Origin of the sequence: Adhaeribacter aquaticus DSM 16391 (assembly GCF_000473365.1) — a bacterium.
Taxonomy (GTDB): domain Bacteria; phylum Bacteroidota; class Bacteroidia; order Cytophagales; family Hymenobacteraceae; genus Adhaeribacter; species Adhaeribacter aquaticus.
Genome location: NZ_KI421517.1, coordinates 4,170,358 through 4,228,028, shown reverse-complemented (window position 1 = coordinate 4,228,028; position 57,671 = coordinate 4,170,358). Strand labels below are relative to the sequence as shown.

Annotated in this window: 48 protein-coding genes (1 of these 48 running past the window's edge); 21 read left to right on the top strand and 27 right to left on the bottom strand. The window is 39.2% G+C overall.

Annotated features, from left to right (window positions below):
* Positions 1-32: 32 nt before the first annotated feature.
* Both ADHAQ_RS0120975 and ADHAQ_RS0120970 read left to right on the top strand, forming a co-directional pair.
* Positions 33-1,784, top strand: a complete 1,752-nt coding sequence (locus tag ADHAQ_RS0120975; protein WP_026464604.1) for a GMC family oxidoreductase — start codon at positions 33-35, stop codon at positions 1,782-1,784.
* A gap of 12 nt (positions 1,785-1,796) precedes the next feature.
* A complete protein-coding gene (locus tag ADHAQ_RS0120970) occupies positions 1,797-2,444 on the top strand; it encodes a gluconate 2-dehydrogenase subunit 3 family protein (protein ID WP_034256978.1) in 648 nt (215 codons plus the stop codon).
* Between the two features lie 2 nt (positions 2,445-2,446).
* Here the strand turns inward: ADHAQ_RS0120970 and ADHAQ_RS0120965 are convergent, their stop codons facing one another.
* From ADHAQ_RS0120965 to ADHAQ_RS26580, 4 genes are all read right to left on the bottom strand, one after another.
* Positions 2,447-3,031, bottom strand: coding sequence for a DUF922 domain-containing protein (locus ADHAQ_RS0120965; protein ID WP_026464602.1), 585 nt, complete (start codon positions 3,029-3,031; stop codon positions 2,447-2,449).
* Between the two features lie 136 nt (positions 3,032-3,167).
* Positions 3,168-3,683 carry an FKBP-type peptidyl-prolyl cis-trans isomerase gene (locus ADHAQ_RS0120960; RefSeq protein WP_026464601.1) on the bottom strand — a complete coding sequence of 172 codons (516 nt, stop codon included), beginning with the start codon at positions 3,681-3,683 and terminating at the stop codon, positions 3,168-3,170.
* Between the two features lie 135 nt (positions 3,684-3,818).
* Entirely contained in the window at positions 3,819-5,777 is a 1,959-nt protein-coding gene (locus ADHAQ_RS0120955; RefSeq protein WP_026464600.1) for an AAA domain-containing protein, read from the bottom strand.
* Positions 5,778-6,589: 812 nt separating this feature from the next.
* A complete protein-coding gene (locus ADHAQ_RS26580) occupies positions 6,590-7,156 on the bottom strand; it encodes a hypothetical protein (RefSeq protein ID WP_157433480.1) in 567 nt (188 codons plus the stop codon).
* Between the two features lie 149 nt (positions 7,157-7,305).
* Here ADHAQ_RS26580 and ADHAQ_RS0120940 point away from each other — a divergent pair, with 149 nt between their 5' ends.
* From ADHAQ_RS0120940 to ADHAQ_RS27420, 3 genes are all read left to right on the top strand, one after another.
* A complete protein-coding gene (locus ADHAQ_RS0120940; protein WP_026464598.1) occupies positions 7,306-8,100 on the top strand; it encodes a thymidylate synthase in 795 nt (264 codons plus the stop codon).
* A 115-nt stretch (positions 8,101-8,215) separates the two neighbouring features.
* Positions 8,216-9,424: a glycosyltransferase family 87 protein gene (locus ADHAQ_RS0120935; RefSeq protein WP_034256976.1), complete on the top strand. Its 1,209-nt coding sequence runs from the start codon at positions 8,216-8,218 to the stop codon at positions 9,422-9,424.
* Between the two features lie 144 nt (positions 9,425-9,568).
* Positions 9,569-11,551, top strand: coding sequence for a tetratricopeptide repeat-containing sensor histidine kinase (locus ADHAQ_RS27420; protein ID WP_026464596.1), 1,983 nt, complete (start codon positions 9,569-9,571; stop codon positions 11,549-11,551).
* Here the strand turns inward: ADHAQ_RS27420 and ADHAQ_RS0120925 are convergent.
* The 6 genes from ADHAQ_RS0120925 to ADHAQ_RS0120900 form a co-directional block, all read right to left on the bottom strand.
* On the bottom strand, positions 11,544-14,480 hold the full coding sequence (locus tag ADHAQ_RS0120925) for an FAD-binding and (Fe-S)-binding domain-containing protein (protein WP_026464595.1): 2,937 nt from the start codon (positions 14,478-14,480) through the stop codon (positions 11,544-11,546). The two genes, ADHAQ_RS27420 and ADHAQ_RS0120925, sit on opposite strands and share 8 nt — an antisense overlap.
* Positions 14,481-14,502: 22 nt before the next feature.
* Positions 14,503-14,883 (bottom strand): hypothetical protein, encoded by a 381-nt coding sequence (locus tag ADHAQ_RS27415; protein WP_051360068.1) that lies wholly within the window; start codon positions 14,881-14,883, stop codon positions 14,503-14,505.
* Positions 14,880-15,497 (bottom strand): SatD family protein, encoded by a 618-nt coding sequence (locus tag ADHAQ_RS0120915; RefSeq protein ID WP_026464594.1) that lies wholly within the window; start codon positions 15,495-15,497, stop codon positions 14,880-14,882. The genes ADHAQ_RS27415 and ADHAQ_RS0120915 overlap by 4 nt, the downstream gene beginning before the upstream one ends.
* 112 nt (positions 15,498-15,609) lie before the next feature.
* On the bottom strand, positions 15,610-16,434 hold the full coding sequence (locus tag ADHAQ_RS0120910) for an aminotransferase class IV (RefSeq protein WP_026464593.1): 825 nt from the start codon (positions 16,432-16,434) through the stop codon (positions 15,610-15,612).
* A gap of 60 nt (positions 16,435-16,494) precedes the next feature.
* Positions 16,495-17,601: a DNA-processing protein DprA gene (gene dprA, locus ADHAQ_RS0120905; protein WP_026464592.1), complete on the bottom strand. Its 1,107-nt coding sequence runs from the start codon at positions 17,599-17,601 to the stop codon at positions 16,495-16,497.
* 53 nt (positions 17,602-17,654) lie between these two features.
* Positions 17,655-17,993, bottom strand: coding sequence for a MerR family transcriptional regulator (locus tag ADHAQ_RS0120900; protein WP_026464591.1), 339 nt, complete (start codon positions 17,991-17,993; stop codon positions 17,655-17,657).
* Between the two features lie 203 nt (positions 17,994-18,196).
* Here ADHAQ_RS0120900 and alaS point away from each other — a divergent pair, with 203 nt between their 5' ends.
* The 3 genes from alaS to ADHAQ_RS0120885 all read left to right on the top strand — a co-directional run bounded on the left by alaS (position 18,197) and on the right by ADHAQ_RS0120885 (position 23,498).
* Positions 18,197-20,839, top strand: a complete 2,643-nt coding sequence (gene alaS, locus ADHAQ_RS0120895) for an alanine--tRNA ligase (RefSeq protein WP_026464590.1) — start codon at positions 18,197-18,199, stop codon at positions 20,837-20,839.
* A 62-nt stretch (positions 20,840-20,901) separates the two neighbouring features.
* Positions 20,902-22,362 carry an Asp-tRNA(Asn)/Glu-tRNA(Gln) amidotransferase subunit GatB gene (gene gatB / locus ADHAQ_RS0120890; RefSeq protein ID WP_026464589.1) on the top strand — a complete coding sequence of 487 codons (1,461 nt, stop codon included), beginning with the start codon at positions 20,902-20,904 and terminating at the stop codon, positions 22,360-22,362.
* A gap of 11 nt (positions 22,363-22,373) precedes the next feature.
* Positions 22,374-23,498, top strand: a complete 1,125-nt coding sequence (locus tag ADHAQ_RS0120885) for a TlpA disulfide reductase family protein (protein ID WP_026464588.1) — start codon at positions 22,374-22,376, stop codon at positions 23,496-23,498.
* A 105-nt stretch (positions 23,499-23,603) separates the two neighbouring features.
* Here ADHAQ_RS0120885 and ADHAQ_RS26565 read toward each other — a convergent pair whose 3' ends face one another.
* The 4 genes from ADHAQ_RS26565 to ADHAQ_RS0120865 form a co-directional block, all read right to left on the bottom strand.
* The gene (locus ADHAQ_RS26565) at positions 23,604-24,266 is read right to left on the bottom strand and encodes a transmembrane-type terpene cyclase (protein ID WP_051360067.1); all 663 of its coding nucleotides are present in this window, start codon (positions 24,264-24,266) and stop codon (positions 23,604-23,606) included.
* Between the two features lie 59 nt (positions 24,267-24,325).
* Positions 24,326-25,357 carry a spore photoproduct lyase family protein gene (locus ADHAQ_RS0120875; protein ID WP_026464587.1) on the bottom strand — a complete coding sequence of 344 codons (1,032 nt, stop codon included), beginning with the start codon at positions 25,355-25,357 and terminating at the stop codon, positions 24,326-24,328.
* Positions 25,358-25,440: 83 nt separating this feature from the next.
* A complete protein-coding gene (locus tag ADHAQ_RS0120870; RefSeq protein WP_051360066.1) occupies positions 25,441-26,523 on the bottom strand; it encodes an SPL family radical SAM protein in 1,083 nt (360 codons plus the stop codon).
* A 222-nt stretch (positions 26,524-26,745) separates the two neighbouring features.
* Positions 26,746-28,290: a hypothetical protein gene (locus ADHAQ_RS0120865; protein ID WP_026464585.1), complete on the bottom strand. Its 1,545-nt coding sequence runs from the start codon at positions 28,288-28,290 to the stop codon at positions 26,746-26,748.
* A 165-nt stretch (positions 28,291-28,455) separates the two neighbouring features.
* On the opposite strand from ADHAQ_RS0120865, the gene ADHAQ_RS26560 reads away from it, so the two are divergent.
* The 3 genes from ADHAQ_RS26560 to ADHAQ_RS0120850 all read left to right on the top strand — a co-directional run bounded on the left by ADHAQ_RS26560 (position 28,456) and on the right by ADHAQ_RS0120850 (position 32,027).
* Positions 28,456-29,622: a 2-isopropylmalate synthase gene (locus ADHAQ_RS26560; protein ID WP_034257513.1), complete on the top strand. Its 1,167-nt coding sequence runs from the start codon at positions 28,456-28,458 to the stop codon at positions 29,620-29,622.
* Between the two features lie 428 nt (positions 29,623-30,050).
* Positions 30,051-30,962, top strand: a complete 912-nt coding sequence (rbsK, locus tag ADHAQ_RS0120855) for a ribokinase (RefSeq protein WP_026464584.1) — start codon at positions 30,051-30,053, stop codon at positions 30,960-30,962.
* Between the two features lie 69 nt (positions 30,963-31,031).
* Positions 31,032-32,027 (top strand): GRP family sugar transporter, encoded by a 996-nt coding sequence (locus ADHAQ_RS0120850; RefSeq protein WP_026464583.1) that lies wholly within the window; start codon positions 31,032-31,034, stop codon positions 32,025-32,027.
* A gap of 47 nt (positions 32,028-32,074) precedes the next feature.
* Here ADHAQ_RS0120850 and ADHAQ_RS0120845 read toward each other — a convergent pair whose 3' ends face one another.
* Positions 32,075-33,310 (bottom strand): multidrug effflux MFS transporter, encoded by a 1,236-nt coding sequence (locus ADHAQ_RS0120845; RefSeq protein WP_026464582.1) that lies wholly within the window; start codon positions 33,308-33,310, stop codon positions 32,075-32,077.
* A gap of 266 nt (positions 33,311-33,576) precedes the next feature.
* Here ADHAQ_RS0120845 and ADHAQ_RS28560 point away from each other — a divergent pair, with 266 nt between their 5' ends.
* Both ADHAQ_RS28560 and ADHAQ_RS28555 read left to right on the top strand, forming a co-directional pair.
* Positions 33,577-33,945: an alcohol dehydrogenase catalytic domain-containing protein gene (locus tag ADHAQ_RS28560; protein WP_211240603.1), complete on the top strand. Its 369-nt coding sequence runs from the start codon at positions 33,577-33,579 to the stop codon at positions 33,943-33,945.
* Between the two features lie 117 nt (positions 33,946-34,062).
* Positions 34,063-34,524: a zinc-binding dehydrogenase gene (locus ADHAQ_RS28555; protein WP_211240602.1), complete on the top strand. Its 462-nt coding sequence runs from the start codon at positions 34,063-34,065 to the stop codon at positions 34,522-34,524.
* Positions 34,525-34,636: 112 nt separating this feature from the next.
* Here the strand turns inward: ADHAQ_RS28555 and ADHAQ_RS0120835 are convergent, their stop codons facing one another.
* The 8 genes from ADHAQ_RS0120835 to ADHAQ_RS28230 all read right to left on the bottom strand — a co-directional run bounded on the left by ADHAQ_RS0120835 (position 34,637) and on the right by ADHAQ_RS28230 (position 43,255).
* On the bottom strand, positions 34,637-34,882 hold the full coding sequence (locus tag ADHAQ_RS0120835) for a winged helix-turn-helix domain-containing protein (RefSeq protein ID WP_026464581.1): 246 nt from the start codon (positions 34,880-34,882) through the stop codon (positions 34,637-34,639).
* A 10-nt stretch (positions 34,883-34,892) separates the two neighbouring features.
* On the bottom strand, positions 34,893-35,102 hold the full coding sequence (locus ADHAQ_RS0120830) for a DUF2158 domain-containing protein (RefSeq protein WP_026464580.1): 210 nt from the start codon (positions 35,100-35,102) through the stop codon (positions 34,893-34,895).
* Between the two features lie 473 nt (positions 35,103-35,575).
* Positions 35,576-36,688: a fatty acid desaturase family protein gene (locus ADHAQ_RS0120820; RefSeq protein WP_026464579.1), complete on the bottom strand. Its 1,113-nt coding sequence runs from the start codon at positions 36,686-36,688 to the stop codon at positions 35,576-35,578.
* Positions 36,689-37,077: 389 nt separating this feature from the next.
* A complete protein-coding gene (locus tag ADHAQ_RS0120815) occupies positions 37,078-37,329 on the bottom strand; it encodes a hypothetical protein (RefSeq protein WP_026464578.1) in 252 nt (83 codons plus the stop codon).
* Between the two features lie 683 nt (positions 37,330-38,012).
* On the bottom strand, positions 38,013-38,249 hold the full coding sequence (locus ADHAQ_RS28235) for a hypothetical protein (RefSeq protein WP_157433479.1): 237 nt from the start codon (positions 38,247-38,249) through the stop codon (positions 38,013-38,015).
* Between the two features lie 215 nt (positions 38,250-38,464).
* Positions 38,465-40,861, bottom strand: coding sequence for a DUF7133 domain-containing protein (locus ADHAQ_RS26550; RefSeq protein WP_071781139.1), 2,397 nt, complete (start codon positions 40,859-40,861; stop codon positions 38,465-38,467).
* A gap of 564 nt (positions 40,862-41,425) precedes the next feature.
* Positions 41,426-42,577 (bottom strand): PQQ-dependent sugar dehydrogenase, encoded by a 1,152-nt coding sequence (locus ADHAQ_RS0120795; RefSeq protein WP_026464577.1) that lies wholly within the window; start codon positions 42,575-42,577, stop codon positions 41,426-41,428.
* A gap of 261 nt (positions 42,578-42,838) precedes the next feature.
* On the bottom strand, positions 42,839-43,255 hold the full coding sequence (locus ADHAQ_RS28230; protein ID WP_157433478.1) for a hypothetical protein: 417 nt from the start codon (positions 43,253-43,255) through the stop codon (positions 42,839-42,841).
* 314 nt (positions 43,256-43,569) lie between these two features.
* Here ADHAQ_RS28230 and ADHAQ_RS0120780 point away from each other — a divergent pair, with 314 nt between their 5' ends.
* Both ADHAQ_RS0120780 and ADHAQ_RS0120775 read left to right on the top strand, forming a co-directional pair.
* Positions 43,570-44,904, top strand: a complete 1,335-nt coding sequence (locus tag ADHAQ_RS0120780) for a cytochrome ubiquinol oxidase subunit I (protein WP_026464574.1) — start codon at positions 43,570-43,572, stop codon at positions 44,902-44,904.
* A 4-nt stretch (positions 44,905-44,908) separates the two neighbouring features.
* Positions 44,909-45,922 (top strand): cytochrome d ubiquinol oxidase subunit II, encoded by a 1,014-nt coding sequence (locus ADHAQ_RS0120775; RefSeq protein ID WP_026464573.1) that lies wholly within the window; start codon positions 44,909-44,911, stop codon positions 45,920-45,922.
* Positions 45,923-46,559: 637 nt separating this feature from the next.
* Here ADHAQ_RS0120775 and ADHAQ_RS0120770 read toward each other — a convergent pair.
* The 3 genes from ADHAQ_RS0120770 to ADHAQ_RS26545 all read right to left on the bottom strand — a co-directional run bounded on the left by ADHAQ_RS0120770 (position 46,560) and on the right by ADHAQ_RS26545 (position 51,837).
* Positions 46,560-47,066, bottom strand: coding sequence for a GAF domain-containing protein (locus tag ADHAQ_RS0120770; RefSeq protein ID WP_034256973.1), 507 nt, complete (start codon positions 47,064-47,066; stop codon positions 46,560-46,562).
* A gap of 12 nt (positions 47,067-47,078) precedes the next feature.
* Positions 47,079-49,628 (bottom strand): PAS domain S-box protein, encoded by a 2,550-nt coding sequence (locus ADHAQ_RS0120765; protein ID WP_026464571.1) that lies wholly within the window; start codon positions 49,626-49,628, stop codon positions 47,079-47,081.
* 499 nt (positions 49,629-50,127) lie between these two features.
* Positions 50,128-51,837: a M28 family metallopeptidase gene (locus ADHAQ_RS26545; RefSeq protein WP_084523927.1), complete on the bottom strand. Its 1,710-nt coding sequence runs from the start codon at positions 51,835-51,837 to the stop codon at positions 50,128-50,130.
* Positions 51,838-52,156: 319 nt separating this feature from the next.
* Here ADHAQ_RS26545 and ADHAQ_RS0120755 point away from each other — a divergent pair, with 319 nt between their 5' ends.
* The 6 genes from ADHAQ_RS0120755 to ADHAQ_RS0120730 all read left to right on the top strand — a co-directional run bounded on the left by ADHAQ_RS0120755 (position 52,157) and on the right by ADHAQ_RS0120730 (position 57,639).
* Positions 52,157-53,503, top strand: a complete 1,347-nt coding sequence (locus ADHAQ_RS0120755; protein ID WP_026464570.1) for a peptidoglycan DD-metalloendopeptidase family protein — start codon at positions 52,157-52,159, stop codon at positions 53,501-53,503.
* Positions 53,504-53,545: 42 nt separating this feature from the next.
* Positions 53,546-54,811, top strand: a complete 1,266-nt coding sequence (locus ADHAQ_RS0120750) for an S-adenosylmethionine:tRNA ribosyltransferase-isomerase (protein WP_245590645.1) — start codon at positions 53,546-53,548, stop codon at positions 54,809-54,811.
* A gap of 108 nt (positions 54,812-54,919) precedes the next feature.
* Positions 54,920-55,672, top strand: coding sequence for a molybdate ABC transporter substrate-binding protein (modA, locus tag ADHAQ_RS0120745; protein ID WP_034256972.1), 753 nt, complete (start codon positions 54,920-54,922; stop codon positions 55,670-55,672).
* Positions 55,673-55,686: 14 nt separating this feature from the next.
* A complete protein-coding gene (locus tag ADHAQ_RS0120740; RefSeq protein WP_026464567.1) occupies positions 55,687-56,094 on the top strand; it encodes a TOBE domain-containing protein in 408 nt (135 codons plus the stop codon).
* Positions 56,094-56,765: a molybdate ABC transporter permease subunit gene (gene modB / locus ADHAQ_RS0120735; RefSeq protein WP_026464566.1), complete on the top strand. Its 672-nt coding sequence runs from the start codon at positions 56,094-56,096 to the stop codon at positions 56,763-56,765. The genes ADHAQ_RS0120740 and modB overlap by 1 nt, the downstream gene beginning before the upstream one ends.
* 1 nt (position 56,766) lies before the next feature.
* Positions 56,767-57,639, top strand: coding sequence for an ATP-binding cassette domain-containing protein (locus tag ADHAQ_RS0120730; protein ID WP_026464565.1), 873 nt, complete (start codon positions 56,767-56,769; stop codon positions 57,637-57,639).
* Positions 57,640-57,641: 2 nt separating this feature from the next.
* Here ADHAQ_RS0120730 and ADHAQ_RS26540 read toward each other — a convergent pair whose 3' ends face one another.
* Positions 57,642-57,671, bottom strand: the 3' end of a protein-coding gene (locus tag ADHAQ_RS26540; RefSeq protein ID WP_157433477.1) for a hypothetical protein. The gene runs 498 nt beyond the window's last position; 30 of the gene's 528 nt are visible here — the last part of the coding sequence; its start codon lies beyond the right edge, outside the window — the gene reads right to left on this strand; the stop codon is at positions 57,642-57,644.

Here is a 57,671-nt window from a genome sequence, read left to right as displayed (position 1 = left end):
TAATTTTCCTTTTACTAAAACATTTTATACATATGCCCTATATCAAAAATGAAAAGGTTTATGATGTTTGTATAGTGGGCTCAGGAGCCGGAGGGGGAATGGCCGCCAAAGTGCTAACCGAAGGAGGGGCCAATGTAGTGATGCTGGAAGCCGGCCCCATGTTTGATTCGGCCACGAGCGGCAATATGTTTAAATGGCCATACGACTCGCCCAGAAGAGGAGCAGGTACGCACCGGCCTTTCGGGGAATTTGATGCTGCATTTGGAGGCTGGAATATAGAAGGAGAACCCTACACCACCACTACCGGTACTAAGTTTGACTGGTTTCGGTCCAGAATGCTGGGAGGCCGCACGAACCATTGGGGACGAATCTCTTTGCGTTTTGGGCCGCTGGATTTCCGGCGGAAAAGCATCGATGGATTAGGCGACGATTGGCCAATTTCCTATGATGAGTTAAAACCTTATTACGATAAGTTGGATCGGCTGGTAGGAATATTTGGTTCTAAAGAAGGGCTTTATAACGAACCCGATGGTATTTTTATGCCTCCGCCCAAGCCCCGTTGTTATGAGCTTATGGTAAAGAAAGGATGTGATAAATTAGGGATTCCGGTAATTCCTTCCCGGCTTTCTATTTTAACACAACCTTTAAACGGTCGGCCAGCTTGCCATTACTGTTCCCAATGTAACCGGGGCTGCTCCACCCATTCCAATTTTTCTTCGCCGTCAGTACTTATTCCGCCTGCTTTAAAAACCGGCCGATTAAAAATAGTACCAGGAGCTATGGCACGGGAAGTAATGGTAAATAAAGAAGGATTAGCTACCGGTGTTTCTTATGTAGACGTAAATAGTGGCAAAGAATTTTTAGTGAACGCCAAGATTGTTGTATTGGCGGCCAGTGCCTGTGAATCGGCCAGGTTGTTGTTAAATTCCAGATCAAGTCGGTTCCCGAATGGTCTGGCTAATTCAAGTGATGTGGTAGGCCGTTATTTAACAGATTCTACCGGTACTGATGTAACTGGCTTTTTCCCGCAAATGATGAACAACCACCCGCATAACGAAGATGGGGTAGGTGGCATGCACATGTACATGCCCTGGTGGCTTGAAAATAAAAAATTGGATTTCCCCAGAGGTTACCACATAGAATTTGGTGGCGGACGCCGCATGCCCAGCTATGGTTTTATGGGAGGCTTGCACAATTATAACTCAGCTCAACCCATTGAAGGTAAATACGGGGCTACGCAAAAATTAGACCCAACGCAACTTACCGGAGGTGGCTATGGCCAAAAGCTCAAAGAAGATTACCGACGATTTTACGGCGCCACCATCGGTTTCTCCGGCCGCGGCGAAATGATTGCCCGCCGTGATAATTACTGTGAAATAGACCCCAGCGTAGTAGATAAATATGGTATTCCGGTGTTGCGGTTCAATTTTACCTGGAGCAACTATGAGTACAACCAGGTAAAACACATGCAGCAAACATTCCGGGAAATTATTGATACCCTTGGAGGAGTAGCCTTGTCTAAAATGCCTACCAAAGAAGAAGGCTACGGCATTGCAGCTCCTGGTCGTATTATTCATGAATTAGGTACTACCCGCATGGGCAACGACCCAAAACATTCTGTGCTGAATAGAAACTGCCAGGCCCATGATGTTAAAAACCTGTTTGTTGCCGACGGTGGCCCCTTTGTTTCGCAAGCCGATAAAAATGCCACCTGGACCATTATGGCTTTATCCATGCGTACGTCAGAATTTATAGTAGATCAGAAACGAAAAGGAAATATTTAGAAAGCTTTTAATATGGGAAAGATTAATCGCCGTTCATCACTTAAATATTTAGGATTAGGTTCGCTTGCTGCCGGAACGGGTTTAGTTATTCCGGGATGTGAGGACAAAAGAGAAAAGATTGAAACAGGCCATGATAGGCACGGATCAGCCGCTGCAAGCCAGGAGCTAACTACCCAGGAGCAGAAGGACCAGGAAATGATGAAGCAAAAGTTCTTCACCGAGGAAGAGCGAAAAACTGTTAGGGTATTGGCGGATATTATTCTTCCCCGGGATGACCGCTCGGGCAATGCTTCGGATGCCGGGGTACCCGAATTTATAGAATTTATGATGCTGGATCAGCCTAATAAACAAGTACCTATGCGGGGAGGCTTAAAGTGGTTAAATAACCAATGCCTGAAACGGTATGATAAGGCTTTTGTAGAATGCTCGGAGCCACAGCAAACGGAAATATTAGATGCTATTGCCTGGCCTGCCCAAGCCAAGCCCGAAATGAGCCAGGGCGTTGCCTTCTTTAACAGCTTCCGCGATTTGGTAGCTTCCGGGTTTTGGACAAGTAAAATGGGTATTGAAGATTTACAATATATGGGTAATGTGGGCAATCCAAACTGGAACGGTTGCCCGGAAGAAGCCTGTCAAAAACTGGGAGTTAGTAATAGTTAATTTTAGGAAACACTATAACTAACTTTTTTGTCGGCAAAATCTTTATATTTTTCCAATTCTTCTTCAATAAAAACTTTCCATTCTTTTTGTTTTTCTTTTATCAGGCCATGGTTAGTCTCCTGATCATACAGAACCTGTTTTGCCTCCATCTGGCTAAAAACTTCTTTATAAATCTGAGGTAAATTTTCTCGTAAATTTTTAGCTATTCTTTTTTCGGACAGAATTTTGGTGAACATGCGGGCATATACTTCTCCTAGATCAAAATGCAGTTGTTCATGCTCTAGAAGGTTCTGATTATTTATAGCATCCGATTTCATCCAGGACTTGTCTTTTGAAAAACGGTTCTGAATCTCTATAAATACAATATTCTGACTTCCTTCATTTTTATAGGAATAACGGTAACCTATTTGGCCGGTAGTTAAAGCTGCTTTTTGGCCTGCATTAACTTTTTCCGACAGCACCGTAAAGTCAGAAGGTTTCAATACATTTTTACTCCAGATAATAAAGTTAGTATCCTGGCCATAACTGCAGAAACTAGCTAAAAATAAAAAAAAGGTTATGGCTGTTTTTGTTACTATAGTATTCATTTTAAGTAATAAACATTTGATAAATAGAAGGTGTTAAAACGCTTACTTTTAGAATACTATTAAAACAAAAGAGCCGGCAAAATATTGCCGGCTCTTTTGTAATTATTAATTAAATTTTATTACTGCCTAAATTAGTTTAGTGATGGTGACCGCCTTCGCCGTGAACATGGCCATGCGCTATTTCTTCGGCACTGGCTTCTCTTACCTGTAACACTTTACCTTCAAAAAACATTTTCTGGCCAGCCAACGGATGGTTAAAATCCATCGTTACCTCTTGGTCGCCAACATCTACTACACGCCCTTGCATTTGATTTCCTTCGTTATCCGACATAGGAATATAATTGCCTTCCTGTAACATTTCATCATCTATTTTACCATCGATTTCAAAAACGTTTTTAGGAATATTTACTAGTGCATTATTGTCGTAGTCGCCGTAGCCTTCTTCTGCTTCCAGAGCAAAAGAAAAGGATTCGCCTTCGTTTTTGCCATCCAGGTTTTCTTCGAATTTATCAGGCAAGCCGCTCATCCCAAATAAAAAGGTCATGGGATGATCAGCATCGGCTGTTTCTACCAGGGTTTGCTCGCCGTCGTCGTTTAACACTTTAAGCTCGTAGGTGAGCGAAACTACTTTGTTTTTGCTAATTGCTGTCATAACAGTTTTAGGTTTTGAATAGGGCCGATGTGGCGGTTTAGTTCTAAGTTTATTGTTGTAATATACAGGTTAAAAATTATTCAGGATTAATTTACGGGGAAAAATTTATTCCGGTATAACTTTAAACCTTGGTAACTACGAAGGAATATTCAGAACTTCCATTAATTCCCAGGCACTTATGTACGCATTAATACTTTCTGTGTATGCCACAAAATCCCGGTAAAAAGGGTGCTGGGTTAAAGTAGCACTATCACCCACAATTACCAGTTTTTTACGCGCCCGGGTCATGCCCACGTTCATCCGTCTGATATCGCTAAGAAAGCCAATATCTCCGGCGTTGTTGCTGCGCACCATGCTGATGAAGATGATATCCCGTTCCTGTCCCTGGAAACTATCTACTGTGCCTACGGTAAGGAGCCGTTTGGTTTGTAATTCATGCAATGCGGGATTATGCTCCACTTCATCCACCAGATAATTTATCTGAGCCCGGTAGGGTGCTATAATGCCTATCCGGAGCGGATCTGCATCTTCAGCTGGATTATATTCTTTAATTAAGTGCTGCAAATGACGAAGCAATAAATCAGCTTCTTCGGGATTTGCCGTGCTGGCACCTTCGGCAAACGATTTCTCATTATACCCGCAGCCGGCGGTATCGATAAATTCTACCGCTAATCCTTCCGGAAATAAAGGGTTGAAAGCGTGCAAATCAGTGTTAAACACGGTTTCGTGCGCCTCCAATTGGCCGTTATAAAACTGCTGGTTAGAGAATTGCATAATATCCTGATGCATCCGGTACTGGGTCCGTAGCATAACCGCCACATTCTGTTGCCGCTCAATACACTTTTCAAACAAGGTTATTTCCAAGCCCCCTTTTTCCGCTTCCAGTGACTTTACTGTAGGCGGTAATTGGCAATGGTCACCGGCCAAAATTACCCGGTTTGCTCTAGTTATAGGAATCCAGCAGGCTGGCTCCAGGGCTTGTGCCGCTTCATCAATAAAAACCGTATCGTATGTTAAATGCCGGATTACCCGATTGGCCGAGCCAACCAGTGTACAAGTAATTACCTGCACTTTATCCAGTAAATCATCGGTTATGTAACGCTCGATGTTTTCGGCCTCCGCCAAATAACCTCGGCTTTGTTCTTTCAGCATTTTGCGTTGCTCACGTTCCTGCCAGCCAAAGGTGCGCTTAAACTGCGAAGCCATTTCTTTATATTGTTCGGCAGTGCGGCGGAGTTCTTTTACTTCCTGGTAATCTTTGTGCTCCATAATCTGAGCATCCAGGGTATGGTGCAAAAGAATATCCGATACCCGCGATGGATTACCAATCCGAATTACGTTTACGCCCTGAGCGGCGAGCTTCTCCGTTAATAAATCCACGGCTGTATTACTAGGAGCTGTTACCAGTAATCGGCGCTCCTGCTGCAAAGTGCGCAGTATGGCCTGTACCAACGTTGTGGTTTTACCGGTGCCCGGAGGTCCATGAATAATAGCTACATCTTTAGCCGCTTCAATATTCTGAATAGCTTCATTTTGGGAACTGTTCAGATTGGGATCCGGAACAAAATCCTTCCTAGGGTAAAATACAGCTGGTTGAGCACCATACAGGATATTGCGTAACTGCTCCAGGCGGCTATGCGAAGCCTCGGAAACCTTCTTCATCGCAATTTCCATTTCCCGGTAACTCATTTCATCGAAGGTAAGATCGATGCCTAATTTACCATCATCTATCCAATCCGGTAAGTCTTCTTTGGTAGTTGCCAGCGTAAGCTTATTGCGTTTCAGGGTCATGATAACGCCGGAAAGCTGGGCACCCTGATTATTGGGTGTATTGCTGAAAATAGAAGCATTTTTGCCGGTTTGGAATAAATGCATTTGATCGCGACCTCCCTGGCGTTCTATTTCCACCACTACTTTATTGCCAAATCCTATTTCGGTTTTGGTAATAGAAACTGGGTACCAGCACAAGCCGTTCTGTTTTCTTTCCTGAATGGAGCTACGGGTACTTTTAAGTTTATATTGAGCCAGGTCTTCTTCTTGCTCCAGTTTTAATAATTTACTTACTTTATTTAATTCTTCTTGTATCTCGAACATGTAAATTCTGCAATGCCGCTGCAAAATACAATTTTTATTGAAGCGGCTCTATTTAATGAAGGAAAATGAATGGCTTGTTCTATTCACCTTCTGGTACAATAATCTTTACTTTTTATAATACTTTGGGTAGTATTATTTTAAACAAGTTTCTAATCTTTTTAGTTTTAAAATAGCAGTTTATCCACTACGTAAATGCAGATTTAATACCTGAAATATTCGGCTTAACCAGCTTTAAAATTCTAAGGTTAGTAGAATTGAGAAATTGCCTTCTAAATTTAAAAAGGATCTGACTAATAGTAAATTTTAGATAAATCGTTCTCTATTTCAGTTTACCTAATCCTTAATCACTTAAAGAACATTTAGATATATAAAAGGGTAAATAGCTTAATATCTTCGGTTTATAGCAACTGCACTGGTTTAGGTATTAGTACTTTTAAAATAATTAACTTTAGAGGTTCTAAAAGCGTATGTTCAATAAAAGAACTAATACCTTGATTGTTTTAGTGTAGCATGCAGTTGTTTTTAAATAAAAATCAAAGGATTAAACAAAAAGTTAATTTGGTTAAGCCTTTAAAAATTAAACTTAACTCCAGTTTTTTTTGGATTTTAATAATTCTGGCTCTTTTTGTAAATGCTGTTTGGATCTTTTTTATAATTGACAAAGCTGCTTTAAAAGACATTAATACTTCTTTTATTATGCAAGGGGGGCTTCTGATTGTGCTTATTTTTTTCAGCAAATGGTATTACAACAAAAGAGGGAAGAAAATTTGAATCTGAGGTTGTTATTAGGTTTTCCTTCTCCTTTTGCTGGTTTAAACCTTATTAATACGGGTTCTCTTCTTTTTCAGGGAAACCAGGTTGCTCTTTAGAAAGATACAGTACAATAAAAGCATTATACCTAAACCGCCCACTATTACGAGGCGCTTATCTGATTCTAATTTATTATTCTGGGCTTCAGTTAGCTTTTCTTTTAAGGTTTCTATTTCCCGCTGCTTTACCTTCTGAATATTTTTTAAGCTGGCCATTTCTTGTTTTAGATCATAAAAATTTTCCATAGCCACTCTTTTATCATCTACCACCTGGCGTTCTATTTTGTCTTTTTCTACTGTGGTTATGGCTTGCTTTTTCAGACTGGTAACATTTATTTCTTTTATAATTTCAGAATCTTTATTAATGATAGGCTTTAAAGATTCTATTATGTTCAATAAGTCTTTTTTAGATTTTTTGCCCCAAAAGTTATTATTCTGCTTGTTGTAATAATGGTATTGCTGGATCAGATTTTCCCGCTCTTTTAACAATAAGTTTAATTTATCATTCTGGCTCCAACCAGTTAGTCCGTAGATCATAACTCCAACGAGTAGTAAAATTCTTTTCGCCATGTTTTATTTCCGATTTCCTGTTTAAGTATATTCTGCAATATATTCCATTTTAAGCTAAAAAGAATAGAAGCCAAGCACCTGATATTTTTTCTGGTTTAATAGTCATTAATGAGAAGAGTTAGTATTTTTGGTTTCTGAATAATCTCTCTATGCAACAATATTTAGACCTTTTACAACACATTTTAAAAAGCGGAACTAAAAAAGAAGACAGGACCGGTACCGGAACTCTAAGTGTTTTTGGCTACCAGATGCGGTTTGATTTAGCCGCTGGGTTTCCATTAGTAACCACTAAAAAGGTTCATCTGAAATCCATTATTCATGAGTTGTTGTGGTTTTTAAAAGGAGAGACTAATATAAAATATCTTACAGACAACGGTGTATCAATATGGAACGAATGGGCTGATGAGCATGGTAATTTAGGACCTGTTTATGGTTCACAATGGCGGAGTTGGCCTACTCCGGAAGGGGGCCATATCGATCAGATCACCCAGGTAGTAAATCAGCTCAAAAATAACCCGGACTCGCGACGTATTATTGTAAGCGCCTGGAATGTAGCTGAAATTAATAACATGAAATTGCCGCCATGCCATGCGTTTTTCCAATTTTATGTAGCAGATAATAAACTTTCCTGCCAATTGTATCAGCGCAGTGCCGATGTATTTCTAGGTGTGCCTTTTAATATTGCCTCCTATGCTTTGCTTACCATGATGATGGCGCAGGTATGTAATCTCGAATTGGGTGAGTTTATCTGGACAGGTGGCGATACGCATTTGTACCTGAACCACCTGGAGCAAGCAGAACTTCAATTGACCCGGGAACCCCGGCCATTGCCAATCATGGATATGAATCCGGATATATCATCCATTTTTAACTTTTCCTATGAAGATTTTAAGCTACTGAATTACGATCCACATCCGGCTATTAAAGCGCCAGTGGCTGTTTAAGTTTACAATTTTGTATAATATCCAATACCATCTTTCTTATTTTTAGAACAGATGGTATTTTTTTGTTTGTAGTAAAAGAATAAGAATTATTAGTCTTTAGGAAAACCGTTACTTCATGAAGCCGTTACTTTCCCGGTTAATTATTAATTATAAAGTAGTATTAATTTTATTCAGTATTCTGGCAATTTTTGCTTCTGTTCAATCTTATTTAAAACCAGAATCTATCAATATTGGGAATGGCCGGTATTACACGCATTACAATAACTATATTATTTTTAAGCAGTCTTTCTTCCACCTGATCCATTACCAGGACCTATACAAGTTATTTTGGGATGAGCATTGGGATTTGTATAAATACAGCCCTACATTTTCGCTTTTCTTTGGATTTTTTGCTTTGTTACCTGATATAGCGGGAATCATAATCTGGAATTTATTAAATGCCTTTGTTTTATTTTTAGGATTTCGAAGCCTGCCCCAGTTTAATGATAAAGTAAAGGCTCTAATGCTGTTTGCTATGTTCATGGAAGTATTAACTACTCTCCAGAACGAGCAAAGTAACGCCTTAACTGCCGGTTTAGTTATTTGGGCTGTTGGGTTGTTGGAGCGTAAAAACTACCTCTGGGCTACCTTTTGTATTGTTTGCAGTTGTTATATTAAGTTATTTGGTTTAGTAGCTTTTGCCTTGTTTTTGTTTTACCCCAATAAAATTAAACTGACTGCCTATACCATTTTTTGGTTTGTGGTTTTATTTATGCTACCGCTGGTAGTGGTAGATTGGCAGCAACTGATTTTTTTGTATAAAAGCTGGTTACATTTGTTGCAAAACGATCATTCTATTTCCTTAGGCTTTTCTGTAATGGGCTGGTTGGAAACGTGGTTTGGTTTTAACCCTTCCAAAGTTGCTGTTTTATTTTTTGGTGCCGGTTTATTCTGTCTGCCATTTATCCGAATAAAGCATTACCAGGATTATGTTTTCAGGTTATTGGCTCTTGCTTCTGTTTTGATTTGGGTAGTAATTTTTAACCATAAAGCAGAATCGCCTACCTTTATTATTGCTTTAAGTGGGGTTGTTATCTGGTTTTTCAGCCAGGAAAAAACGCTGACCAATAAAGTGCTTTTTACCCTAGCTATACTTTTTACAGAACTGGCCGCTTCCGATCTTTATCCCAGATTTATCCGGAAAACTTTTTTTGAGCCGTATGTGGTAAAGGTGGTGCCGTGTATTTTGATCTGGTGCTGGATTATTTACCAAATGCTTTTCAACTATTATAAACCAAAACTCGAAAAGGTTCTGGATGAATATAAGGCTTTGGAGGTAAATTAACTAACCTGGTTTGTTTTCACTGGTTAGTTAAGATATTAATTAGATTATAATTTTATATAAAGAGGGCTAATTAACTTACGATTTTTATTTTGAATATAGTAAAAGTTTAATTAACTTATCTTGTTCGTATTAAGGTCCTTTTGCTTGAAGCTATATTATAATTTAAAACGGTACTTCTGGGCTTTTACTTTCTTCTTGCCATTAGTATGCTCAGCCCAAACCTCTGAAATAGATAGCTTGTTTCAAGCGGTTGAAAAAACTACCAGCGACTCGGTTCGGGTTGATCTCTTAGCTACTATCAGCAAACTTTATTATTCTTTGGATGGTAAGAAAGCCATAAGCAATGGCGAAAAATCTCTTGGGTTAGCTCAAAAAATTCAATACAAAAAAGGAGAAGCCCAGGCCTTGAATAATATTGGCGGCGCGTATTTTATGTTGGGCGATTTTCCCAAAGCGGCCGGCTACCATTTTAAGGCCTTAAAAATACGTGAAAGTATTAAGGACTCTACTGGTTTATGTGCCAGTTTTGTTAATCTTGGTAACGTCTATAATTATAAGCAGGATACTGCCCAGGCTTTAAGTTTTTATAAAAAAGCTTTAGTAATCTCCACGCAGATTAAGAACAAAAAGTTTATGAGTATGGTCCTGAATAATATCGGGCACCTATACGAAAGAACGCTGCATCCAGATAAAGCTTTAACCTATTACAAGCAATCGTTGCCCATAAAAAGAGAAATAGGCGACGTTACTGGTATTGCCATTAGTTTGAATAATATCGGTGATATCTATCAGGATAAAAAGCTGTACAAGCAGTCATTAGTTTTCTTAAATGAAGCATTGAAAATTTCAACAGAAAATAATGATAACTTAAATAAGTGCTATGCCTTGCGAGGTATATCGCTTGCTTATAATGCTTTAAATATAAATTCTGATCTGGCGCTTAATTATGCCAGGCAAAGTTTTGTTTTAGCCAAGCAACTTGGTTCAAAAGAAGAAATCAAAGAATCGGCCGGGGTACTGCAGGAGGTGTATTTAAACCGGGGAGATTATAAAAATGCTTTAGAATCATATAACCTGTTTAGAATTTACAATGATAGTATATTAACCGAAACCGGGCAGCGGGAAGTAGCCGAAATGCAGGTAAAATACGAAACAGAAAAAAAGAGTAACGAAAACATACGGTTAAGAGCCGAAAAAACTATTCAGGCCAAGGAACTGGAGCGAAAAAATATCCGGTTTTGGTTTATCATATTTGCCTGTCTGGCTTTTGCCGCCTTTGCCTTGATAACATTTTTGAGCCAGATTAGAATTAAACGAATTAATGAGGCTCTGGTAAGTTCCTTTGAAAGGCTTAAACAGCAAAAAGAAGAAATTTCTCTCCAAGCCCAGTTGCTTGTTACCCAAAAAGAAGAACTGGAAAAAATGAACGAGTTAAAGACGAAATTCTTTTCCATAATTTCGCATGATTTACGGAGCCCTTTGGCCTCTCTGATTGGTTTTATTGATTTGCTTGATGGTCAAAAACTTAAAGCCGAGGAGCTCAAGTTATTGATACAACATTTTAAAAAGGAATTGGGTCAGACTACCAATCTTTTAGATAACCTGTTAATCTGGTCCAAAAACCAGATGAGTGGTTTACAACTTTATAAAAACACTTTTTCCTTATATCGGTTAGCCCAACGTAATGTAGATTTATTAATACCTTTAGCGGAAACAAAAGGAATTAAGGTATACAATAATATTGAACCAAAGGAAGTAGCTTTTGCCGATTCTGAAATGATAAATTTTGTTTTGCGGAATTTACTGGCTAATGCTATTAAATTTACTGCAACTGATGGAACTGTAAAAATTACGGCGGCAGGTTTTGGTAATGAGGTATCGGTGGCTGTTTCGGATTCTGGTTGTGGAATTAGTGAGGCTAACAGGAAAAAGTTATTTCGGAACGAATATCACAGTACCCGGGGCACTGCCAATGAAAAAGGAACTGGTTTAGGCCTGGTTTTATGTAAAGAGTTTTTAGATAAAAATAATGGTACCATAAAAGTAGAAAGCGAGGAAGGTAAAGGAAGTACATTTACCTTTACCTTGCCTCGCTTTGCTGAGCAATTAGCTGAAGTGCTTATTTAATTAAGGCATCATATAATACTTCTATGGTATGTAAAGCCTTTCGGCCTGTACCGTCTTTTATTTGGTGCCGACAGCTCGTACCAGAAGCGGCTATAATTATTTCCTCTGGTTGCTTCCGCACCGTTGGGAACAATACTAGTTCGCCTACCGCCATTGATACGTCGTAGTGTTCTTCTTCATACCCAAATGAACCGGCCATGCCACAGCAACCTGACGGAATAATATCTACCGTGTAGTTGGCCGGTAAGGTCAGCATTTTTTGCGTGTGCAGCAGGTTAGATAATGCTTTCTGGTGGCAGTGACCATGCAGTTTAATATGGCGGGTTTCTTGTGTAAACGATTCGGGCTGAATGTTACTTTTAAACCGCTCCATATCAATAAACTCATCAAAAAGCCAGCTGTTAGAAGCTATTTTTTTAGCCGCCGGTAATAAATCATCGCCCACCAAGTCCAGGTATTCATCCCGGAAAGTTAAAATGGCCGACGGCTCAATACCTACCAATGGCGCATCACCAGACACAACGTCTTTCAGCAGTTCCACATTTCGCAGAGCTAATTTTTTTGCATCCCGCATTAAGCCTTTTGATAAATAAGACCGGCCGCTTTCTTCGTGTTTAGGAATGAGTACTTCATAGCCTAGCTTCTCCAGCAGCAATACTGCTTTTATGCCTATTTCTACGTCATTATAATTCGTAAACTCATCGCAGAATAAATTTACAATACCTTTGGTAGGAGTAGGCCGGGTTTCTTTCTGGTGCTTTTTAAACCAAGCCAGTAAGGTGGTTTTATGTAATAAGGGCATGGACCTTTTAGAAGCAAAACCCATTACTTTTTTAGCCAGGTTAGCCGTAAAGTTGGTTTTGAACATGAAGTTGTAAACTCCGGGTGCAATAGATGCTAATTGGTTAGCTTTGGTAACATTGCCAATTATACGGGAACGGAATGGGACGCCATTAGCATCATAATAATGCTGCAGGAATTCGGCTTTTAATTTGGCCACATCCACGTTAGACGGACACTCGGATTTACAGCCTTTACAGGACAAACAAAGATCCATCGCCTCCTTTATTTCTTTGTGGTCGAAGCGGTTTACTTTATCGGAGCGGGTCAGAAATTCCCGCATTACATTTGCCCGGCCACGGGTAGTATCTTTTTCATTGCGGGTAACCATATAACTCGGGCACATGGTACCACCGGTTAAGTGGGTTTTGCGGCAGTCGCCGGAACCGTTACATAATTCTGCGGCGCGTAATATGCCCTGCTCATTCCGGAAATTGAATACGGTATCAAATTCAGGAGTATCCTGGCCCGGTTCGTAGCGCAGGAAGGTGTCCATAGCTGGTGTATTAACAATCTTACCCGGGTTGAATATTTTATCCGGATCCCAGGTGCGCTTTATTTCCTCAACCAGTTTATAGTTTTTCTCACCAATCATGAGCGGAATAAACTCACCCCGCAAGCGGCCATCGCCGTGTTCGCCACTTAACGATCCCCGGTACTTTTTTACCAGGTGGGCAATTTCGGTAGCGATGTGGCGGAATAACCGGTTTCCTTCTTCAGTTTTTAAATCTATAATAGGGCGGAGGTGAATTTCTCCGGAACCTGCGTGGGCATAATGCACACAATATAAGTCATTTGCTTTCAGAATTTCGTTAAATTCCTGGATAAATTCCGGTAAATCCTGTACATCCACAGCTGTATCCTCAATTACCGCCACTGGTTTGGCATCACCCGGAATATTAGATAACAAGCCTAAACCAGCTTTCCGTAAAGTCCAAACCCGTTTGGTATCGGGCCCGGTTACCAGTGGGTAATGGTAACCATAACCGGCTTCTTTTAAATCGGCTATTAGCTCATCTGCTACTTTCTGGATTTCCCCTGCTGTGTTTTTGGCAATTTCTACAACTAAAATGGCCCCCGGATCGCCTTCTACAAAGAAACGGTTTTGGCGCTGCTCAATGTTGGTTTTAGTACACTCTAAAACGTAGTGGTCCATCAGTTCGCAGGCACTTGGATTATGCTTTAAAGCCACCAGGTTAGCACGCAATGCTTCGTCTATGGTGCTGGTATGGATGCACAGCAAACCTATTTCTTTAGGCGGTAGCGGTACTACGTTTAATTTAATTTCGGTTAAGAAAGCCAGGGTTCCTTCGGAGCCGGCTATCAACTTACAAAAATTAAAGTCTTCGGTTTCCGGGGTAAAAGGAGTGGTTTCTAATAATAAATCTACGGCATAGCCGGTATTGCGGCGCTCCACGGTCTTTTTCGGGAATTCCTTTCTTATTTCGGTTTGTACTTCCGGATGCGACAACATGCTTTTTACCGCCTGGTACAAGCGGGTTTCTAAAACCGAAACGGTACCTTCGCCCTGGCATTTAGCCTCAAATTGCTCCGGCGTTAAGCTGGTAAATTCTGTTTCGGAACCATCACTCAAAATTGCTTTTACTGACAATAAGTGTTCGCGCGTACTCCGGTAAACCAATGAATTAGAACCACAGGAGTTATTACCCACCATACCGCCAATCATGGCCCGGTTAGCCGTAGAAGTTTCTGGTCCGAAATATAAGCCGTAAGGCTTCAGGAACAAGTTTAACTCATCGCGAATGACACCTGGCTGTACGCGTACCCAACCTTCGTCCGGGTTTACTTCCAATATCTGGTTAAACGTGCGCGACACATCTACTACAATGCCGTTACCTACTACCTGGCCGGCCAACGATGTACCGGCTGTACGCGGAATTAAGGATGTTTTCTCGCGACGGGCAAAGGCTATCAGTTTTTTTATATCAGCATTCGATTTCGGGAAGGCTACGGCTGTAGGCATTTCCCGGTAAGCAGAAGCATCCGTAGCGTATAAAGTCCGCATGGTGCTGTCAAAATGTAACTCGCCTTCTAATTCACGAGCCAGTTGTTCTAATTTAGTTGTCATCCTATTCTGATAGCTTGCCTTTTTAGAAGGCAAAAAATAATTCATTTAAATCTGTCTGCCATTTATTCCAAACCAGGTAATAAGTTATAGCCAGTAATATCGAACTTATGTTTCCGATGAGGAAATAATCGTTCGATATAGCATGTTGCTTGTCGGCATCCAGGCGTGTTCCAATTTTTAAAGCACCTAATACGGTAAGAGCATGTGGCAATTCATTTACCAGGCACAAATATATAAAAAAGCGTTCGAGCAAGCCTTTTATAATTGCATTTGAGGTATCTAATTTTCGGGTGGATTCACTTTTCTGGGCATCGCGTTCGAACCTTTTCCGGATTAGTTTAAATACAAAGAAGGCTACACATTCGCCTAACAAATAAACAAGTAAGAAGATAAAAAGCTTCACGAATCTTGTGCTCCCGCTAAAAAAAGTAGTTCTCTTGTGGTGAAATATTCCTGCATGCGCAGGGTCTTTTCTTTGCGCCAAAGCAAGGATCGGTCTTTGTTTAGATGCACGGCGACTTTTTTATAATCCAATAGCTGTATAAAAAGAGAAGCTGTTGCTACATCTTTCTGGTTCCAGCCATCTATTATAGAACTGTAAAGAAAAAATAATTTATTGAGAATTTCATCTTTTTTTCCGGCATTGGTACTGGTAAAAAATCTTTCTCCGCGTTTCATTTTAAGCTCTTCCAGGTGGTGCCGAGTATAAGTTAAGCCACTCCCCAACATGCCATAAGCAATTTCTTTATTAATAGGGGTGTCTATTTCCCCGTAGTGGAGCACATATCTTAACTTAAACGTTTTATGTTGCTGAATTATTTGCTCTTCCAGGGCTACTATTAAAGAAATTGCCTCGGCTAATCCCTTAACAATTCCCTGGAATTCATCGCCCAGCGTTATGGTAAGCGGAGAGAGGAGGTTATTTGCATGAGCTTGATTAATGGTTTGTACCACCTGGGCAAAATCCTCCATTAAAGCTTTTCCTTTTTGTTTGCTGCTGTTTTGGATATCAGCCATTAGGATGTAGTGGTTGCTGGGCATTAATATTGCATAATATTTACAACGTAGTAATTTGTTGTTAATATTATGCAACAAATTATAATATTGCAAATAAAATGCAATAAATTAGTTAGCTTACAAACATACTTTGTAATTGCTGCACAAGTTTATGTTGGACATGGAACTGCTTTTTCCCGATTTGGGTAATAACCCGAAGCCCGGTAACATTTGAAGTAAATACAGCCTCTGCACTCATAAGGTCAGGTTGATCATAAAAGCCAACATGAACAGGAATATTTCTTTCCTCACAAGCTTTCAGGATGTTCAGGCGCATAATGCCGGCAATACAACCTGTTTTAAGATCCGGAGTATATAAGGTGCCATTAATAATCCAGAAAATATTGGAAACCAGGCATTCTGAAATATGTCCCTTTTCATCTACCAATATTAGCTCATCTAAACCAGCTTTCTTTTTAGCAATACTGGCTTGCACATAATGTAAAGCATAGGGCCCTTTAAAAAAAGAGAAAGGCGTAAATCGGTTGGGCAATCCATTATAAAAATCAGCACGGGCTATAGTAACAGGCACCGGCTGTTGCGGCTGAACACTAACCAGGTTTTCAACTGCATCAGATTCAGGGGTAAAAAGGCCACCGGCTTTGCGCCAGAACTGAATTTTTACCCTAACAACCTCTGCTACTAAATTATTTTTGTCAATTAAGAGATTAACCTGGGCTTCAAAAAAAGCTGGATCTGCAAGCACATTTGAAAGCTTTAATCCTAAAGCTTCGTGGGCTAGTTCAGACCGTTTTAAATGATCTGTCAGAAATTCAATCCGTCCTTTTTTCCAGATTAAAGTGTCAAAGAAACCGTCGTTATACTGAAAGCTTCGGTTTAAATAGGATAAAGAAAAATCTTCTTCCTGAATGAGTTCTAAATTGTGTAATAAGAACATTAATAAAATAAAATTTACCCGATTGCTTTGGCTTTAAATTAAAAAATCAAGGATGAGAATTTATAATAACTGGTACTTTTTACCTGGCAGCGCTTTTACCACTCCTTTAAACTCTAAACCGAGCAGGAGCGAAGCAACCTGGCTGATAGTAACCTGGGCTTTCCAGCTGATATTATCAATTTGTTCTTCTTTTACTTCCTGCAGTAACTGAATTATTTTAAACTCTTCCGGAGAAAAATCTTCAGGATTATATTTAATAATTTTAGCAGAACCCTGATCAGAGGCTTCCAAATCCCAATTCAGCAGTTCCTCCAGGTCTTTAATCTGGGTATACATCGCGGCCTTATGGGATTTAATTAAATAATTACAACCTTCCGAAAAAGGGGCATTTACTGGCCCAGGTACAGCCAAAACATCTTTGTTATAGCTATGGGCAATATCAGCCGTTATTAAGGTTCCGCCTTTTATAGCAGCTTCTACAATAATGGTGGCATCGGCCATGCCGGCAATAATGCGGTTACGAGCCGGAAAACGAGGTGCGTCGGGCTTAGTGCCAAAGCTGTTCTCTGAAAGCAATCCGCCGTATTGCACCATTTTATCGGCAATTTTGCGGTGTACGGCCGGGTAAATAATATCTAAGCCATTGGCCATAACTCCAACCGTAGCCAATTGGTGCTGCACCGAGGCTCGATGCGCAGCAATATCAATTCCATAGGCTAAACCACTAACCACTAAAACATTGTGTTTAGCTAAATCCTGCACCAATTGCTCCGTAACTTCCTTGCCATAAGCAGTACATTGGCGGGTACCTACAATACTGATAATTTTAGGTTGATTTAAATTAGCGGTGCCTTTGTAATATAAAAGAGTTGGCGCATCGGCAATTTGCTTTAACCGATCTGGGTAAGCTTTATTAGTATAAAATAATAGTTGTACGTTTTCTTTTTCGGCCTGCTTAACAATGCTTTCTGCCTGATTAAGAACAGAATGATTAATTAATGTTTTAAGATGTGTTTGCCCAATGCCCGGAATTTTCTGCAGTTTGCCTGGTGGCGACGTAAATACCTGTTTAGCTGACCCACAGTAACTGATAAGCTGCCGGGTAAGCATATTCCCGATTCCGGGAAGCAAACCAATTGCCACTTCATATACCAAAGCTTCTGTCATTACCAGAATTTAAAAAAGAAAAAGCAAAACTGAATTAAGCATAAGGCTTACCGTTAACCTATCTGATTTTTAATGCCAATTAAAAACTCCCGCACTTTTTCCAGCGATTGAATAATCTCGAATTTGTCTTTGGTTTGCACGCCCTTATTCTTTAGAACTTCGCGGGCACCTTGTATGGTAAAACCTCTTTCTTTAACCAGATGATATACAATACGCAGGTTTTCAATATCTTTGGGTGTAAAGAGCCGGTTGCCTTTTTTGCTTTTCTTAGGGCGTAATACTTCAAATTCTGTCTCCCAAAACCGGATCAAAGAAGGAGCTACTTCAAACATAGCTGCTACCTCGCCAATACTATAATACTGCTTTTCAATATCTTTCTCTTTGAAAGGCATATAACGTTTATATTTAATGAAGCTTACAAAGTGCGCGAGCTACTTTCCAGCATATATTTTAAGTTTAGATTATCGTTTCTTTTTAAAATATGCTACTTTTGCCGGTAGCAGAAAAACCGGAAAGAAAACGAATTGCAAAAATTAGTTTTAATTTCCAGATATCCAATAAAGTCACCTGCAGGATTTATTAATTTTTAGCTTACATGAATTCATCTGAAATAAGGCAGAAATTCCTAGATTTTTTCGCTTCTAAAGGGCACCATATTGTTCCTTCTGCCCCCATTGTGGTAAAAGACGACCCTACGTTAATGTTTACCAATGCGGGTATGAATCAGTTTAAGGATTATTTCTTAGGCAATAAACCTGCCCCGTATGTCAGGGTAGCCGATACCCAAAAATGTTTACGCGTATCGGGCAAGCACAACGACCTGGAAGAAGTAGGTTACGATACCTACCACCACACCATGTTTGAGATGTTGGGTAACTGGAGCTTTGGCGATTATTTTAAAAAAGAAGCACTGCCTTGGGCCTGGGAATTATTAACTAAAGTTTATGGCTTGCCTGAAGACCGGATGTATGTAAGTGTATTCGGCGGTGATGATAAAGATAATTTACCAAAAGACGAGGAAGCTTTCCAGATCTGGAAAAACATATTAGGTGGCGAAGACCGCATTTTATTTGGTTCCAAAAAGGATAACTTCTGGGAAATGGGTGATACTGGTCCGTGCGGCCCTTGTTCAGAAATTCATATAGATTTACGTTCGGACGAAGAACGGGCTAAACAATCTGGCTATGACCTGGTAAATAACGATCATCCGCAGGTAGTAGAAATCTGGAATAACGTATTTATGGAATTTAACCGGTTAGCTGATAGTTCGCTGGTAAAACTACCAGCGCAGCACGTAGATACAGGTATGGGCTTTGAGCGTTTGTGCATGGCTATCCAAGGCAAGCAATCAAACTACGATACCGATGTTTTCCAACCGTTGATCCAGTTTATTGCCGGTGAAGCAGGTTATACTTATGGCTCCGATGAGAAAAAAGATATAGCTACCCGCGTATTAGCCGATCATATCCGGGCTATTGCTTTTGCTATTGCTGATGGTCAGTTGCCATCTAATAATAAAGCAGGTTACGTAATCCGCCGGATTTTACGCCGTGCGGTACGTTATGCTTTTACCTTCTTAGGCTTTAAAAAACCATTCCTGCATAAATTATTTGCTGTATTAGCCGATCAGATGGCCGCTATTTTCCCGGAACTGAAAGCTCAACAAGCTTTTGTAGTACGGGTAATTGAAGAAGAAGAGTTAGGTTTTTTACGGACGCTGGAGAACGGGTTGAAACGCCTTGACAGTTTGCACGATAGATTTGCTGCTAATAATAATATAATTGATGGCAAAACAGCTTTTGAACTGTACGACACCTTTGGTTTTCCGGCGGATTTAACTGCCCTGATTGCCAAAGAAAATAACTTCACGGTAGACGAAGCTGGTTTTGAAAAAGAAATGCAGGAGCAGAAAACTCGTTCCCGCCAAGCTTCACAGGCAGAACAGAGTGATTGGGTAATTGTACACGATGAAGCAGAAACAGCTTTTATTGGTTATGATTATGAAACAGCCCAGTCGCAGATTGTAAAATACCGCCAGGTAAAAACAAAGAACAAAACCGAATACCACATTGTCCTGGACAAAACACCTTTCTATGCTGAAAGCGGTGGCCAGGTGGGTGATACCGGTTATCTGGAAACAGAACTGGATAAGGTACGGGTAATTGATACTAAAAAAGAGAATGACCTGATCATTCACATTACGCTGGAATTACCTTCGGATGTAAATAGTCCAGTTTCAGCCATTGTAGACAATGCTCGTCGTGATTTAATCAAGAAAAACCATTCGGCTACGCACTTATTACACGCGGCTTTAAAAAGAGTTTTGGGAAGCCACGTAAATCAGAAAGGCTCTTTGGTAAATGAGAAATTATTACGTTTCGACTTTTCCCATTTTACCAAAGTGACCGAAACCCAATTACGGGAAGTTGAAAGCATTGTAAACGAACATATCCGGAAAAGTATTCCTTTAAACGAGCAGCGTAACGTACCTATAGATGAGGCAAAAGCAATGGGCGCTATGGCTTTGTTTGGGGAGAAATACGGTGATTTTGTGCGGGTAATTACGTTTGATAAAGAGTATTCAGTGGAGCTTTGCGGCGGTATTCACGTGCCCAATACCGGTGAAATAGGTTTCTTTAAAATTGCTTCTGAAAGTTCGGTAGCTGCCGGGGTACGTCGGATTGAAGCTTATACGGCTATTGCCGCCGAAGAATACGTGCAGGAACAATTAGTACAACTGGAGGAGGTAAAAGAATTAGTTGGTCAGCAAGGTAATCTTTCTAAAAATATAGAGCGTTTACTGGAAGAGAATAACGCGCTTAAAAAGCAACTGGAACAGTTTGAAATAAAGCAACTGGCTGCCCAAAAATATACCTTAATCAGCAAGGCTAAGCAAATAAATACGATTAACCTGATTGCCGAGAGAGCAGAGGTTAGCTCAGCCGATTACCTGAAAAAGCTAGCTTTTGATATCCGGAACACCATGCATGATAATTTGTGCTTAATTTTAACAGCAGAAATTGATGGTAAACCGCAATTAGCAGTAATGCTTTCAGATAACCTGGTTGCCGAAAGAGGTTTAAATGCGGTAACGTTGGTAAAAGAGTTGGCCAAAGAAATAAAGGGTGGCGGCGGTGGCCAAGCCTTTTATGCAACGGCCGGTGGTAAAGATGCCAATGGTTTAGCTAATATTCCGGCAAAAGCGGAGGAACTGGTTTCGCAGGTAGTAAGCGCCTAGTTAAAAAGAAATAGTATTAAATAATATATAAAAAGCTAAGAGCTAAAAGCTGACAGCTAATTATGGATAAAGCAATCTTCGATAAGTATCAACCAATAATCGGGTTAGAGGTTCACGCACAATTATCAACGGTAAGTAAAGCTTTTACAGCTGATACTACCGAGTATGGCTCTATGCCAAATACCAATATTAGTGCTATTACGTTGGGGCATCCGGGCACATTGCCCAAAATGAACAAAAAAGCAGTTGATTACGCTATAAAAATGGGGTTGGCTACTAATTGTTCTATTACCCGCCATAACTATTTCGACCGTAAAAATTACTTCTATCCTGACCTACCAAAGGGTTATCAGATTACCCAGGATAAGACGCCTATTTGTAAGAAAGGCCACGTTGATATTCAGCTAAGCAATGGCCAGGAGAAAACGATTCGCCTGAACCGGATTCATATGGAAGAGGATGCTGGTAAATCAATGCACTTAGCCGGCGAAACCGAAACCTTAATTGATTTAAACCGGGCAGGGGTGCCCCTTATTGAGATTGTATCGGAGCCGGATATTCATAACTCAGAAGAAGCCTATTCTTTCCTGACTGAAATTAAGAAACTGGTGCGTTACCTGGATATTTGTGACGGTAACATGGAAGAAGGTTCTTTACGCTGCGATGCGAACGTTTCGGTTATGTTGAAAGGCGCCGAAAAATTCGGAGTAAAAGTAGAAGTAAAGAACATGAACTCCTTCCGGAATGTGCAACGAGCCATCGACCATGAGATTGAGCGCCAGATTGCCTTACTGGAAGCCGGTGAAACGATTGAATCGGAAACTCGGGGATTTGATGCCAATACCGGAACTACTTCCGGACAGCGGTCGAAAGAAACTTTAAACGATTACCGTTATTTCCCGGAGCCGGATTTAACACCTATGGTTATTTCGGACGAATGGCTGGAACGGATTAAAAGTGAAATGCCAAGTTTGCCGCACGAGCTTTACGCCCGTTTTACCAAAGAGTATGGCTTGCCGGAATATGATGCCAACGTACTTACCGATGCCAAGGAGATAGCAGAATACTTTGATGCCATTTGCCAACACACCAAAAATTACAAAGCTGCTTCTAATTGGGTTATGGGTCAGGTTAAATCGCACCTGAACGAATTAGCGCTTCATGTTTCAGAATTCCCTTTAAAGCCAGCGCAAATTGCCGAATTGATTGCTTTAGTAGATTCAGGTAAAGTAAGTCACTCGGCTGCTTCGCGTAATGTATTTGCTTTCTTGCTGGAGAACCCGACAAAAACAGCTTTAGCTGCGGCCGAAGAATTAAACCTTATTCAAGAATCTGACGATAATGCATTAGGCAGCTTTATCGACCAGGTTTTATCGGCTAATCCGGCTAAAGTAGCCGAATATAAAGCAGGTAAAAGATCTTTGGTAGGAATGTTTATGGGCGAAGTTATGAAACTTACCAAAGGAAAAGCCGATCCGAAAGTGGCAAACAAATTGCTACAGGATAAGCTTAATGCGCTTTAATTTTTAATAAAATGAAAAAACTAGTTTATAGCAGTTTGGTTCTTTTAGCCTCTCTTAGTGCCTGTAATAAAATAGGTTCTAAGAACGGCTCTGGCAAAGATGCCTATACTATTAAAGGTAAATTAGAGAATCAGGCTTCCGGCAATATTTATTTAAGTGAGTTTGAGGAGCAGCAGTTTGTACCGCGCGATACCGCTACAGTAAATAGTGACGGTACCTTTGAGTTTGCGGGAAAGAAAGCTGATTCTGGCTTATACCGTATTGCTCTTACCGACCAAAACATGCTTTTGCTGGTAATAGATTCTAATAATATTGAAGTAGCGGCAGATGCCAAGGATCTGCGGAAAACCGCTAATATTAAAGGGTCGAAGGAGTCTGATCAGTTAAAAACATTATTGAGCAAAATTGACCAGATGCAGAAGAATGCTGCATCCTTACAAAACCGTTTTGTAGCTGCTCAAACAGCTGGCCAGCAAGATTCTTTGCAAATATTGCAGGAGAAGTTTATGGGGCTGCAGGAAAAAAATAACAACGAAATCAAAAGCTTTATCCGGTCCAATCCTAAATCGGTAGTTTCGGCTTTTGCAACCCTTAACGTTCTGAATCCGGAAGCTGATTTTGAGTTTGCGGATAGTATGGCCGTTGCTTTTGAGAAGAATGTGCCGCAGTCGCAATTTACAAAAACGTTAGTAGGTAAGTTAGAATCGTTACGCACCTTATCGGTAGGCAAAAAAGCACCGGATATTTCTTTACCTACGCCCACAGGCGATAAAGTTTCTTTATCTTCTTTACGCGGTAAATATGTATTGATTGATTTTTGGGCTAGTTGGTGCGGTCCTTGCCGCCAGGAAAACCCGAATGTAGTCCGGATGTACAATCAATATAAACCAAAGGGATTTGAGATTTTTGGTGTATCGCTGGATGAGTCGAAAGACAAATGGGTAAAAGCTATTGCTACAGATAAACTTACCTGGCCACATGTTTCAGATTTAAAAGGGTGGCAAAGCAGTGCAGCTGTTATGTATAACATTCAGGCCATTCCTCAAACCATTCTATTGGATAAGGAAGGCGTTATTATTGCTAAAAATCTAAGAGGAAAAGAATTGGAAAATAAATTAGCATCGTTGTTACCATAATACCTTAAGGGTATTTTTACAGGACAAAAAAGCCGTAGCGTCAGCTACGGCTTTTTTGTTGCTACTCCTTAAGATACAAAGCATGAGCAGAAACAGGGATTATTCTTATAACCGCTTCCAAGGGTTAATTCCTTCGGCTTTTAATTTATTATAAAGCAGTATCACGTAAGCTAAATCATAAATAAAGATGCTGATATAAAGTAATTGCAACAGGTACGACTGGGGGAAGTAATTGTAAAACAAAACAGACGGCAGAATAGTACCCAGCATCTTACTTAAACCAATGTACAAAGATTGCCCGGTTGAGCTTCCTCTTTTTAAAAGCATCGAAATAAAAAGGACCGACATTAAAAGATTCTGCCCAAAGGCTGCATAAATGCCAATATACTCATTAAACTCTTTTGACATAAGCATAATGGTTAAGGCCGATAATACCAGCGTAAGCACAAACCATGGGTAAAAAAGGGCTTTAGGCAAGTTACCCGGAAAGCCATTGCGACCATAATAGAAGTACTGGATCAGAATGCCTACATCAAATAATAGCCACGTATAATTAATGTATAGCTGCGGTGCCGGGTGCGGGTATACAAAGGAGAAGATAAATTCCCAGGATAAGTTGGCACATAAAGCGGCTACGGGCATACCGTAATTTTTATCTTTGAAGCCCCGCCTTAAAATTAACAAGTAGGTAATGGTCCAGAATAAACCACTACCAATCATTAATGAATGAGCAAAATCAGGATTAAGTTTAACAGGATTATCGAGCATGAATAATAAATCAGTTTATTCAATTTACAGCAACACTTGTAAAGCTGGTCAGGTTTTAATTAAAATATATACCGAATAGGGCACCAGGGAATAATTTCCTGTTGCAGGGCCTTAAATTCCTGCACTAATTGTGCTTTTAGCTGGTACTGGTAGCGCACATTAATACCTCCAAATTGGCTGCGCTTGGTTTCCTGATTTTCAGGAGTCCAGATTAAACTTTCTGCCTTGGGGTTAATAGCTAAATTGGCCTCGTGCTGCCATTGATTATGGGTAAGAAAGATTACTTCACAACTCATGCGGGCTTTTACTTGCGGATGCACCTCCTGGTTAAGTTTTTCAAATAATTCCCGGTAATCTTGCTGCCAGCCTTCATAAACAATAACCGGTGAAAAATTTAGGTGTACTTCATAACCTGCCTGGTAAAAATCATTTATTGCCGCAATACGTTTCTCAATAGCATCGGTTCGCACATCAACTAATTTGCTTACGGTGGCAGGCATCAGGCTAAATCGTATACGGGTTTTCCCAGCTGGTTCATACGTCAGCAACTCCGGGTTTACAAATTTGGTAGCGAAAGTGGCAAATGCTTTGGGGTGCTTAGCAAAAAAGTCCACCGTCTCTTTTACGCTATCAGATAAAACAGCATCTACCGAAATATCAGAATTACAACCTATATCATAAGTATAAAACTTCGCATGTGTTTGGTTCGGAATCTTAGGCCAGGCTTGTTTCTGCACGTGCTTTTCTACGGCTCCTAAAATTTCCTCAGTATTGGTAAAGAGCGTTATTGGGTTAACGGGTTTATTTCGGTCTACATAGCAGTAAGCACAAGCTCCCATGCAGCCATTTGCCAGGCTGGGGGAAATAAAATCTGAACTACGGCCGCTTTCCCGGCATATTAAGGTTTTTAATTTGCCTAAAACCAGTACATCCGACTTAACCTGAAAATGATTTCCGTCAATAGCCGGAAGGCGGTTATGTTGTTTTATTTCTACATGCTTAGCGTCTACATAGGTTTGTAAAGCTTTGATGCCCCGATCATTCAACGAATCAGGGGTATAAAATATAGTTGATGGTTTAAAAGGCTGCATAGGAAAAGAATTTTTATAACCAGATCAGGAGCCTTTTGTTTAAAGTAAAAAGGCTCCTGGAAAAAGCATAGAAACTAAAAAGGTTAGGTCCAATAAAGAATAGGAGCTTCCGGAAATAAGCTTTTCAATTCTGTATAAAAGAAACTCCGCAACATCTTCATGGTACCGGAATTATATACAAATTTTTTACCCCCGAATTTATTGAACTTCAGGGCCCGGCTGTTTTCATCAAAGTCGATGCTGGTATTAGGGTACCACTCCTGCAATAAGGCTTTAGACCCTGGAGTAAACCGGTGAGTAATTAGCTCAAAGGTAAGATCACAGGGAAAGTCTAAAGCGGCTGCCAATTGGCTTAATAAAGTAGTATATTGTTCTTCCCAATCAGGAATAGCCATGATAGGGGCTATAACAATACCTACTTTATAACCACCACCGCCTAAAGCTTTTGGTAAAGCTAATTTCCGGATGGCTTCTATTCGGGCGGCAATAGAGGCAGTACCACCTTCCATCCGGCGGGAGATAAATTCAGTATTCAGGCTTATTCGGGGTTGGGTATGGCCATTGTGAGGCAAATCCAGTAATTCATCTACTTGGTCGAATTTAGTAACCCAACGAAGGTGCATATTATCCTGCTCGCCAAAGAATCTAATGGCCTCGGCTAAGCTACCAGTTAAATGCTCAATCCCTAAAGGATCGGTGTAACAACTGGCTTCAAAAGTAGATACCTGACCCGGTTTCTGGTAGAGAGGCAAATTGTTCAGGATAGCAGGTAAGTTAGCGAAGGCACGAATTACAGGTGGCCCTTGTAAACTTCCGGCCAGGTAGCAATACTGGCAATGGGCCGGACAACCTTCGGCTAAGTGAAATTGCCAATCGGCGGAGGGCGGAATAGGTTGCAGTTTTAGCGCACTTGCCGGGGCAGTTACAACCGCTAAAGTACTTTTAGCTTTTCGATAGGTTTCCCGCTCATCCGAACCCCGTAGGCCGGTAACCCGGTTTTGTTTTAACTCCTCAATTGGCAAACCTAAGGCTTGAACCCGATCATATACACATCTTCCCCAAGGCTCATCTAAAGCAGCGGGTGTAAAAAGCACTTGCCTGGGCAGCCATAACTTGCCTGAATTTTTATTTTCTTTTACCGAATAACTTTCCTGAACTACTAACATCCTTATTATTTTAAGAAGAAATACCTTTACAAAACAGCCATTCAAAAGCTACAAAAGCCTTAAAAGAGCAGTTATAAATTAAACATATTTTCTGCTTTTATAATTCGATTCTTTAGCTTAAATAGGTGTGATTAAATTGCTGTAAATCAGTTTGTTAATAATTTTTAAATTATTATTTTAGAATTGTTTTGCGGGAAAAAAGATAGAACAATTTAGAAGATTTTATTTCATTGCTTTAAACTTTCGCTGCATAATTTCCTGGACCGGAACATGCTCTATTTTGCTTTCTAACCAGGAAATAATATCCAGGTACAAGAAAGGCCGACGCTCAAAAGGATTAGCTGCAATGGCAATGAGTTTGTTCTTCAATGCAACAAAAGCATCCTTCAATTGATTGGGCGCCATACTATTTAAACTCCTTAAAAAACGGAAAATTTCTACCTGCATTGGCTGTTGGTCATTCATTTTCCCCAAAAACCGGTAAACAGATTTTATTTGGTAATCCAAAGCTTCATCGTCTCCGGCTTCGTAATGGGCAATTAAACTCAGAATGCGGGCAAAACCTTGCAGGTCACTCCGGAGGTTTAAGTGGCTATAATCAATAATCTTATTCAGGTATTCAATACACTTCTGAAAATTGCCGCTGCCAAAATATAAACTGGCTATTTTAAAATAAAACACCAGCAAGCGGTGCGGGTCTAACTGCGGTTGGTACTGTTTTAATCCTGCCAGTATTTCCGGAATGATTTTAACGCCTTCGGTAAACGTACCTTCTAAAAAGAAAATGTTTATTTTGTTGGTGTAGATATGCAGGAAAAGCAGCATCTCTATATTAGGGGTAGATCGTCTGGTACTGTCTGCGGCAAATGCCTCCAGTTTCTGAAGTACCGATTTGAATTTGCTATAATACAGTAGGTTGTAAAGTGAGGCTAATAAATTATGTAAGCCTTTAATGTAGAGCATGGGTTGCTGGTAAATCTGGTCGGAGTTTCCCTCAAACAGATCTACCCATTTTTGGGCAAACCGATAGCAGGCTTTAAAATCCTGGGTTATGTAGTAATACCAAACGTGTATTTGATAATAGTACAACTTTTCGAAGAAACTGGCTTCTTTAATGTCTAACGAAGGCAGATTGGTCTCAAAAAAATTCCGGATAAAATCAAAATCCTCCTGGTTCTTGGCATGGCCCATTTTGATATAGTGACCGTAGAGGCGCAGAGATAAATTAGAAAGCTCATGGACCTTGCTTAGATGCGTAGCCAGGTGCATTGATTCTAATGATAATGCTTCTGCTTTGCCTTCTATGCTCCTGGTAATATACTGCGATTCGATTAATTTTTCGTAATGTATGGCAGCTAAAGCAATATGAGGTAACTCTGCATTGCGCGCAGCAATCTTTATCTTTTCGTATAATTTTAAGCTTTGCCCATACAAACCCTTATTATATAAAACCCGGGCCTGGTCTAGTTGTTCATGTAATTGAATATCTACATTTTGGTTGGCATGGTATTGACGCAAACTGGAAAGTAAATGTTTATACAAGTTTGCCTTGATATTAGCCAACTGTACTTTCTTAATAACCGGTATTTTATTTAAAATTTCCTGTTCATTATATTTTTCCTGATTTTCTAAAACATCAAACAATTGCAGGAATTTTAATTCTTCTTTTGCCCCATGGTGACTGTTATATAACCGGAAATGCCTTTTTTCGGAGCGGGTTAATGTCTTTATTAATTGAAAAACGGCGTCTGTATTTTGATTAGGCATTGTATAGTTTTGCTATCCAAAATGCTGATTATTAATATTTTATTATTAATAAATGTGCGTTAGAAATAGGTGGCTTTTGTAAAATTGATTTTTTTGGCCATTGTATTACATACATATTTGACCCTGATTAAAAAGAAAATTTTTAACTCAATAATCAAATAAACTATGAAGACTGAGAAAATACAAATTTTTGACACTACTCTTCGCGATGGCGAACAGGTGCCAGGCTGCCAGCTTAACGTTCAGGAAAAACTTGTTATTGCTGAGCAATTGGAGCTATTAGGGGTAGATGTTATAGAAGCAGGTTTTCCTATTTCCAGTCCCGGTGATTTTGAAGCAGTTAAAAGTATTTCGGCGTTAGTAAAGGATGCTACAGTTTGCGGCTTAACTCGTGCCGTAGAAAAAGATATACATGTAGCGGCAGATGCGCTAAGATTGGCCAGAAAGCCAAGAATTCATACCGGTATAGGTACTTCTGAGCTGCACATAAAATATAAATTAAACTCTACTCCAGAAAAAATAATTGAACGGGCCGTAGCAGCAGTTTCTTTAGCAAAAAGCTTTGTAGAAGATGTGGAATTTTACGCCGAAGATGCCGGCCGTACAGATAATGCTTTTTTGGCGCGAGTCTGCGAAGCTGCGGTAAAAGCTGGGGCAACTGTTTTAAACATTCCCGATACCACCGGCTACTGTTTGCCTGATGAATACGGGGCTAAAATAAAATATTTAGTGGATCATGTTCGGGGCATAGAGAATGTAACGCTTTCTACTCACTGCCATAATGATTTAGGTTTGGCTACGGCCAATTCTATTGCCGGAGTACGAAATGGGGCCCGGCAAATAGAATGTACTATTAACGGTATTGGGGAACGAGCTGGTAATACTGCCCTGGAAGAAGTAGTAATGATTATGCGCCAGCATCCGTACCTGAACCTGGATACCAATATTAATACCCGGTTATTAACTCAAACCTCCCAAATGGTAGCGGAGATGATGCACATGACCGTTCAGCCTAATAAAGCAATTGTAGGCGCTAATGCTTTTGCTCATTCAAGTGGCATTCACCAGGACGGTATCATTAAATTCAGGGAAACCTACGAAATCATTGATCCGAAAGAAGTAGGCGTAGATGATTCTTCTATTGTGCTAACGGCTCGGTCCGGTCGGGCTGCTTTGGCTTTCCGGATGCAAAAACTGGGATACAAACTGGATAAAGATAATTTAAATAAAGCTTATGATTCGTTCCTGGTAATGGCAGATGCCCGCAAAGTGGTAAAAGATGATGATCTGCACGAGCTAGTTGAAAAACACAAAATTCTTGTGAATGTCTAACAATTAAGCTTCTCATAAATCTTTAAAAAGAGCCTCAGATATTATCTGAGGCTCTTTTTATTTATAGCTGATTTCTTATAATTTACTTAGTTGATTACACAGAAATAATTATTATTATAAAAACCTAAAGCAATTCCAGACAAATAGGAATTTTGTCATTACACATCTTTGGCAAATGGGTTTATAAGACCATTGTTTTCCAAATGCTAGGTTAATGTTAAAAAAATAATTGGCAGATAAAGAGATAAATGTTATTTTAAAAGGAATAATAATGTAACTCATACTGTACTTTAGCTCATGAATATTTCCTTCTTTTTCGGCCGCACGAGGAGGTTCTGTATTTTTTGAGGAATAAAATAAAAAAAGCTTTATAACTGATAGTAAGCCAACTTATCCTAAATCTTCTTCTATTCTTTTTAATCTAATCTATGGAATCTAAAATAGTAGTTATTGGTAGCTCCAATACAGACATGGTTATAAAAGCTGATCATTTTCCTTTACCAGGTGAAACACTATTGGGTGGAGAATTTTTAATGACACCCGGTGGGAAAGGGGCCAACCAGGCGGTAGCAGCAGCCCGTTTAGGTGGGCAGGTTACCTTTATTACTAAAGTAGGCCAGGATATTTTTGGCCAGCAGGCGCAACAGCATTTCCGGCAAGAAGGCATTGATAGCCGGTTTGTTTTGCAGGATCACAATTTTGCTTCCGGGGTAGCCTTGATTACAGTAGATAAAAAAGGCGAGAACACCATTGTAGTAGCCTCCGGCGCCAATGGGGCTTTAACCTTAAGAGACGTCCAAAATGCCGAAGCCGAATTAGATGCCTGTTCTTTTGTGTTGCTCCAGTTAGAAATTCCAATGCCCACTGTAATTGGGACAACTGAACTAGCAAACAAAAAGGGAAAGAAGGTTATAATTAATCCGGCTCCGGCAACTGTATTACCAGATAGCTTATTACAGGACTTATACCTACTGACACCAAACAGAACAGAAACCGAAACCATAACGGGAATCAGTATCACCAATTTACCATCTGCTCAAAAAGCTGCTGAGGTACTTATAGGTAAAGGCGTCCAGAATGTAATTATTACCTTAGGAAGTGAAGGAGCTTTGGTGGCCACTAATGGGTACAGTAAATTAATACCCGCTAAGCAAGTAGTACCAGTAGATACGACTGCTGCCGGCGATGTATTTAATGGCGCAATAGCGGTAGCTTTATCGGAAGGGGCAAGTTTAGAGGAGGCCGCTTTATTTGCAAGTAAAGCGGCTGCTATTTCAGTAACCCGGTTGGGCGCCCAAGCTTCTGCGCCTTACCGGAAGGAGATTTCGACCTCCATTTAAAAGTTAAGCCCTTCTTTTTCTTATTCTAAAGCATATTTCTAATCCACCACTAAACCCAATTACACCTGTATGTTTATTATTGAAAGTTATTCCACCGCAGTTATTTTTTGTATAGTTACCATGTTTTGCTGGGGTTCCTGGGCCAACACCCAAAAGCTGGCCTCGGGCAACTGGCGATTCGAATTGTTTTATTGGGATTATGTAATTGGCATTTTAATTATGTCTTTGGTATTTGCTTTTACCTTGGGTAGCACCGGCGAAGGAGGCAGAAATTTCTTAGCAGATATAGCCCAGGCTGATTCTTATTATATTAAATCGGCTGTTTTGGGCGGAATTATTTTTAATGCCGCTAATATCCTTTTAGGAGCAGCTATCGCTATTGCAGGTATGGCAGTAGCTTTTCCCGTAGGAATTGGTATTGCACTGGTTTGGGGAGTCGCGGTTAATTATTTTGCCAACCCCGTAGGAAATTTTACCTTATTACTTTTAGGGGTAACGTTAGTTATAGCCGCCATATTATTAAATGCATTTGCCTATCGCCGTACGGCCAGCCATAGTCAGGGTGTATCTTCTAAAGGATTAGCTTTGTCTATTATAGCCGGCGTTATGATGGGGTTCTTTTATAAATTTGTAGCCGACTCTATGTTTCCTAATTTCGAGAATCCTGAGCCCGGTAAATTAAGCCCGTATACAGCCGTAGTTTTCTTTTCTGCTGGCATATTATTAAGCAATTTTCTTTTTAATACCCTGCTAATGAAGCGCCCTTTTGTAGGAGATCCGGTAAATTATAGGCAATATTTTAAGGGCTCTTCTAAAAGTCATCTTACGGGTATTCTGGGCGGGGCCATCTGGTGTATGGGAATGGCTTGCAGTATACTGGCTTCGGATAAAGCCGGACCAGCTATTTCCTATGGTTTGGGACAAGGGGCTACAGTTGTGGCGGCCTTGTGGGGGATCTTTATCTGGAAAGAGTTTAGAAACGCACCTAAGGGTACCTCCCTTATTTTATATGGCATGTTATTCTGTTACATGATCGGGCTGGGAATAATTATTGCCGCCCGTTAAAAAAAGTAGGGGTGGGTAAACCTATACGTTTACCCACCCCTACTTAATTAATGAATCAGGGGGGCTGTACTTTCTTCCGTTTGCAGCAAACCTTGTCTGTTTTGAATAACCCTCAGGCCAAAGGCCAGGATAATTAAAGCCAGCAGGGCAGAGCCCGCCATTACCGCTGTCATGGGAGTAGCTGAGTGGTTGTTTATTAAACTTAATACTACAGTTATTAAGGCGCCAACTCCCATTTGCAAAGCACCCATTAAAGCTGAAGCACTACCCGCATTTTTAGAAAAAGGTGCCATAGACAAAGCCGAGGCATTAGGAAACGTAAATCCAAGGCAGCATAAAAAGGCAAATAATAAAGCAATAGATTCTGGTAAACCCAGCCATCCGTTAACAGTGCCCACTACTAAAAGCATCCCTACAAAACTTTGGCAGGTAAGGGCAACTATTATAATTTGCGTGCTCCTGTATTTACGCACCAAAAAGCTATTCACCTGGCTGGCGCCAATTAACCCAATAGAAAGAAAGGCAAAAATCCAGCCGTATTGTTTCTCGGTTACCTTGTATATTTCCATAAAAACCATTGGAGAACCAGCTACATACGCAAGTAAGCCTGCAAACGAAACTGCTCCGGAAATTGCAAAAGTCGAAAATTGAGGTTCTTTAATAACTGCCAGAAAATTAGTAAGTATGGGTTTAGGTTTTAAAGAATAAGTGGGGTCGGGCTGGCTGCTTTCGGGTAAACCCAGAAAAACTGAAATAATAATTAAAAGGCTCATAATAGCCAGAATAACGAATACCCACTCCCAACCAAATCCGGCTGTTACATAACCTCCTACGGTTGGCGCCACCATAGGCGATACGCCTACTACCAGCATTAATAAAGAAAATACTTTGGCATTGTCTTCAATAGGAAATAAATCCCGCACCATAGCTACCGAGGCTACAGCCGCCGCACAACTACCTATAGCCTGAACAAACCGCCATACTATTAACATTTCTATGGTATTGGTAAAAGCACAGGCCAAAGAAGAAATTAAATATATAAACAACCCTATGTACAAGGGTTGTTTCCGGCCAAAACGGTCCAGTAGTGGCCCGTATAGCAACTGCCCGGCCGAAATACCTACGAAGAAACTTGATAAGGACAGTGATACATCAGCGGTGGTAGTTTTTAAGTCTTTGGCAATGGCCGGAAACCCCGGTAAATACATATCAATGGAAAAAGGACCTAAAGCAGTAAGCGTACCTAATATTAAAATAAGGGAAATATATTTTTTCCTGGTCATGATGAGCTAAAATTGAAAAGGATGCAAAGATAAAGGAAGTTTAGGCTGCCTGCTACAATTAAATATTTATGGAGGTTAAGATTCTGTTATTAAACTACTGTAAGGAGACTACAAGTTCTGAGTACCATTCTTTTAAAATAGGATCTGATCAAAATCTTTTTATTTAAAATCTTCCATGCCTCAGGTTTTTCTATGTAACTAAACAAACCTGTTCCGATAGGAGTAAAGAGGGAATTGTATTTAGAAACTCTTAGTAAAGGAAAGGTATGGAAAGGAAAATGAGAGCAGCCTATTACAAAGAATTTGGCAGTAATGAAAAAATAAAAGTAGGAGAGCTTGCTATACCAGAATTAAAAGAAGGTGAAGTTCTTATTAAAATCAAAGCTGCTGCCGTTAATCCGGTGGATGCAGCTGTTCGGGAGGGTTATTTAAGCTCCTTTATACCAGTACATTTCCCGGCTATACCAGGTTGGGATGTGGCCGGCGTAATAGAAGAAAGAAGCTATAGCGCCCGGCGGTTTAACATGGGCGAGGAAGTATATGCGTATGCCAGAAGACCAACAGTACAACACGGTACCTTTGCTGAATACATTGTAATTCCTGAAAGTTATATTGCAGCCAAACCTAAAACTTAATCATTTGAGAAAGCTGCTGGAATTCCTTAGGTTGGGTTAACGGCTTTCCAATCCTTATTTGATGCCGGTAATCTACTAGCCGGTCAATTAGTTTTAATTATAGGTGCCTCGGGCGGTGTGGGTAGCTTAGGAATACAATTAGCTAAAAATAAAGGGGCGGTGGTAATTGGGGTAGCTAGTCAGAAAAACCATGCTTTTATGAAAGATTTGGGCGCCGATTACACCATTGATTACAAAGAGGCTATTGGTGATGAAACTAAAAAAAATTTACCAGATGGCGTGGATCTAATTTTTGATTGTGCCAGCGGCGAAAGTTTAACTAAAAGTCTAACCGCTTTAAAACCGGAAGGTACGTTGGTATCTATCCTTAATCAAGGAAACGATTTGGATCCCGGTATCAACTTTAAGTATGTTTATGTGGAGCCTAATTCCAGGCAATTAGAAGAATTAGCCCAGTTAGCGGATTCAGGTAAATTACAGGTTCCAATAGGCCATCAATTTAGTTTGGACAACGCGGCCCAAGCTTTGGCACAAATAGAGACCCACCATACTACCGGTAAAATTATTATTATACCTTAAGGAATAACTGCAGGCATCTTTGGGTGCCTGCACCATTTACTGGTTTAGAAGTCTATAAAGATTATTTAAAATTTTGCTTTTACTACTTCTTAAGTTTTATTTAATTGAAACTTTAAGAGATGGCTTTTAAATAGTTTAAACCTTTTTGAGTAATCACAAATTGTTGTTTAATGGAGCTGCGTCTGCGAAATAAACCATTTGAAATAAACCGTTGATCTAATAAAGAAACAACAAATTTATGGTAATTATTCTGGTTGATTTCTACTTGTATATGTCCTAAAATATCAGATTTGCTCTGAGGCTCCTTACAAAATTCTAAAATTTCTTTTTTTACATCCTCCAGGGTAGAAACATTCATATAAGATGGTTTAATGTTGATTAAAATCTTTTCCTTGGCTATTGCGGTATTTATTTATTTTTAGCTCCAGCACATCAGGTTTAAATTCTCCTTCCCTTAATACGCCTTCTTCGTGCCATTTACAGTTGTATTCACCATTTTTGGTTAAAAAATCAACTGTCATTGTTTGGGTTCCGGTTTTGGTAGTAACCATGTCTCCGATTTTAAATGTATTAATCATGACTTAACTAAATTGGTTGAGGAAAGCTTAAGTAGGCTTTCCTCACCAGGTATATAATATTAGGCAGTCATTTAAAAAAAGGGAATCGATTATCAGGCACCGTGGCAATAATGCTATGCCTGAATTACTGCTAACATTTCAGGACAACCAATTCCGCTAAAATTAAATATTATTATTTTTTACTAGTGCCAGTTGAAAAAGTGGTTTAGGCGTTAACAACGCATGAATCGCTTTTTTAAAGGAAAAAAGATTTAATGCCATCCCGGCTAAAATCAGTAAAGAAAATAAATTTAATATGCCCATAATTAGCGTTTTTATATAGTACGTTTTATATTTATTAATAAACAGGTTTATTAGATTTATTTTAAAGTAGATTCAGAATAGCTTAAAAATAGGAAGAAGCTACCGGCAAAAAACTTTTATTTTCAGGAAGTAAGATTTTCAAGGGCCGCTCGAATGAGAGCGTTAGTAGTTTAATTGGCCACCTGTAATTTTTGTTGCTTATAAGCTACCTGACCGAATTTTTTTAACATTCGGTAATGCGATTTTAAAGCAGCAGTAAAAGTAGGGCTCTCAATGTAAGGCAAATCAAATTCTTGTGCCGTTTGTTTTACAATATGAGAAATTGCCGGATAATGAATATGGCAAACTTTGGGGAAAAGATGATGTTCTATCTGGCGGTTGAGGCCTCCTAAAAGAAAACCGGCTATCTTGCTATCAGAAGCAAAGTTCGCAGTTGTTCGCATTTGATGGTCTGCCCAGGCTTCTTCCATGTTACCTGATGTATTAGGCATAGGAAAGTCGGTGCCTTCTACCACGTGAGCTAATTGGAAAACTAATCCCATAACTAACCCTTCGGCTAAATGCAGGCCAATAAAGCCAATTAAAAATTGCCACCAGGTTATATCTAACACCAGGAGGGGCAAGGCAATAAATAAAAAGTAATAAATAGCTTTGTAAAAAAATAAGTTAAAATATTCCCGCTTAGGATGCTTGGGAGTAGGGTGCTGCCCAATTTTTTTCTGAAAAAATTTCACAAAATCTTTTCTTAAAACCCAGGAAAGGGAAGCCAGACTATACAAACCAAAAGCATAAAGGTGCTGGAACCGGTGTAATTTATTTACTTTTTCATCTTCTGTAAGGCGGATTAAACCCGGAGCCACTTCTATGTCTTCATCGTGTCCCGGAATATTTGTATAGGTATGGTGCACCACATTATGCGATATGTTCCACACATAAGGGCTAGCTCCAATTAAATTAAAAATAAAACTAAATATTTTATTAACCCTTGAATTTGGTGAGAGGGATCCATGTATGGCATCATGGCAGACGTTAAAACCAATAAAAGCGCTAAATACCCCTATAAGCAACGCCATGATAAACATGGTGCTTAAACTAAAATGGTTTGACATGACCAGGAGGTACAAAGTGGTAAAACCCGTCAGGTAAAAAGCTATTTTACCCCACATGGCTTTATTAGCATGTTTGGGGATGTTATTATCTTGGAAATGTTTTTCAACCCTTAAACGGGCGGTGGCAAAAAATTCTGATTTATTAGAATTAGTAAATTTTAATTTTGAGGACATAAATACATTAATTAGTAATATATAGTAAGAACAATATTACTGCAACTAATGGGTGAGAGTAGTGGCATGCCCGGTTTTAAGTAAACCTTAGGCTAAAAATACATCTTAATATAAGTAGTTAAACTATAACTGCCTTATTGATTGATTTGTGTAATTTCAGCAAGTCACCTTAATTTAATTCTAGTTTAGGTAAACTTATTTAATTACTATAATATAACCAACTGCGGACACTTATAATTCAATCCGGGTTTTTTAAGAAAAATCTTTTCTTTAGAATAATGGATATCCTTTATTCTAAAGAAAAGATTTAAACAGACCTTCTAGGTACGAGGCCATCCGGGTTAAGGTTTATTAGAATGACAGAAAGATAGGGTTGTTTTAAAATTTTATTAGTTGCCGCTATTTTTTCTAAGATACAGGTGTGCTCTGCTGGTTAACTCATAAGCTAAAATTCCTTCTGAAAAGTTAACATAAATAAAATTTTGTTTTAGCGCATAAGCAATCAGATCGCCTATTTCTTCGCTTTTTATTTTATCAGTTAGTTTATCTCGCAGCATTACATTTGTATGAGGTGCTGGCTCTTTTTCTATATGAGAAAGCAAAACACAAGTCAGGGATTCGTAATTTTCTGGTAATTTCATAATGCTGGTATTTAGTTATTTTAGATAAAATCAAGCCAACCTGCACATATAGCATGTAGGATGAATTGCACAACCTGAATATCAAAAATTCAGGGCAGTCAGCTTAAAATCAAACCAGCAGCGCAGAAGCTATTCTTCTTGCCAGCTTGTTGAAAGGAAAGTATGCTAAGGTAATGAAATATATTGATCGAATTTTATTTATAAGGGGATTTGTTAGGAACAAGAAACTTAAACAATAAACTTTCTTCCCATAGAAGGAATTAGCCTAAAACTTTTTTCCAATTACTTAAGCTACACTAATCTATTTATAAGCCGGTTGTAGTTGTGCTGTATGATGAGCAGGGAGAACCTGGAAATGTTGATAGGACGAGGTTCTTTTGCATATGATTAGATAATATCCAAGTAGTACAAGTCTTAAAATAATTACTTATTGGTGAAAATGCACTGCAGGTGTTGTCGGAAGCTTGTTGAATACACCAGCCAAAAAAGCTATATGTCTTAAGGATTCAGTATATATGGTTTATTTCTATTTAGTTAACTTAAAACTGCCAATTATTCATAAGCTGGAATTTCAATCCCGGTAGTAATTATTAACTCGTTTAATAAATGAATCCAGGTATTGAAATCTTCAGGATAAGAATTTGATCCATAAAATTTACGGGCTTTGCCTGAATGTTCTATTTTTAACTCCCATTGAATGCCGTCGCAGGTATCATTTGAATACACTTTTTCCCAGTTGCAATGGTGTAAAAAGCTGATACCTTTACAAAAGCATTTTCATTCAAACCCTTTACCACCAGAAAATCATCTGGAAAAGGAGGGGAAGGATAATCTGAAGTATAGCACTTTAAAATACCCTGCGTGTACTTTACTAAATAATTTGTCGCATCATATCCCCCTATGGCAAATTCAAAATTCATTTTTAAATGTGTTTATTTAATAAAAGTTAAAGCTATATGAAAAAAGCCACTTATATTAATAACAACAAATTGTTTTGCTTTTAGCTAAATCTTCTACCGCTTTATACGGTTAGTAGCTTACATACAAAACCCCGGCCGTTATCCTGGATAATGGGCCGGGATTTTGTATGTAAGCTATCAAAATAATTTTTTAACCTACTTTCTTATACCAACAGTTACTGCCTGGTTTGAGCCTGTGCCTGTGCTTGTGCGGCTTTCTCAATGCCTGGTAATTCTTCCTGACTTAAAGCTTGAAGTTCGGCTAAGGTCCAGGATTGGCTGCGGTTCGCGTGCATCGCCCGGATTCTTTTAACTTCTTCGGCGGTTACTACCGGCGAAAATGTAGGGCGTACTGTAAAGCCTTGGTTTTTATTAGCCGATGGCGGGGCCGTACCTGGCTGTACTGCCGGGAAAAAACTGCGGGGTGGTTGGCCTCCAAATTCATAGCGGATGTAACTTACCACTCCGGCAATCCATTCATCATTGTTAGCCGCCATCGAGGGCATAACACTGGAATAGGTTTTGCCATCTACCGGGCCAGTAAGACCGTGTAGCACAATCCGGACAATGGCATTCTTTTCAACAAAATCTAATCGTTTGGATTTAACTAATGGGGGGGCGGCCATGCTGCTGCCACTTACTGATAAACCCTTTCCATCTGGTCCGTGACAAGAAGCACACAATGATTTAAAAGTAGCGGCTCCATTTAAAATAAGGGTACGATCAGCGGCTACTAAATTGCCTAAACGCTTGCCATAAGTGCGCACATCTTCATTTGTTTTTACTGCTTTATGAGCGGCGGCCAGCATTTCATTATCAGTATTTTGAGCCAATAAATAATTGGTTAACTCTTTCGCCTGTTCTGATTTGCTGTAGAACAAGGATAAAATTAACTGGGTTTTCACTTCATGATTGGCATCATTTTTTAAAGCATCCAGCTTAGCTAGCATAGCTGCATCATTCTTTTTCAGGTAAGGCTCGCTAAGCCAAACAGCCGTTTTCCTAACTTGCGGATTAATATCTTTTAAAGCTAAGGCAATAATTTCCTGATCTATGGCATCTAAACCTTCTAAAGTCCAGAGGGCATGGATTTGTCCTAAGTGGCTCGGCTTTTTAATGCTTGGAGTTGCCTGCCCAGTTGCAATTTGTTTTAAAATAGGTACTACCGATTTATCCTGACGTATTATAATTTCTTTTTGTGCATTATCGCGCCACCAGCCATTCTTGTGATCTAAGTATTGCACCAGTTGCGCACTGGTTTGATTCAGCATGTGTGGTTTGGCAGGTTTGGTCCGGGCATATTTCTCATGCACTAACCGATAAATTCGGCCATGTCCCACATTTTTTGCTAAACCTAAGCTATCAATTTTATTCCTTAAGAAAGAGCCTTTATTGGTCCAGTTTGCCTGCTGAATAATGCCGCGGTGCATATCTACTATATATAAATTGCCGTCAGGTCCGGTGGCGGTATTTACAGGCCGGAAATTCATATCGGAAGAAGAGATAAATTCCTGTTGATTATAAACGTTTTTTAAAACAGTTTTACCGTTTTCATTTACCACTTTAGCCCGGCGGATAATCCGCGCCACCGGCTCTGGTACTAAATAATCACCGTATAAATCGTCTGGTAAACGGTCGCCGCGGTAAATGGACTGACCGGCTGCCGCTGTAAAATGGTTCAGGGTATTTTTAGGGCTTAAGCGGTACTTGCCGCCTTGCACATCGGGGGTAGCAATAATTGGGTACACAACCTGAAACTCGGCATTGTACTGATCCGGAAACTCCAGGGTACCATACTTCGGATTAATCTGAAAACCAGTAGCTGGAATTTCGCCACCCGCGCGGGAATAAAATAAGCGACCGTAATCGTCGTGGGTTACACCCCATTGTCCGCCCGAACCACTGGCTAAGGTATCTACCTGCATGGTGCCATTGGTGTACCGGAAGCGCACCGGATCGTAAGTAATATACATCCAGTTGTCCAGGTTCCAGTCCAGGCCGCTGCGCTGGTGCTCCATGTTGGCATCGTTTACATTGTATTTGGCGTTCTCGTAAACCAATCTTTTACTATCGGCCTTGCCATCGCCATCCGTATCCTTATAAGCATGCATGCTAATAGTATTGGTTTCATTTACCAGCAGCTCATTGTTTACACATTGCATCATCCGGGGTAAAAGCAGGTTGTTTATAAATACAGTGCTTTTATCCATTTTGCCATCGTTATTGGTGTCTTCCAGTAACGAAATACGGCTGCGGGGTTCCCGCTCGCCGGAGGCATCCGCATCTTGCATGTAAGTAATCATTTCGGCTACGTACATGCGACCATTGCCGTCCCAGGTAATGGCAACCGGTTCTTTTATCATTGGCTCACTGGCCACTAGCTCCAGTTTATAGCCTTCTGGCACGTATAAAGATTTCAAACTTTCTTCCGGCGATAAAAAAGCGGGGCTAGGCGAAGGGTTAAAAGCTGGTAATTTAATGGTTGCTTCCGGCGTAGAGGTTTGCGGAGGGGAGCAATAAAACAGCAACCCGGACAAGGCCAGGGAGCAAAGCAATTGCTTTTTAATGGTCATAAGTAATTTAATTCAAGTGGTGGTGAATTAATATTTCAGGATAATCCTAAAATGTAAAGCAATATATCCAAGAAACAGGTTAGTTACTAATTCTGCTATTTAGTTGATCTAAAATAAACTGGATCTTACCTATAATTGGATTCGAATCAATAACCCAGCGAAAACTAAATATCATTACTAAGCCTAGGTTAAACTTTAAATGGATTTTTATGGAATAAATTGCTTTATGTAAATATTACAAAAAGCAGGAACATTTCGAAGCCTAAACTCAAATATTTTATTCTTCCAGCTATGATGGGCACAAATAAGGATAGTTAGGGGAGCTTCGAAAACATCCGGACACCTTCAGTATAGATAGAAGATAAAAATGAAAAATAAAGACTGAATAATTAGGTAGTTAGGAATGAGGTTGCTCAAAAATGAAGTGCAGGCATTTTTTATAATATGTAAGGCTACCATTACTAAGCCAGGTTTGTACCAGCATAAATATTCATTAAAAATAGGCAGAAATAAAAAGACACCTGAATTTTCAGGTGTCTTTCTCAATGAAGTAAAGGGAGTATGTTAAGCTCCTTGTTTTTTAGGCATTAATCTTACTAATAAACCCGGACCTTCCGTAACGGCATAAATATAGCCATCTGGTCCTTGGGCTACGTTTCTTACGCGTCCTATGTCCTGCGCTAATTTTGTTTCGCCTACCGCTTTATTGCCATCCATTTTTACGCGGGCAATGTAACGGAAAGATAAAGCGCCTATTAATATGTTGCCTTTCCAGTCAGGGTATTTGTTGCTGGTCACAATGGCTGCTCCACAAGGGGCAATAGACGGCACCCAAAAACGAACTGGGTTTTCTACCCCGTTCATAGTTTTATTCTCAGTTAAAATAGAGCCATCGTAGTTGGTACCGTAAGAAGTTTTAGGCCAACCATAGTTTTTACCCTTCTGAATCAGGTTTAACTCGTCGCCACCTTTTGGTCCGTGCTCAATACCCCAGATCAGATTATTGGCTGCATCATACACCAAACCTTGCGGATTACGGTGACCAATAGACCAGATAGTAGGATTAGCACCGGTTTGTCCTATATATGGATTGTCCTGCGGCACCCGGCCATCATCGTGCAAGCGGTGAATTTTACCATGATCGTTATCCAGTTCCCAAACTTTAGGCTGGGTTCCTCTTTCACCAGAGCTAAAGAATAAATAATTGTCTTTATCAAAAATAATCCGGCTACCAAAGTGGAAGTTAGCTTTCAGGAATGGCTTTGCCTGGAACAAATCTTTAAACTCTACTACCTGGTTGCCATTTAATTTAAAACGGGCAATAGCCGTAGTGGCACCACCTTCAACCGGTTTAGAATAAGAAATATAAATCCATTTATTCTTAGCATAATCCGGGTGTAGTTTTATATCCAGCAAACCACCTTGTCCTTCGGCAAATACCTTAGGAACTCCGGTTATTTTTAGCCCGGTATTTTTATTATTCTTAAAAATCAGAATATCACCTGATCTTTCGGTAACCAGCATCCGACCATCTGGTAACCAAACCATACCCCAGGGATTTTTCAATCCTTCATATAATTTTTCTACTGTTACATGAGTAGAATCTGCCACAATACGTTTTTCTACTATAGAATCAGTAACTTTAGCTGGTTGCCCTTTCATAAACGTGAAACCGGCTAAAGCTAAAGCAGGGATTAATAACAAAGATTTCTTCATTTTGCTTTAAATTATCTAGAACAAAGGTATGGTAAAATTATAGCTTAAGGTAGAATTTTACCAATATTCTTATTATGTAAATTAGAAAATTATACTTAATTAATCGATCAGGTTTAAGAAATTTGATTTTATTCGAAGCTTTGTTAAATAAAGCTAAAAAATAGCACCTCTTATAAAGGTGAGATTTTACTAAAATTGATTAAAGATTTATAATAAGGTAAGATTAACCAAAATTTAAAATTGCTTTATCTGTCCGGACAATTAAAAAATATTTTCTAACCACATTTTTCGGGCAGTTCCCATGCCTACAAAATGACCTTTTCCTCCGCCTCTTAACAATACCGCCACCTGTTGTCCTTGATGTAATTCACTTAAACTGATCGACCTGCCATCTGTACCTATAATTTGAGTGGTAGGCAAAACAAGTACAAAGGCCCGGTTATAGCGGGTGTTCTGCGGAGCAAAACTCTCTACTTCAATAACCACTTGACCTTGGTTATACTGCCTCATGATAATACTACCCCTGATATCAACCCGGTCGGGCGGCAAATTTCTATTAGCTGCTGTTCCTGGATCAGCTGTACCAGATGTTGCTGAAGGTGTTTTGCAAGCTGTATTTCCTATTAATAACAGGAAAATACTAACCGTCAGAATTTGTGCATACCATTTATTTCTCATCAGTAAATCAGTGATTTCCCCCTTTAAACGGCAAGTACCAGTTGTAGGTAATTTTTTCGAAAACTTAATTAGTTTTAAGGATGATTTTAAAGATTATTAAAGGGTTACTGGTGGGAGAGAGGTAAATAAAAATTTTATATTTAAATAAAAAACCATTAAAAGTAATATTATCATAACAGGAGCAGGAGTTAGGAAGAAGGTTTTATTACCAACTAAAAATGCTCCTAAATCAGGGATAATTATACCACCAGAAAAAATTGTGTTTCTTATCTTTTGTTCTTTATACTTGCAGGGTCCACAATTTTTAAGAATCTATGAACGATTTACTTGCCGCCCGTTCCCAGATGGCTCTTTCTTTAGGCTTTCATATTATTTATGCCTGCATTGGTATGGTAATGCCTTTCTTTATGGCTGTATCGCACTATGCCTGGCTTAAAACAAATAATGGAATTTATAAAAATTTAACTAAAGCCTGGAGTAAGGGAGTGGCTATTTTTTTTGCCACAGGTGCCGTATCCGGTACTATGTTATCGTTTGAATTAGGTTTGTTATGGCCAAGATTTATGGAACATGCCGGACCTATTTTTGGAATGCCATTTTCCCTGGAAGGAACAGCATTTTTTATTGAGGCCATTGCTTTGGGCTTCTTTTTATATGGTTGGGATATTTTTAACCGGTGGTTTCACTGGTTTACCGGCGTAGTAGTAGGAATAAGTGGTCTGGCTTCGGGTATTTTGGTAGTTGCAGCTAATTCCTGGATGAATAGTCCGTCAGGGTTTACTTTCCGGAACGGGCAGTATTTGGATATAGATCCGGTAAAAGCTATGTTTAATGATGCTTGGTTTACGCAGGCATTACATATGACAATAGCGGCATTTGCGGCTACCGGTTTTGCCGTGGCAGGCGTGCACGCTCTTATGATTTTAAGACGCAGGAACATTGTTTTTCATCAGAAAGCTTTTACCATAGCGGCTATTTTTGGCACCTTAGCTGCTTTGGTTCAACCATTAAGTGGCGATATTTCTGCGAAAGATGTAGCCCGACGGCAACCGGCCAAACTGGCGGCCATGGAAGCCCACTTTGAAACAGAAGAGGCCGCATCTTTGGTAATAGGAGGGTTGCCCGACGAAAAAAATAGAAAAGTAGATTACGCCATTAAAATTCCGGGCCTGTTAAGTTTTTTAGTGCACGGTAATTTTAAAGACGAAGTAAAAGGTTTAAATGATATTCCGGTACAAAACCATCCACCAGTACTGATAACACATTTTGCTTTTCAAATTATGGTAGGTTTGGGCACCTTTATGATGCTTATTTCTGTAATATATTTCCTGGTTTTATGGAAAAAAAGAGAAATGCTGTTCAGTAGGTGGCTTTTAACTTTATTTGTATTAGCTACTCCCTTAGGTTTTATAGCCATAGAAGCTGGGTGGACGGTAACGGAAGTTGGCCGGCAGCCCTGGATCATATATGGTATTATGAGCACCGCCGATGCCGTTACACCCATGCCTGGTATTGCCATATCATTTGGATTTTTTGCAGCAATTTACTTATCCTTAAGTGTGGTGGTTATTTATCTTTTATACCGTCAGATAAAAATGGTACCACAGCTTTACGATAAACCTGAAAACATAACAAATAAAACTATTTAAGGGCATGTTATTTATTGTTACCACTTATTTATGCCTGGGCCTGCTCTTGTATTTTTTATTAGGAGGGGCTGATTTTGGTGCCGGAATAGTGGAATTATTTACTTCCCGTAAAAACCGCTCCCGAATCAGAACTACTATGTATCATGCTATTGGTCCCATCTGGGAAGCGAACCATATGTGGCTGATTATTGCTATCGTGATTTTGTTTGTTGGCTTTCCAAAAATTTATACGGTTATGTCAATCTACCTGCATATTCCGCTTATGATTATGTTGGTTGGCATCATTGCCCGGGGTACCGCATTTGTGTTCCGGCATTACGATGCGGTTAAAGATAACATGCAGGTTTTGTATAACAGCATTTTTGAATACTCCAGTATTATAACACCCTTGTTCCTAGGAATCATTGCCGGTAGTGCCATATCTGGTAATATAAATCCGGAAGCCGATAAGTTTATGGAGGCCTATGTGTGGAGCTGGCTTCACTGGTTTTCAGTAGCGGTTGGGCTTTTTACTGTTACCTTATGTGGTTTTCTGGCCGCTGTTTTTCTTATCGGTGAAGCAACCGATGTTTACGATAAACAACGGTTTATTAGAAAAGCCCGCCATTTTAATATCGCAGCTGTTATTTGTGGAGCCCTGGTCTTTTTAGCGGCTTATAAGCAAGAAATTCCACTGTTAAACTGGTTATTTGGGAATGCTGTCAGCTTTATTGCTTTAATGGCTGCAACCGTATCATTAGGGTTGTTATGGTATTTGCTCAGAAAAGGCAAATCCAAAATTTTACGGTTTTTGGCGGGTTTTCAGGTTTCCATGATCTTATTAGCAATCAGCTTTTCAAATTTCCCTGATTTTATAATTATTAAAAACGGCACCAATATTTCACTCTGGAGTTCTCAGGCAACTGCCAGCACCATTAATGCTTTGGGTTGGGCATTAGTTATCGGAAGTATTTTTATTTTACCAGCACTTATTTATTTAATTTATTCCTTTCAGAAGCATCAGATTAACGAGCATTAAAAGGAAGTAATGTTGAAAGAATTATTTTCAAAATAAGAGACTTTCAAATACTACTTAACATAATATATATTATAAGACTTAAATATTGTATTGCAGAGGGGGGTAAAAATAGGCTATATAAAGTAGTTGAACAAAAAGAAACCAAAAGAAACCGTTGCCAAAGGTGTGTTTACTTTTAAAATCGGCAAGTATTTTTAAAAAGAGCACTTGATAGATTTTGGTGGTATTTAATAAGAGTTCCTAAATCGATTTGATATTTTAAACTCACATACTTTTTACAACCTTTTATTTAATCAAAATAATCTGATTTCTTATTTCGATTGTCTGCTGATTTTCGATTGTCTAATAATATTGAAATTGATTTTAAATTTTTAATTGATCTACTTTTTTAAGCTGCTTTAAAATACCTGTAATTAATATACAATTTATTAAAAATCGAATTTAATTTAACCTCGTTTTTACCTCCTTTACTCCTTTTTTAAGGATATTTTTTTCTCCTATAACTTACTTTATGTTAAATAGGCTGGTGCTTATGTTAAATAGAAGATACTTTACCTATAATTAATAAAAATAATTAGCCTTAGAAATTTTAAAAATTATCTATTCAGTATTAATATAAATTAAAATTACTTAGTTCTTAACTATTTAAAATTAGCTTTTCTTCTAATTCCTGTATCACTACTTCTGCCAAACCTTTAAGTAATTGCTCGTCCGCTACAGAAAACTCCCTTGGCTTTTTATCTGCTATGGCTACTACTCCAATTCTATGTCCGTCTGGTGTTTTTATAGGTGCTGCGGCATAAAATTGGAGTTTATATACACCATTAACTATTGGATTATCTTTCAAACACGGCTCTTGTTTTATATCCTTAAAAACGGTAACCTCTTCTTTAAGAATAGCTTTGGAACACAAGCTAAATTCTCTATCTGTATGCGTTCCAGCATCTATACCTATGCCTGACTCCGTTAAAACTGTTTCATGTAACACAAAATTTACTAAAGCCATTGGCACATTGTATATATGAGCAGCTAAACTGGCAACATGTTGGAAGGTGCCAGATTTTTCATAAGTGTTTTCAATGTTATAATTTAAAAGTTTGGCTAATCTAGTATTCTCACTGGTAGTAAAATTTTCTCCATTCATTAGGTTTATGGTTCAGACTTTAGGTAAAAAAATTAAGAAGCTGGTTCCGAAGTTTACTTTACTTGTTACTTCTATATGGCCTCCCATGGCCTCTATGTGCGCTTTAGTTAAAAACAAACCTATTCCCCTACCCTTTTTTTCGGAATGAAATCTTTTATACAATTTAAAAAGATTTGGTTTGGCTTTTTCTAATTCAAATCCGGAGCCATTATCTGAAAAAGATAGTAAAACACCTTTATCTGTATGGCTATGGCAATTTATTTTAATGGTTAAGGCCCGATAATCTGATCTATATTTAATAGCATTGGATAATAGGTTAAAGAAGACGCTATATAAAAAAGCCTTATTTACCTTAAGCAGAAGGTCTTCGGTAAAATTAGTAATTATTGAGCCGCCACAGCTGTAAAGTAATTCGCTTAAAGAATTTTGTGCCTGTGATAGTACTGATTTGAGTGGCACTTCTTCGTTTGCCAGGCTATTTTTATTATCCCTTAGTTTTAAAATAGTATTCATATCTTTTAAAACAAGGTCCAGGTTCATTACACTTTGTTTTAAATTTGATAAAAACATATCGTATTGGGTTGAATCCTTATTTAAGGAAGTCAATATTTCCACTATACCCAGAGCATTTGCTACTGGCAAGCGTAAATTATGCGATACTATATAGGTAAATTGCTCCAGGTCCCTGTTTTGCTTATAAAGGTCCTGGCTTAATTTTAAAAGGTTTGTTTCTGCTTCTTTTCGGTAGGTAATATTTTTTTGTAAGGCAATATATTTTTGAAGGTTACCGGTTTGATCCCATACCGGGCTAAAGTCCATTGAGAGCCATAGCCCTTCACCTTTTTTAGTTAAGGTTTTCAAAGTGGCGTTAAAGGAATTCTTTTTTTCCAGATTCTCCTTTAACTTTATTAAGTCCTCACTGGTAGTTTCCGGGCTGTCTAACAAATCAAATAGGTAAGCGCCACTGGTTTCCAGCAGAGAATAACCGGTCATTTTGGTATACCCTTCGTTTATCCATTCTATTTTACCGGTTGCATCGGTTATGATTACCCCATGGGTGGTTTTGTTAGCCACAAGAGATAACTTTTCCAGTTCCTCTTGTTCTTTTTTCCTTTCCGAAATATCTGTGTGAATAGCCACAAACCTGGTAATATCACCGGTATGGTCAATGATTGGACTTACCTGAACCGAAAACCAAATGACCTCGCCGTTCTTCTTAAAATTTTGAATTTCAAAGCTTACGGGTTGGCCCATCAGCAAGTATTCAAATAATTCATTTAGGGTTTTTGTGTCTAGATTGGTATTGCTACCCCTGAGAAAATCAGCTGGTTTTTTACCTCTGATTTCATCTAATGTATAGCCCGTAAGTTTGGTAAAACTTTCGTTTACCCACTCTACTCTATCTTCTTTATTGGTAATGACAACGCCATTGGTGGTTTTACTGGCTACTAAGGAGAGCTTTTCCAGTTCTTCTTTAATTTTTACCTGCTCGGTTACATCTTCAAAATATACCGAAAGGCCATCTTTAGAAGGAAAAACTTTTACCTGCAGCCATAAATTTAATTTACGAAGGAAGGAGGTGAATTGAACTGATTGGCCGGACCGGAAAGCTTTTAAGTACTGCAAGTGAAATTCTCCTCCTGCTTCATCCGGAAAAATATTCAGAATGTGTTTCCCCAAATGTTTTTCCCGATTTATATGTAAAAGTTTTTCGGCCTCTTTATTCAGGTAAGTTAAACGCCCGGTGCTGTCAATAGTATAAAAAGCATCCGTAATGCTTTCAAAAATTGTGTTAAGTTTATTAGCCTGGCTTTTGATAGTTGTAAAAGATTGCACCAGGTGCGTTATATCTTTGGCAATTGTTTGTACGCCAATTACCTTGTTATTTATAGTAATCGGGTATTTAGAAACATCAAAAGTCCTGGCCTCCCTACTATTAGAAAAAAGGGTCATTTCTATCCGGACCGGGTTACCCTTGAGCGCCTCCCGTAGCGCTAATTCCGAAAGAGAAACCATATCGGAAGGCAAAAATGCAGATGCAGGGAGATTAATGATTTCGCCAGGATTAAATCCTAATGTTTGATAAAAACTATTATTTACCTCCGTTACCAGGCCTGCCGGATTTTCTATAAAAATTACATCCGGATTATTTTTAAAAAGAACCTTATAGCGCTCTTCACTTTCCTTTAACTGTTCCTGGTTTCTTCTTAGCTCCGATATGTCACGGCCAACTGAGAAAAAGGCTTGATTTTGTTCGCACCAAACAGAAGACCACAGAAAGTAAACTAATTGACCATTTTTATTAATAAAGCAGTTTTCGAAATTATTAGCTTTGGTTTTATGCAAGATTTCCTGCCCAGCATTATAAGAAATTTCAGAGTATTCCGGATGTAGAAACTCCGAATAATGCTTACCGACTAACTCGATTGGCAAATAACCCATTATTTGTTGGCTGGTATTGCTGACATAAATAAAATTGCCCTCCCGATCAAAGGAACAAAATAAATCAGGGGATACTTGTTCCAGCTTCTCCCAAGCATTTATAATTAACCCACTCTCCATTCTTTAGCGAATCAGATTCTTAAAGGAATTATCCTTTAGGTATAACCTGTAATTAAATGTGATAAATAAGAATATTTAAATTTTGATAAAGTTAATCAAGTAAATTGCATTTGTGATGATTATTAGAAAATTTAATTTTAAAATTTTGATAAATGCTAATAAAATCAATTTAAAAATACCATTATATTTAATACTATCTCTTTAAAACGGCTTAATAAGGGTTTAACCGTGGTTAATCATACAAGTTGAAAATATTGCTGTAAAATATAAGTGGTAATAATGATTGTGTTATAGTTAGAATAATACAATAAATAATATTTAATATTAACAAATATTTTATTGATGCAAAATAAAAATTGTTTAAATTATATAGAAAGCTATAAAATTAATAGTTCAATGCAAATGCTTCTAAAAATAAAAAGGGGCAATTGCCCCTTTTATGAAAATTAAAAACAAGTAGTTTTCAATTAAAACCAATGACCTCTTTTTGACTTAAAATTTATTTTTGTTTATTAAATTTATTTCCGAAAAAGTCGCCTTTATTCCAGGTTGGTCTTTCCTGATCTTGCGCCACTAAGTAACCAATCAGAAAGTTAACTTTAGCATGCATGGCTGCCCCGGTAAAATCAAAAGGCTGATCCATTTCGTCATCTATCTTGTGGTAAATGTTTTTCCGCCAATCCGCAATAATTTTGGCTCCATCCTTTTTAGGATCATCGGTAATAATGCCGCCTTTTATAAATAATGCTGGAACACCTTTTTTGATAAAGCTATAGTGGTCTGAACGGGTAAATACGACTTCTTCCGGTGCCGGATCCGGAGTAATCTGTAACCCAAAAAACTGAGTAGTAGCTTCTACTTGTTTCTTGAGGCTGGAATGTTGGATACCATGGGGAATTATATCTTTTAACGGATATAAGAAAAATGGCATATCTAAAGCCAGGTTTGCTACTATACTATTGCCAGGTACTACCGGATTAGAAGCAAAGTAATCAGAGCCCAGTAAACCTAGTTCTTCGCCGGTACAAGAAAGAAAAATTATAGAGCGCTTGGGTGCCTGGTCTAGTCGTTTATAGGTCTTGGCCATTTCCAGCAGTATAGCCGAACCTGAAGCATTGTCGTGCGCACCATTATTGATAGAATCGCCATTTACAGGCGTGGTAATACCTAAATGATCCAGGTGGGAGGCATAAACTACATACTCATTTTTAAGTTCAGGATCGCTACCGGGCACGATGCCTACAATATTTTGGCTGGCAATACTGGAATGTTTACTGGATACATTTATCTGAGCTTTGGCTGTAAGTGTTTTAGAAGCTGTTTTGCCGGCTTTTAAATTAGATAAGGCCTGAGCCATGGTGATTTTGCTGCCTTCAAATAATTTTTCAGCACTTGGCTGAAAAATATAGCCATAAGTTTGTAATGCCGGAAAATAATTTCCGGGAGTTCCGTCTGGTCCCATCCACTTATAGGAACCTGAGCGGTAGCGGTGCAAATAAGCATCCCAAAGTGTATTATTGGCATTGGCGGCTACTATAGTAAGCACCCCAACCGCACCTTTTGCAACAGCGGCCTGGTGCTTGGCCATTTCTGAAGCATAATAAGCTCGTTCATCGTTTGGGAAGCTGGCTGGCGCACCGGTTAAATACATAACTATTTTGCCTTTAACATTAACCCCGTCGTAATCATCGTACTTAAGTTCTGGAGCTGTAACGCCGTAGCCTACAAAGACAACCTGAGCATTGGCCTGACTCTGGGTTTTGCCAAAATTGGGCATTAAAAAATAATCGGTGCCATACGTTAAAGGAATATTTTGTCCTTTATTCGTGATTTCCAGCGAACTATTTTGCTCCATTACTTCGCCTTTCCGGAAAAGTATTTCCTGGAAATAAGAAGTTTTGTTCACGCCTGGTGTTAACCCAATTTCCTGAAAACGACTCGCCATATATTTAGCAGCCAAATCAAAGCCCCGCTCCCCTATTTTTCTACCTTCAAATAAGTCATCTGATAAAAAAGCCATATTGCTCTTTATGGCTTCCGGGTCAACCTGTTCTAAGCTATTTTTAAGATTGGGGGAATCTAATAACGACTGGTATTGGGCTTGGGCTGCTGTACTCCAAAGCAGGGCACCCATAGTAAAACTATAAGTAATCTTCTTTAAACTTTTAAAGCCTAAAACTGATCTGGAAGAATTTAAAAATAAATGCATGTAAAAAGATTAAATCTGAAAATATACCGCAATCGGGAGCTACGGCTTTTCTACTTGAAAAACTAAAAATACAATTGTTTTTAAGTCAAACCAATTAAGCGACGTAAACCAAAACTTGGGCAAATATGTTGTCCTTATAACTATAGGTTCGGGGATTTAAAATACCCTGATAATAAGCATATAAAACAGTATTGGCGAAATTTTTGTTTAGAGAAGCTTAATCTATAAAACGAAATTGATTTTATCTGGGTTCGGGCAAGGGTATCAAAAGCAAAAGAACATGGAAGCCTATACTGTAATCTAACAATTATTTAAAAATATGAAAATCTCTTATTTATTTATAAAACAGGTTAGCTACCTCCTGCTCTTAATTTTTATAAGTAGTTGCGTTGGTAAGCAAGGCCTTAATACCATTTTCCAGAAGCGGACGCCTTATGAAGCCTATGAACATGGCCTGCGGGAGGCAAAATTGCATAAAACAGCCTTAGGGCAAGCTTGGGTGGCGGCTGGTCAGCAAGCTTTACGCGATTCATTACTGGTTACTTTGCCTTTTCAGGAAACCGGCTATTTTAAAGCCGAGAAACCTGTGGCTGCCAGCTATGTATTTATGGCCAGGCAAGGCGAAGTGATTGACGTACGGGTAACTACCAAAGCGAAACAAGATATAAAACTCTTTCTGGATTTATTTGAATTGGGCAACAATCAGGTAAGACAGGCTAAGCATGTTGCCGCTGCCGATACCACTTCTTTGCAATTAGAATACCGGGTGGATGGCAACCAATCGCATTTGGTTCGGTTGCAGCCGGAATTATTAAAAAGTGGTAGTTTTACTATTACCATTGTAGCCAAACCCTCCTTAGCTTTTCCGGTAAAAGGAAAAGACAGCCGGGCTGTACAAAGCTTTTGGGGGCAAGACCGCGATGGCGGGAAACGGAAACACGAGGGCGTAGATATTTTTGCTGCGAAAGGGACGCCAGTTTTAGCAAGTACGGATGGAATTGTTTCCCGGGTTGGAGAATCTGGCTTAGGTGGCAAAGTAGTTTGGTTATCAGATATAAAGTTAAGTCAAAGTTTATATTATGCGCACCTGGACAAGCAGTTAGTAAGTGCGGGCCAGCGGGTAAAAGCAGGTGATACGCTAGGATTGGTAGGCAATACCGGGAACGCCCGTTTTACTGTTCCCCATTTACATTTTGGTATTTACTCCTTTAATCGGGGTGCCGTAGATCCTTACCCGTTTATTCAGGATAAAAATACCAAACCGGCTCCCCTGCGTGTGAATGACGCTCAGATAGGTCAACTGGGTAGGACTTCAAAGAATAAAACAGTTTTAAGGAATGGGCCAAGCAATAAAGCTACCGCCCTTGCTACTTTGCCCAAAGATACACCCATTGAGATTTTAGGTGGAACATCGGAATGGTATCGGGTACAATTACCTAATGGCAAACCGGGTTTCTTACAAGGTAATTTAGTAGAAAGCCTGGCAAAACCTATTAAAACACAAAGCCTGAAAAACGAGGCAGAATTGATGGAAAAACCCGAAACCCTGGCTGTTCCTATTGCTAAAGTTAAAAAAAATGAAGAGGTAACTGTATTAGGGTTTTATGAAAGTTACCAACTAATAAAATTAGCAGATGGTACGGTGGGTTGGCTGGTTCGTTCTTAAGTTTAAAATTTCCTAAGGGGAGATTTATAGGAAACTGGGAGATTGTCTTCTATTTTTGCCAAAATATTTTTCTCTATGCCTGTAAACCCGAAGCAGCTAAAAATTAAAGATTTTGCTTATTTTTTGCCTGATGACCAGATTGCTAAATATCCGCTTACTGATCGGGCCGCCTCTAAATTACTGTTATATAAAAAAGGTGTTATAGCAGATCACGCATTCTGGGAAATACCTGAGTTATTGCCCTCAAAAACCTTACTTATATTTAATAACACCAAGGTAGTTCAGGCGCGGTTGTATTTTCAGCGCCCAACCGGTAGTACTATAGAGGTGTTTTGTTTGGAGCCGGTTTCCCCTTCCGTCGAAATGCAGCAGGCCATGCAACAAACCGGAGGCTGCACTTGGAAGTGCTTGGTAGGAAACGCAAAACGCTGGAAAGAAGATTTACTGGAATTAGGATTCGAGACCGAAACTGGTATTGCGAAACTAAGGGCAGAAAAGGTGGAGAAATTGTCTGATAGTTACCTGATAAAGTTTAGTTGGGAGCCCCAGGCTTTGACTTTTGCTGAAATACTAGAAAAAGCAGGTAACCTTCCTCTTCCACCTTATTTAAATCGTGATGCCACAGATACCGATAAGCAAACATATCAGACTGTTTATGCCCAAAAAGAGGGTGCAGTAGCTGCTCCAACGGCAGGGTTGCATTTTACGGGAGCTATAATAGAGCAACTAAGGCAAACTGGAACCAAAACAGTTGAGGTTACGCTGCATGTGGGGGCTGGAACATTTAGGCCCGTTAAGGCTGAAGCTATGGCCGAGCATACTATGCATGGAGAAGAAATTTATGTTTCAGTTGGGGCAATAAAAGCATTATTAGAACAATTAGGAGAAAGTATTATTCCGGTTGGTACTACTTCCTTGCGAACCTTGGAAAGCTTGTACTGGTTAGGGATGAAATTGAAAACTTCTGAAAACTTCACTTCCGGTTTAGAACCTTTGCATGTAGATCAATGGCTTCCTTATCAGGATAAAACTGAAATATCAGCCCAAGAAGCCTTGGAAACACTTTTACTTTACCTGGATAAAACGCAACAGGATCATATTCGGGCTACTACGCAATTATTGATTGCTCCAGGGTACCAATTTAAACTGACAACGGGCCTGATAACGAATTTTCACCAACCTGAAAGTACTTTATTGTTGCTGGTTTCGGCATTAATAGGCGAGAACTGGCGGCAAATGTATGACCATGCCTTGCAAAATAATTATCGGTTTTTAAGTTACGGCGATTCTTCTTTGTTGCTTCCTTAAATACTAATATGTAAATAATGAAAAATATGTCTGCCTTTTAAAGTTAAATGCCTGATAGCTTTTTGTAATTATTTATCTATTTTCAGTTCTTTATTAATTTAAATTCAGATGTACCGATACTTTTTGATTCTTGCCTTATTTTTGGGCATTAATACTTGTGGCCAGGCGCAAAAAGTCCGGGTGGCAGTGGCAGCCAATGCGCAATTTGTGGCGGAGTTACTGAAACAGGCATTTGAAAAAGAAACGGGTGCAGAACTGGAACTGATTATTGGCTCTTCTGGCAAGCTGACTACCCAAATACAGCAAGGCGCTCCTTTTGATATTCTTTTATCGGCAGATACTCATTATCCGGCAGCTTTGGAGAAAGCTGGTTTAGCCGCAAGCAAACCTAAAATATATGCTTATGGCGCCTTAGTACTTTGGACTACTAAGAATATAGATTTAACTAAAGGGGTACCAGTTGTGTTATCTCCTGCTATTAAAAAAATAGCGGTGGCAAATGCTCAAACGGCACCCTATGGGGCAGCAGCCCTGCAAGTCTTGAGTTATTTTAATGTAAATGCAGCGGTTAAACCTAAAATAGTAAATGGAGAAAGTGTTGCCCAAGTGAATCAGTATGTTTTGTCAGGGGCAGTTGATTTAGGTTTTACGGCCAAATCGGTGGTACTGGAGCCTGCTATGAAAGTAAAAGGCAACTGGGTAGAAATCAGCAAAAAAGCGTACTCCCCTATTGCCCAAAGTGCTGTTTTATTAAATGGGGCTAAAAAAAGAAACTGGAAGAATGCCCGGCTTTTTTATAATTTTCTGTATAGTACCAAAGCTAAAGCTATATTTACAAAATACGGATATAGTGTAAAGTAAATAGTTCTCAGGTAATGAATCAGGTTTTAGGTATTATTTCGCAAATAGAATCGGGCGAGGATATTTCGTTAATAACCATTGCCGCTTGGGAAGAACAATTTTATTCACTCGTTATTGATACTCCCGATACAGCTCCTTATCTCAAAATTGGCCAGGAAGTAATTATGGTTTTTAAGGAAACAGAAATGGCTATTGGGAAAAATTTGTCTGGTGGGCTTAGTTCGCGAAATTGTTTTCCTGGCAGCATTACTAAAATAATAAGTGGTAAAATCTTATCCAGTGTTTACCTGGATTATAAAGGACAGATTCTTTGCGCTATAATAACCACCCAATCGGTAAAAGCACTGAATTTACTCATTGGGGATCATGTTATAGGTCTGGTAAAAACAAATGAGGTGTCCATAATGCAAAAAACTTACTGATGGCATTGGATTGGCAACCTATATGGCTTACGTTGCAGCTGGCTACCGTTACAACTGCTTTGCTCCTAATTATAGGCATACCCGTGGCCTTGTGGTTGGCTAATGCTACTTCCCGTTTTAAACCTGTTGTAGAGGCTATTATTAGTTTACCACTTGTATTACCGCCTTCTGTTCTCGGTTTTTATTTATTATTAGCCTTTAGTCCTAGTAGGGCCTTAGGGAAATTTTTAAGCGAAAATTTTGATTTGCAACTAGTTTTTTCATTTGCCGGTCTGGTGGTTGGTTCTATTATATATAGTTTGCCATTTATGGTACAACCGGTGCAGGCAGGTTTAGAAGCAATTCCTTCTTCTTTAAAAGAAGCTTCTTATACCTTAGGAAAATCTAAACTGGAAACTTTGCTAAAAGTAATATTGCCTAATATAAAACCCTCTTTGTTAACCGGGATGGTTCTTTCTTTTGCTCATACCATTGGAGAGTTTGGTTTAGTGTTAATGATTGGAGGGAATATTCCAGATCAAACCCGCGTGGTTTCCATTGCCATCTATCACGAAGTTGAAACATTAGATTATGCTTCGGCCCATATCTACTCTTTCATTTTGCTGATACTGGCCTTTTCTATATTATTATCAGTTTATCTGCTGAATAAGCGACTGGTTAAAGCCTTTTAATATGATTCAGATTCAAATCCAAAAATCATTGCTAATGGCAGAAGGTAAGCTGAACTTGGACGTGGATTTTCGCTTGGAAATGGGTAGTTTTTGTACCCTTTACGGCAAATCAGGTGCCGGAAAAACTACTATTCTTAAAATATTGGCTGGACTTGTTCAGCCTGATGCAGGATTCATTCAGGTAAATGACCAGGTCTGGCTGGATACCGCTAAAAACATTAACCTTGCACCTCAGAAAAGAAATATAGGTTTTGTTTTTCAGGATTATGCCTTGTTTCCTAACATGACTGTCCGGGAAAACTTGGTCTATGCCGCACAAAGCAAAGAAGACTTAAGTGCCATAGATGATTTGCTTCAGCGTGCCTCCTTGCTTTCGTTAGCAGATCGGAAACCATTAACATTATCGGGAGGGCAGCAACAGCGAGTTGCTTTGGTGCGGGCATTGGTCCGGAAGCCACCGATACTCTTATTGGATGAGCCCCTTTCTGCTTTAGACCTGGAAATGCGGCAATTGTTGCAAGATCAGATTTATCAGTTACATAAATCTTTCGGAACAACTACTTTATTGGTTAGCCACCAGTTGTCAGAAATTTACCGGTTATCAGACCAGATTATTTCTCTGGATAAGGGAAAGGTTATAGCCCAAGGCCCACCCGCCGAAATTTTTGGAAAAGAGCGCCTAAGTAGTAAAATTCAATTAGTTGGCGAGGTGCTGGCTATTAAAAAAAGTGATGTAATTTATATTCTGGATGTATTGATTGGGAATAATATTATTAAAACAGTGGCAACAGAGGATGAGGTAACTAATTTGCAACCTGGCGATACTGTTACTGTTTTTACCAAAGCTTTTAATCCTATAATTAAAAAAAGATAATTTTACTGCAAGGCTTCCGCTAAATCAATGTC

What these genes read in the sequence shown, in the direction of transcription:
- ADHAQ_RS0120975 (WP_026464604.1), top strand. Translation starts at nt 33, where the DNA reads ATGCCCTATATCAAAAATGAAAAGGTTTATGATGTTTGTATAGTGGGC.
- ADHAQ_RS0120970 (WP_034256978.1), top strand. Translation starts at nt 1,797, where the DNA reads ATGGGAAAGATTAATCGCCGTTCATCACTTAAATATTTAGGATTAGGT.
- ADHAQ_RS0120965 (WP_026464602.1), bottom strand. Translation starts at nt 3,031, where the DNA reads ATGAATACTATAGTAACAAAAACAGCCATAACCTTTTTTTTATTTTTA.
- ADHAQ_RS0120960 (WP_026464601.1), bottom strand. Translation starts at nt 3,683, where the DNA reads ATGACAGCAATTAGCAAAAACAAAGTAGTTTCGCTCACCTACGAGCTT.
- ADHAQ_RS0120955 (WP_026464600.1), bottom strand. Translation starts at nt 5,777, where the DNA reads ATGTTCGAGATACAAGAAGAATTAAATAAAGTAAGTAAATTATTAAAA.
- ADHAQ_RS26580 (WP_157433480.1), bottom strand. Translation starts at nt 7,156, where the DNA reads ATGGCGAAAAGAATTTTACTACTCGTTGGAGTTATGATCTACGGACTA.
- ADHAQ_RS0120940 (WP_026464598.1), top strand. Translation starts at nt 7,306, where the DNA reads ATGCAACAATATTTAGACCTTTTACAACACATTTTAAAAAGCGGAACT.
- ADHAQ_RS0120935 (WP_034256976.1), top strand. Translation starts at nt 8,216, where the DNA reads ATGAAGCCGTTACTTTCCCGGTTAATTATTAATTATAAAGTAGTATTA.
- ADHAQ_RS0120925 (WP_026464595.1), bottom strand. Translation starts at nt 14,480, where the DNA reads ATGACAACTAAATTAGAACAACTGGCTCGTGAATTAGAAGGCGAGTTA.
- ADHAQ_RS0120915 (WP_026464594.1), bottom strand. Translation starts at nt 15,497, where the DNA reads ATGGCTGATATCCAAAACAGCAGCAAACAAAAAGGAAAAGCTTTAATG.
- ADHAQ_RS0120910 (WP_026464593.1), bottom strand. Translation starts at nt 16,434, where the DNA reads ATGTTCTTATTACACAATTTAGAACTCATTCAGGAAGAAGATTTTTCT.
- dprA (WP_026464592.1), bottom strand. Translation starts at nt 17,601, where the DNA reads ATGACAGAAGCTTTGGTATATGAAGTGGCAATTGGTTTGCTTCCCGGA.
- ADHAQ_RS0120900 (WP_026464591.1), bottom strand. Translation starts at nt 17,993, where the DNA reads ATGCCTTTCAAAGAGAAAGATATTGAAAAGCAGTATTATAGTATTGGC.
- alaS (WP_026464590.1), top strand. Translation starts at nt 18,197, where the DNA reads ATGAATTCATCTGAAATAAGGCAGAAATTCCTAGATTTTTTCGCTTCT.
- gatB (WP_026464589.1), top strand. Translation starts at nt 20,902, where the DNA reads ATGGATAAAGCAATCTTCGATAAGTATCAACCAATAATCGGGTTAGAG.
- ADHAQ_RS0120885 (WP_026464588.1), top strand. Translation starts at nt 22,374, where the DNA reads ATGAAAAAACTAGTTTATAGCAGTTTGGTTCTTTTAGCCTCTCTTAGT.
- ADHAQ_RS26565 (WP_051360067.1), bottom strand. Translation starts at nt 24,266, where the DNA reads ATGCTCGATAATCCTGTTAAACTTAATCCTGATTTTGCTCATTCATTA.
- ADHAQ_RS0120875 (WP_026464587.1), bottom strand. Translation starts at nt 25,357, where the DNA reads ATGCAGCCTTTTAAACCATCAACTATATTTTATACCCCTGATTCGTTG.
- ADHAQ_RS0120870 (WP_051360066.1), bottom strand. Translation starts at nt 26,523, where the DNA reads ATGTTAGTAGTTCAGGAAAGTTATTCGGTAAAAGAAAATAAAAATTCA.
- ADHAQ_RS0120865 (WP_026464585.1), bottom strand. Translation starts at nt 28,290, where the DNA reads ATGCCTAATCAAAATACAGACGCCGTTTTTCAATTAATAAAGACATTA.
- ADHAQ_RS26560 (WP_034257513.1), top strand. Translation starts at nt 28,456, where the DNA reads ATGAAGACTGAGAAAATACAAATTTTTGACACTACTCTTCGCGATGGC.
- rbsK (WP_026464584.1), top strand. Translation starts at nt 30,051, where the DNA reads ATGGAATCTAAAATAGTAGTTATTGGTAGCTCCAATACAGACATGGTT.
- ADHAQ_RS0120850 (WP_026464583.1), top strand. Translation starts at nt 31,032, where the DNA reads ATGTTTATTATTGAAAGTTATTCCACCGCAGTTATTTTTTGTATAGTT.
- ADHAQ_RS0120845 (WP_026464582.1), bottom strand. Translation starts at nt 33,310, where the DNA reads ATGACCAGGAAAAAATATATTTCCCTTATTTTAATATTAGGTACGCTT.
- ADHAQ_RS28560 (WP_211240603.1), top strand. Translation starts at nt 33,577, where the DNA reads ATGGAAAGGAAAATGAGAGCAGCCTATTACAAAGAATTTGGCAGTAAT.
- ADHAQ_RS0120835 (WP_026464581.1), bottom strand. Translation starts at nt 34,882, where the DNA reads ATGAATGTTTCTACCCTGGAGGATGTAAAAAAAGAAATTTTAGAATTT.
- ADHAQ_RS0120830 (WP_026464580.1), bottom strand. Translation starts at nt 35,102, where the DNA reads ATGATTAATACATTTAAAATCGGAGACATGGTTACTACCAAAACCGGA.
- ADHAQ_RS0120820 (WP_026464579.1), bottom strand. Translation starts at nt 36,688, where the DNA reads ATGTCCTCAAAATTAAAATTTACTAATTCTAATAAATCAGAATTTTTT.
- ADHAQ_RS0120815 (WP_026464578.1), bottom strand. Translation starts at nt 37,329, where the DNA reads ATGAAATTACCAGAAAATTACGAATCCCTGACTTGTGTTTTGCTTTCT.
- ADHAQ_RS28235 (WP_157433479.1), bottom strand. Translation starts at nt 38,249, where the DNA reads ATGAATTTTGAATTTGCCATAGGGGGATATGATGCGACAAATTATTTA.
- ADHAQ_RS26550 (WP_071781139.1), bottom strand. Translation starts at nt 40,861, where the DNA reads ATGACCATTAAAAAGCAATTGCTTTGCTCCCTGGCCTTGTCCGGGTTG.
- ADHAQ_RS0120795 (WP_026464577.1), bottom strand. Translation starts at nt 42,577, where the DNA reads ATGAAGAAATCTTTGTTATTAATCCCTGCTTTAGCTTTAGCCGGTTTC.
- ADHAQ_RS28230 (WP_157433478.1), bottom strand. Translation starts at nt 43,255, where the DNA reads ATGAGAAATAAATGGTATGCACAAATTCTGACGGTTAGTATTTTCCTG.
- ADHAQ_RS0120780 (WP_026464574.1), top strand. Translation starts at nt 43,570, where the DNA reads ATGAACGATTTACTTGCCGCCCGTTCCCAGATGGCTCTTTCTTTAGGC.
- ADHAQ_RS0120775 (WP_026464573.1), top strand. Translation starts at nt 44,909, where the DNA reads ATGTTATTTATTGTTACCACTTATTTATGCCTGGGCCTGCTCTTGTAT.
- ADHAQ_RS0120770 (WP_034256973.1), bottom strand. Translation starts at nt 47,066, where the DNA reads ATGAATGGAGAAAATTTTACTACCAGTGAGAATACTAGATTAGCCAAA.
- ADHAQ_RS0120765 (WP_026464571.1), bottom strand. Translation starts at nt 49,628, where the DNA reads ATGGAGAGTGGGTTAATTATAAATGCTTGGGAGAAGCTGGAACAAGTA.
- ADHAQ_RS26545 (WP_084523927.1), bottom strand. Translation starts at nt 51,837, where the DNA reads ATGCATTTATTTTTAAATTCTTCCAGATCAGTTTTAGGCTTTAAAAGT.
- ADHAQ_RS0120755 (WP_026464570.1), top strand. Translation starts at nt 52,157, where the DNA reads ATGAAAATCTCTTATTTATTTATAAAACAGGTTAGCTACCTCCTGCTC.
- modA (WP_034256972.1), top strand. Translation starts at nt 54,920, where the DNA reads ATGTACCGATACTTTTTGATTCTTGCCTTATTTTTGGGCATTAATACT.
- ADHAQ_RS0120740 (WP_026464567.1), top strand. Translation starts at nt 55,687, where the DNA reads ATGAATCAGGTTTTAGGTATTATTTCGCAAATAGAATCGGGCGAGGAT.
- modB (WP_026464566.1), top strand. Translation starts at nt 56,094, where the DNA reads ATGGCATTGGATTGGCAACCTATATGGCTTACGTTGCAGCTGGCTACC.
- ADHAQ_RS0120730 (WP_026464565.1), top strand. Translation starts at nt 56,767, where the DNA reads ATGATTCAGATTCAAATCCAAAAATCATTGCTAATGGCAGAAGGTAAG.